The sequence below is a fragment of the Stenotrophomonas sp. YJH_SMC_123 genome (assembly GCF_059368215.1).
Map to the genome: position 1 here is coordinate 112424 of NZ_JCAFRM010000008.1, position 56454 is coordinate 168877.

Below are 56454 nucleotides of genomic sequence, written 5' to 3' on the forward strand. Positions count from 1 at the left end.
CCCTACCCATCACGGCACCGCACTCATCACTGGCGCATCGTCCGGCATCGGGGCGATCTATGCTGATCGCCTGGCCCACGCCGGCCATGACCTGATCCTGGTCGCGCGACGCGCCGACCGCCTGCGCCAACTGGCCGAAGCGCTGGCCCGCAGCACCGGCCGCACGGTGGACATCGTCGCCGCGGACCTGACCACCTCCGACGGGCGTGCCGAAGTTGAAAAGGTCATTCAAGGCCGAGCGGATATCCAGGTGCTGGTCAACAATGCCGGTATCGGCGCTACGGCGCCCCTGCTGCAGTCGGATATCGGCGAGATGGAGCGCATGATCACGCTCAACGTGAACGCCGCGATGCGCCTGGCCTATGCTGCAGCGCCGGTGTTTGTGGCACGTGGCCGGGGCACGATCATCAACATCGCCTCCATCGTCGCGCTGGCACCGGAGCTGCTCAACGGGGTCTACGCGGGAAGCAAGGCGTTCGTGCTGGCGTTCTCGCAGTCGCTCCACCATGAGCTGGCCGACAAGGGCGTGCGTGTCCAGGTCGTCCTGCCGGGCGCCACCGCAACCGACTTCTGGCACCTTTCCGGCCTGCCGGTGGAGCACCTGCCACAGGGCATCGTGATGAGCGCCGAAGACATGGTGGACGCGTCCCTGGCCGGGCTGGCGCAGGGTGAACTTGTGACCATTCCCGCGCTTCCGGACATCGCTGAGTGGGACGCCTTCGAGCAGGCACGCAAGGCAATGGCACCGGGCCTTTCGCGTGCGCAGCCGGCGCCGCGCTATGTGAGCGGCGCCTGATCGGCGAACGGCTTGCAGATGCCCGGCGTGGTGGAGTGCGATAGCCGGGGATGACGTCGCTACAGCGCCAGTTCCCTGGCGAGGAACGGCGCCGTCCTGCTGCCCTTGGCGCGGGCCACCTGGCGTGGCGTACCCTTCGCCACGATGGTTCCACCTGCGCCGCCTGCGCCCGGGCCGACGTCAATCACCCAGTCGGCCTGTGCGACAGACCGCATGTCGTGCTCGATCATCACCACGGTGTTTCCCGTGTCCACCAGCCGCTGCAACTGCACCAGCAGCCTGTCTGCGTCCAATGCATGCAGGCCGGTGGTGGGTTCGTCCAGTACGTAGAGCGTGCGGCCGCGTTGGCTGCGCTGCAGCTCGGTCGCCAGCTTGATGCGCTGCGCCTCGCCCCCTGAAAGCTCCGTGGCCGGCTGGCCGAGCCTGAGATAGCCCAGGCCGATCTCGTGCAGCAGCTGCAGCGGCCGCGCGATGGCTTCCTCACCGGCGAAAAATGTCTGTGCCTGGTCGACCGTCATCTGCAGGACTTCGGCAATGTTGCGGCCGTTCCACAACACCTTCAGCGTGGCCTCGTTGTAGCGGGCGCCATGGCAGGCGGGGCATGGCGCATAGACACTGGGCATGAACAGCAGTTCGACGCTTACGAAACCCTCGCCTTCGCAGGTCTCGCACCGGCCCTTGGCCACGTTGAACGAAAAGCGGCCGGCGTCAAAGCGGCGGCGTCGCGCGTCGGGGGTCGCAGCGAACAGCTTGCGCACGTGATCGAACAGGCCGGTATAGGTGGCCAGGTTGGAGCGTGGCGTGCGGCCGATCGGTTTCTGGTCCACCTGCACCACGCGCTGGATGGCGTCCACGGCTCCGGCAAGTCGGCCCCGCGTCGCTTCGATCACGGTTGGCCCGTCCTCGGGCGTGCTGTCGGCGCTGTCGTCCACGGGCTCGTGCCCCAGGTGCAGCAGCATCAGCTCGGGCAGCGCCTGCGCCATCAGGCTGGACTTGCCCGATCCGGAAATGCCGGTCACTGCGGTCAGCACTCCCAGCGGCAGCTGCGCGTCCACGCCCTGCAGGTTGTGGCGGTGGATGCCCTTCAGCTCCAGCCAGCGGTCGGCGCTGCGCTCCCGGCTGGCAGGCGCAGGCACCTGGTCGAACAGGTACCGCGCGGTGCGCGAGTCCTCGATGCGGCGCAGGCCGTCGGGCTCGCCACTGTAGAGAACGCGCCCGCCGTGCTCGCCCGCTTGCGGTCCCACGTCCACCAGCCACTGTGCACGTCGCATCAGTTCCAGATCGTGTTCAACGACGAACACCGAGTTGCCGCCATCGCGCAGCCGGTCCAGCGCGTCGTACAGCGCCTGGCTGTCGGCCGGATGCAGGCCGGCCGAGGGCTCATCGAGCACGTACAGCACACCAAACAACAACGAGCTGAGCTGTGTGGCCAGCCGCAGGCGCTGCAGTTCGCCGGCCGACAGCGTGGGCGTGGCGCGATCCAGCGAGAGATACCCCAGGCCCAGCTCGCGCAGCTGCCGTACCCGCGCCATGACCCCACCCGCCAGTCGCTGCGCGGCCAGGCGTTTCTCCTCCGACAGGGCCGAGGTCAGCCGCACATCGGGCGCGCCCTCGTGGGTCGCACGGCCAGTGGCTGCCCGCTTGGCGCGATCGCGGGGCGTCGCACTCCTGCGGGTGCGTGCGCCGTGGCTGTGTGCACTGAAGTCGCCCTGCGCGATGGGCTCGAGCAGCCCGGCCAGTTGATCCAGCGGCAGCCGCATGAACTCGCCGATGTCCACGCCGGCGAAGGTGACCGAAAGCGCTTCGGGCTTCAGTCGCTTGCCCTTGCAGGCGGGGCACAGCTTGCCTTCCATGTAGCGCGAGACACGCTTGCGCATCAGCGCGCTCTGGGTGTTGGCGAAGGTGTGCAGCACGTAGCGGCGGGCGCCGGTGTAGGTGCCCATGTAACTGGGCTCCAGCTTGCGCTTGAGTGCGGCACGCGTCTCGGCAGGCGTGAAGCCGGCATAGACGGGCACGGTCGGCGTGTCCTCGGTGAACAGGATCCACTCCCGGTCCTTCTTCGGCAGCTTCTTCCACGGCACGTCGATGTCGTAGCCCAGGGTGACCAGGATGTCGCGCAGGTTCTGGCCATGCCAGGCCGGCGGCCAGGAGGCGATGGCGCGCTCGCGGATGCTCAGCGACGGGTCCGGCACCATCAGCGCTTCGGTCACTTCGTAGACGTGGCCCAACCCATGGCAGGTGCTGCAGGCCCCCTGCGGCGTATTGGGCGAGAAGTCCTCGGCGTACAGCATGGGCTGGTGGGCCGGGTACGCGCCTGCACGCGAATACATCATGCGTACCAGGCTGGACAGCGTGGTCACGCTGCCCACCGATGAACGTGCGTTGCTGGCACCGCGCTGCTGCTGCAGGGCCACCGCCGGCGGCAGGCCGTCGATGGCATCCACGTCGGGCACGCCCGCTTGGTCGATCAGGCGGCGCGCATACGGTGCGACGGATTCAAAGTAGCGCCGCTGGGCCTCGGCGAAGACCGTGCCGAACGCCAGCGAGGATTTGCCCGAACCCGATACCCCGGAGAACACCACCAGCGCATTGCGCGGAATGGAGACGTCGACGTTCTTCAGGTTGTGCTCGCGTGCGCCGCGGACCTCGATGCAGCCGCTGGCTGCGGCAGCGCATGACGACTCGCCAAAGGGGGTGTTGGACATCTTCGCGATCCTGCTACCAATGAGTGGAATACATGCATGCGCACACGGGCGGCTATTGTCGCTGCTGCAGGGTGAATGGAGTGAGGGGATGTTGATTGCGTGCAGCGTCGGAACACCAGGTGGCCGACGCCAACCGCGCTATACGGCTGATTGTTAACCTGCATTGGCTGAAGGCTTGACGCCACGTTGCCGCACCCTTGATGCAGCCGCTCACAGTGCGGCTCCTATGCTGGGCCCGCCACTACGGCAGTGGGACCCAACCTGGAGATTCACCATGCAACGCGATCAGAAAGACCTGCCCCACCCGGACCCGGAAGCACAGCGCACCGATCCGGTCAGCCCGCTTCAGGCCAAGCTGCATAACCATCGCAATCATGACGAGGCGTTGCAGGAGACGTTCCCGGCCAGTGACCCGATCTCGCCCTTCGTCGCAGCCCCGACGCCCGACGAGCAGGCCGCGCGTCTGGGTGAGCGGGTCAAACTGCCAGACCGCCGGACGGATGAGGAGGCCGGCGGAGGTGAGCAGTGATCCGGCGCGGCTTTGCGCGCGTCGCGGCGGCCACGGCGCGGTTGTCCGGCAGTCTTGGGGCGTTCGTCGCGGCACTGGGGGTGATCATCGCCTGGGCCGCCAGCGGGCCGGCCTTCCACTTTAATGACACCTGGCAGCTGGTGGTCAACACGGGCACCACCATCGTGACGTTCCTGATGGTATTCCTGATCCAGCATACCCAGAACGCTGACACCGCTGCGCTGCACATCAAGCTGGACGAGCTGATCCGGGTCAGCAAGGACGCCAACCAAGAGCTGCTGAACCTGGAATCGATGGAGCCGGCCCATCTTGAAGAGATACGCCAGCGCTACGAGGCACTGGCGAAGACCGCGGCGGACATCAAGTCCAAGAAGGAGCGCTGCATGCCCTGCGAAGCGGATGCAACCGCCGAAGCCTGAGGTCACCGCTGCGGCGGCGGCCTACAGCGCCGCCGGTGTGAGGCCCTGCCTGGCGGGGCCCTCCAGCAGGGCCCCGGTGGCGGAAAAGCGGCTGCCGTGGCACGGGCAGTCCCATGTGCGTTCATGGCCATTCCATTGGACGACGCACTTGAGGTGCGGGCACAGCGCCGACATTGCGTGCAGCTGGCCATCATCATCGCGGTAGATCGCGGTGCGCTCTCCGCCCACGTCCAGCAGCGCACCGCACCCGCGGCCCAGCTCGCTGGGAGCGCGCGACGACGCGGTTCCAAGGCGATCGCCCACCATGTGCCGCGCAACCGTGGCGTTGGTGCGGGCCCAGCCTGCAGCCGAGCGCAGCGGAGTAAAGCGCATGGGGCTGAGCAGCTGCTCGATCTCGCTGGTCGTTCCCGTGATTCCCTCCGTGATCGCGCGCGCGGCCACGCCCGCCCAGGTCAATCCGTCCGGCCCATAGCCGGTAGCGACCCATACATTGTCGTGCGCGCTGCTGCCGATGTAGGGCAGCTGATCCGCGGCCCGGAACTGCTGCGCGGACCAGCACAGCGGCTCGCCCTGCACGCTGAAGTTGCGACGCGCGTCGGCGACCAGATGCTGGGCCGGATCCATCGCCGGGGTTTCGCCAGTGCGATGTGTCTCCCCGACCAGCACCAGCCAGTCGCGGCCATCAGCGCCATGCACCCCGCGCAGCGAGCGGTGCCGGTCGGCGATCCAGTGAATGCCTGCCGCTGGCGGATTGGCCACCGGTACCGCTACGCCGTATTCGCGGTACACCTCCATTTCGGCCTGCACCAGGTTGAATCCTGCTGGCGAGTGGGTGGCCAGCACAAAGTGCCTGGCATGAATGCGGGCACCAGGGGCCGTCGCCACTCCGGCTGAAGCCTCGATGCGGGTGATCCGGGTCCAGTCGTGGATGCGCACGCGGCCCACCAGATGACGGGCCAGTTCCCTGCAGAACGCCGCCGGATGCAACTGCGCCTGGTCGGGAACGCGGAAAGCGTGGCCCAAGGTGAACGGCAGCCCGGATTGGCGGTGCTCGCAATGCAGGCCAACGCGTTGGTAGGCCTGCAGCTCGCGTTCGAACTGCGCCGTGGCCTCGCGCGAACGCTCCTGCACGCCGTACTGCATGGCCACGCGCTCGAAGCCACAGTGCAGATCGTAGCGGTGGACCAGTGTTTCGATGGAACGCAGCGCGTGTTGCCGCCACTGAACGACACGACGTGCCGTGTCACCGCCCCAACGCGCGATCAGGTCTGCCATCCGGGACACGGGAGCGTAAAGATTGCCGGTTGACATCACCGTGTTGCGCCCGCCGATGGGGCCGGCATCCACCACCACCACATCCAGGCCACTGTCGGCCAAGCGGGCGGCGGTCAACAGGCCGGTCATGCCTGCACCGACCACCAGCACGTCCGCGCGCGTGGTCCCGGCGAGCGGGCGGAAGCCGTGCGGATCGGAATCAGCTGACCATAAGCTGGCGCGCGGGGACGGGTCGGCCATGAAAAGGATCCTTGCAGGTTCATCGGAGAGCCTTCCCTGATACGCCCTGCCGGGTGAAACGACGGTGGCGTGTCCGTGCAGGAAATGCTCACGTGCGTGGCACTGCCGCGGTGAGGATCAAGACGGGGTGAGTGCCGCATGGACACGATGCCAGCGTCGCCTGTGCGAACCGCGACCCTCTGCTTGCAGCGTGATTGCTAACGTGGCTGCATGGAGGGCCAGGCAGTGAGCACGCACCTGGAAATCGACCTGATGATCGCGCAACTGGAGGAAATGCTGCCCACCTGGGCGGCGTTCTATCCCGAGCCGCAGTTCATCCGCATGCTCGCCGAGGCGCTGGACTACATCGCTGCCAGTGCGGACCCGGATGCCCGCCTGTACTGCGTGATGCGCACCGGGCACCTCGATTCGTGCAGCGGCGAGATCCCCTGGGCGGCGCGCTATGGGGGCCGCTAGGCCGATCAATCACGCCGCGACGGCATAGGGTTCCACCAACCTGGCCAGGACATCCATCGCCGTCTCGGTTGGCGCATCGTCACCGGTCCGCTGGGCGAACCCTGACCAGTCTGCGCGGGCAAGACTCTTCAACTGCTCGGGTTGCGTCGGCAGCCAGCGCATCGGCCAGAACGGGAGACGCCGGTTGCCTACCCTGCCGCGCTGCAGTTCGATCAGTCCCGTGTGGCTTGTAGCACCGAGTACCCGCGAGTACGCCACATTCAAGCCATCTTCGGGTCCTTCCATGTACTGCAGGAAACGGACGCCATCGAACAGCAGTACGCCGGTAACGCCGGCATTCCGGTTGAAGCGGGAGGCATCATCGACCAGGTCGTCCAGCTTCCCGCTGCGCAGGCCCAAAGGATCACCCGCAACGGCCGGGCCCGCTTCACTTATGTATGCGACTGCCCTGATCGGCATTGGCTGCTCCTGTAGCGAATCCCCCCAGATTCCGTACCGCAAGCATAGGCCAACCGCGCCGACGATATGTTCCGGCCCTGTGTATTCTGCGAATCAGTTGGGTTCGGGCTGACAGACGGTACGCAGCACGGGCCTGGCCTACGGGTCTGCCTGGGCCCATCGGGCGAGATTCTGCTTCACTTCCGCGATGCCGGCCCAAGGGTCCTTGCGGCGACGTCTGAGCTTTGCGGGCACGTCCTTGATCGTGAAGGCGTCGGCGCGCTTGAGTTTCGCCAGATCACCCCAGGCGATCGGCAGTGCCACCGGTGCGCCCGGCCGGGCGCGCAACGAATAGGACGCGACCGCCGTTGCACCGCGCCCATTGCGCAGATAGTCGACGAAGATCCGCTTGTTGCGCAGGCTCTTGGTGGCGGTTGCCAGGAACCGCTGCGGTTCGGACTGTGCCAATGCATCGGCGAAACCCTTCGCAAAACGCTTGGTCAGGTCCCAATCGCACCCTGGGTTGAGCGGCACGACCACGTGCAGGCCCTTGCCGCCGGAGACTCGCAGGAACGATTCCAGCTCCAGCTGCGCCAGCAGTTTCCGGATGTCGGTTGCCGCTTTCTTGACTTCGGCAAAGGGCACATCCGGTCCGGGATCCAGATCGAACACCACCCGGTCGGCCCTGTCGGGCGCCTCGGCGTGGCTGCCCCAAGGGTGGAACTCCAACGCGTTGAACTGCACCAGTTCCAGCAGGCTGGCTGCGTCCCGCACCACCAGGTAATGGGCGTTGATGCCGCTTTCCTCCTTCAGCCGTACCGAATCGACCAGCGCCAGCCCGGCCGTATGGTGTTTCTGGAAGAAGCAGGGCTTTGCGGTGCCACTGGGGCAGCGGATGATCGACAGCGGACGATCCACCACCTCGGGCAGGAGGTGCTCCATCACTGCTGCGTAGTAATCCCACACGTCCTGCTTGGTGTAGCCGTCGCCGGGAAACAGGATCTTGCCTGGGGACGACAGCACGGGGGGCGCGCGATCCGTTGCCGGCGCCCTTTCCACCCGGCGCCCACGCCGCGCGGGCGCTTGCGACCGCGCTGCGGCGGGGGCCGCTCCGGCGCGATCGGAATCGGCGAGGTCGGCGATATCCTTGTCCGCCCGCACCGCCTTCAGCGACGCCTGGCGCAACAGTTGCTGCCCACCGATTCCGCGGTAGAAGACCTCCACCACGAAACGCGGTTCGAACCAGGTCGCAGCGCGCAGATCGGTGTCCTGCGTGGGCACGTACGCGGTTGGCTTGCGGCCGCCGCCGCCCTTGATGCGCTTGCTGATGTCGCCAATCAGTTCATCCGAGAACCCGGACCCGACGCGCCCTGCGTAGAGCCAGCCATGCGTTGCGTCTGGCCGGGCCAGCAGCAGCGAACCAAAGCCGGTGCGGCTGCCTTTGGGTGCGGTGTAGCCCACCACCGCGAACTCGTCGCTGGCCAGCTGCTTCGTCTTGCGCCAGTCCTCGCTGCGGCCGCTGTGGTAGCTGCGATCGGCGCGCTTGGAGATGATGCCTTCGAAGTGCCGCTCACCGGCCAGTCGGTAGGCCTGGTCGCCATCCCCCTGTACATGCGAACTGAATGCCAATGGGCTGCCCTGCCCCTCCAGCACCGATTGCAGCAGGGCCTTGCGCTCCAGCAGGGGCGCATCGGCGACATCCACGCCATCAAGATGCAGCAGATCGAACAGCGCATACGTCAGGACGCCTTGCTTCTCGCCGGAAAGCGTGGCCTGCAGCAGGTTGAAGTCTTCCTTGGTGCCGGCGCCGGCGATCAGCTCGCCGTCCAGTGCCGCCGAAGTCAGGCCCAGGGCCGCGATCGCATCACGTATTTCGGGAAGTTTGGCGGTCCATTCCAGCGCGTTCCGTGACCACAGCTGCACGCTGCCCTCAGCCACCGTAGCAAGGATGCGGTACCCGTCCCATTTGATCTCATGCACCCACTGCCCGCCCTGGGGCGGCGCTTCGCCCAGCTTGGCCAACTGCGGCTCAAACGGCCCGGACGGCGCTGCCGCCCTTTTCGCCTTGCTGAGCGCCAGGGCCTTCTTCGCCCAGTTCTTTCGCCGGGCGCGTCTGGCAGGTACCGCCGTCAGCCGCTTCTTCGCGGCCTTGCCAGCGCCGGCACGCTTCAGATCCTCCGGTGGCGCTTCAGCGACGTCCCCCAGCAGATCGTCTGCCTCGATATCGCTGGCAAATCCGTCGTCGTCCTTGAACAGCAGCCACTGTGGCTGGCGCGCGGGCTTTCCCGACCGGACCAGATGCCAGCCGCCTTTCAACTTGGTACCGAACAGCTCGAAGCGCAGATGGCCCTTGGCGAGCTGGGCTTCCGGATCGCCCTGCGTGGCCCATACACCGTGGTCAAACTGGGCGACATGGCCGCCGCCGTACTGGCCCTTGGGAATATCACCCTCGAACACCGCGTAGTCCACCGGGTGGTCTTCCACTTCCACCGCCATGCGCTTGACCTTCGGGTCGTAACTGGGGCCTTTGGGCACCGCCCAGCTCTTCAGCGCATCGCCAACCTGCAGGCGGAAGTCATAGTGCCTGCGGCTGGCATGATGCAGCTGCACCACGAAAATGGCGCGCTGGCCTTTCGGCAGCGCCTTGCCCGGCTCGGGCTCCTTGGTCTGGTCAAAACGACGCTTGCGGCGATACTCGACCAGGGACATGGCCAGCTCCGCGCTATTTGCCCAGGTGCTTCCGGACAGCAACCGCCGTGGGCCCGACTGCCGCGACGGCCGCGCGAAGTTCGTCGGCGGACACGCCCAGCGTCGTGGTCCAGTACCGCAGTTCGTAATCCTCATTGACGTTGATGCGGTCCCGGTCCGGGCTGCCGGCGTTGTTCTTGTCATCGCTCATGGGAGTCTCCAGCGTGATCGGGGGTGAACTGACCGTACCGGCCATTCCATGGGCACGGAGCGATGCCACTGTGAAGCCATGGCGAAGGCCGCCGGCACGGCGTCCTGCCGATGCGCGAAAGACGCTGCTTCGTGAAGGCAGCGCGCAGGGTCCGCGTGGGAATTCACATGCCGCCTTCACTCCTTCCCCGCCTGATCGCAACCGGACGGGACCTACTCTCAGCACTCCATTCACAGCGGAGCCCAGCATGGCTATCAAGACGGCGGAAGATCTGTTCATCCACGAGCTCTCGGACATCTACAGCGCCGAGAAGCAGCTGACCAAGGCGCTTCCGCGCCTGGCCCGTGCGGCCGATAATCCGGATCTGGCCGCAGCGTTCGAAACGCACCTGGAAGAAACCCAGGGGCAGATCGAGCGCATCGACCAGGTGGTCGAGGTGCTCGGCATCCGCCTGAAGCGCATCAAGTGCGCGGCGATGGAAGGCCTGGTCGAGGAAGGCAAGGAGGTGATCGACAGCATCGACAAGGGGCCGGTGCGCGATGCTGCCCTGATCGGTGGCGCGCAGAAGGTCGAGCATTATGAAATAGCCTCCTACGGCACCATCGCCGCGCTGGCCAAGCAGCTGGGCTACAAGGATGCCCTGCCGTTGCTGCTGGAGACGCTGGAGGAAGAAAAGGCGACCGATGAGAAGCTGACCCTGCTGGCCAAGGGCGGCGGCAATGCCAAGGCCGCGCAGGCCGCCTGAGTCGAATCGCATGCCCCTCGGCCGCCATGGAAGGCGGCCTCAGGGTGGGTAGAGCACCTGATCGTTTGGGCAGAAGAACGTGCGTCGCCGCGTCGTACCCATGTACAGCTTGCTGATGGGGCCACCGCAGAGCGGGCACACCTTTCGCGTATGCACCTGCCAGTGCTTCTTCAATTCGAAGCGCCGTTTCCATTCCAGGAAGTCGAAGCTGTAGGCACGGGCCTGGTTGATCAGGGCGGTGAGCTTGCGCGGTGGCAGGTCGCCCAGTCGCGTGGCCGGATGCACGCGGATGCGGAACAGCACCTCATTCTTGATGATATTGCCGACGCCCGCGAAGATCGTCTGGTCCAGAAGCGCATCACAGACCAGGGTGTCCGGCAGTGCCTTCAGCTTGCGCCGGGCCAGTTTTGGATCCCAGGCGTCGTTCATCACGTCCGCCCGCCAGTCGTAGACGTCGTCCAACGGCTGGTCGATCAGCCGGACGGAACACGCGTAGAAATTCAGTTCCCCGTTGTCGAATGCCAGCGACACCCGTGCAGGAGCTGGCTTCCGTTCGTCGATGCGCCAGCTGCCGAACATCATCAGATGGATGCGCAGCGTGTGGTGGCTGAACTCCAGCAGGAAGTGCTTGCCCCAGCTGCGAACCGCCTTGACCCTGCGTCCTTGCAGAGGTGACAGGTCGATGCGGCTGTTGCCGGAGACGCCGCGCACGACGTGACCCTTGAAGTGGCTGGCGGCTTCGCGCAGCAGGACAATGGACGGGCCCTCAGGCATGCGCGTTCTCCTGCAGCAGTGCCTGCAGGTGCAGGGCGTTGCCGGTCGCGTGGCCCAGCGCGGTGTTGTCCAGTACGCACCAGGCGCGGCGCTGCGCAGCGGCTTCACGCTGCAGGTGCTGGGCCAGCCCCGCCAGCGCCTGTTCGCTGTAGGGGCTGCGATAGATCTGCGGCTGCCCGTGCCAGCGCCAGTAGCTCCACGTGCGGTCACCGCCCGGGACAGCTGCTGCCGGTACCCGGGCCGGGTCAGCCGCGACCCGTGCGATGCCATGGTCGCTCAGCAGCGTATCGACCTCCGCAGTGAACCAGCTGGGATGGCGCGGTTCGCAGGCGACATCAACCGAGGTGCGTGCGCGCAGTCCGTGCAGGAATGCCTTTACGGTTGCCGGCTCATACGCCAGGCTGGGCGGCAGCTGGAGCAGCAGCGGCCCCAGCCTGTCCCCCAGCGCGATCACGCCATCAAGGAACAGCGCCAGCGGCTGCATCGCGTCGCGCAGCCGGCGTTCATGGCTGATCACGCGCGGCAGTTTCACCGCGAAGCGGAAACCCGCGGGCACGCTCGCCGCCCACCGGGCGTAGGTCGCCGCCTGGTGGGGGCGGTAGAACGAGGAATTGATCTCGACCATCGGCAGGCGGGTGGCATAGCGCTGCAGTACGCTGTCGCCTGCGCCGAACGCCGCCTGCGCCGCGCGCGACAGCGACCAGCCTGCGCAGCCGATCCGTACATGTCCTGGCGTGCCCGGGGCGCCGGCTGCGCTCATCGTGCTACCGGTCCGTCCGGCTCCAGCAACCGGCCATCGCCGGCGCCTGGCGGCGCCTGCGCCACCGATTGCAGTCGATCAAGCGCACTGGTGCCAGGAGCGAGCGCGGAGGCGCTGCGCACGAAGCCGGTCCAGTCGGAGATCGCGATCTTTCCCAGCGCCAGCTCATCCACGCGCACGCTGTGCATGCGCCAGTGCGGGAACTGACGCCGCCCCACCCTGCCCCGGTTGAGTTCGACCAGACCGTTGTGGCTGCCGGCCGCCAGGATGCGGGTGTACGCCGCACTGACGCCGGCCTCCGGACCTTCGAGGTATTGCAGGAAGCGCGTGCCGTCGAACAGGAGGACGCCGGTCACATCAACCGACTCGTTGAACAGCATCGCGTCCGCGACAAGCTGCTGCAGCCGTTCTGCAGTCAGGTTTCGGGTGGCTTCACTTACATATGCAATGGCACGAAGAGGCATGACAGCACCGGGTTGTTGCAGATGGCTCTACCTTAGCGGTGCGGATCAAACGCGCGGTGACACCGGCGTGGAGGCGGCGTTGAACCTGTACGTGCCAACGCCGCGCTGCGTTGACACCCGGCTCGAGCTCCACGACCGGCATGCCGTGTCTTCCGCCGATGGATTCGCTTTCGTGGAGAATGCATGAGGAAGCGCGTGCCTGCGCATGACATCACGTTGGCGGTGGTGCCACCGCCGTCTAGCGGCGGATCTGGAAGATGGTCGCTGCCGCCAATCGGGCGGCTCACTCCAAGGAGACTTTCCATGGCCAACCAGAACCAGAACCAGGGCAGCAGCAACCGCGGCTTCGCTTCGATGGACGAAGACAAGCAGCGCGAGATCGCCGCCAAGGGCGGCCGCGCCGCGCATGAGTCGGGCAACGCCCATGAATTCAGCTCTGAAGAAGCGCGCGAAGCCGGTCGCAAGGGCGGCGAAGCGGTGAGCCAGGATCGCCAGCACATGGCCGACATCGGCCGCGAAGGCGGCCAGAACAGCCATGGCGGCGGCAACCAGGGTGGCAACCAGGGCGGTCGGCAGCAGCAGCAGGAACGTGGTGGCAACAACAACCGCGGTGGCCAGCAGCGTTGATCGAGACTGACCGGTTGCACCCCATGTGGGCGGACAGCGTGTCCGCCCACTTTTTTTTACGCGAAACGTGGGGCGGAGGCCCGCCCCGGCCTGTCCCGCGTCAAGGCTCCCGTGGCGGCAGGTCGAGCGCACCGGCGCCCGGCCCGGCGCCCAGTTCGGCACCGGTTGTCGGCCGTGCTTCGGGATCGGAAAGCGTTCGCAGGGTCATGGCCTGCACCGCCGCCTGCTCGCGTGGGTCCAGGCCCACCGTGGCGCTGCCGTCACCGCCGTCCACAGCGGCCTGGGCCTCGCGGTCGCTGACCCGCTCCCACAGCTCGCCGCTGTTCCAGCTGCCCAGCAGGTCATCGGCGCCGTCGCCCTGCGACATGTCCATGTACAGGTCGGTAAAGGCGGGGTCACCCGGCTGCTTGCCCGGTGGGAAGTTGGGCTGGATGCTGTGCAATGCCTTTTCGAAGGACTTCTGGTGGGCGATTTCGCGCGTCATCAGGAAGCGCAGTGCGTCCTTGATGCCTGGATCATCGGTCACCGTGATCAGTCGTTCGTAGACCAGCTTGGCGCGGGCTTCGGCGGCGATGTTCGAGCGCAGGTCGGCGGTGGGCTCCCCGATCGAATCGACGTAGGCCGCCGTCCACGGCACCCCGCTGGAATTGACCAGCGCCGGGCCGCCCCCATACAGGATCTGTTCGGTATGGCTGGTGCTGTTCTGGCCCAGCAGCCGCATGTCCTCGGCTTCGGCAAGACCCTCGGACTGGATGGCCTTCGGGCCGCGGTTGAGCATGGCGATGATGGTGCCGATGATCTCCAGGTGGCTGATCTCTTCGGTGGCAATGTCCATCAGCAGGTCCTTGCGGCCCGGATCGCATTCACCGAGTCCCTGGGTGAAGTAACGCATTGCAGCCGCCAGTTCGCCTTGGGGGCCGCCAAACTGTTCCAGCATGAGGCTGGCAAGCTGCGGGTTGGATTCGCGCACGCGCACGGTGTACATCAGCTTCTTGTGGTGAAAGAACATGGGACTGTCTCCTGTGTATGGCAGGCGGGACCGGGATCAACGCTTGGCTTGGGCGCCAGGCGTTTCGTCACGGTTGAGGAAGGCGCCGACCAGGCTGTCCTGGTGCTCTTCCAGCCAGCGCGCCATGGCGATCTCTTCCTGCAGGATCTGGCCGCACACGGCCGCGATATCCGGCGCGGCGGCCCGCTCGGCCGCGATCACCAGTGCCCGGTAGGTGGCGATCTCGGTGTTCTCGAAGCCAAAGGAGATGCCGATGCTCTTGACGACCTCGTCCTCCATCAGGGTGTTGCCGGCGGCGTGGATCGCTGCGGTCATGCTCGCGAACAGCCCCTTGGCGGTGGGCACGCTTCCGCCGAGCGCTTCAATGCACTCGCGCAGGGAGGCGGCCTGCTGCTGCGTCTCCAGCACGTGCTGGCCGATGCGTGCGGCAAGATGGGGATAGTTCTGGATGCGCGAAGCCATGGCCTTCATCATGGTCTCCGCCTCCTGCTCCATGGCGTAGGCATCCTGCAGCCATTTCAGCAGGCGCTCGCTGCGGACGGTGTTCTGGTTTGCCATCATGGTCTCCGGTAGTGGGGCGACATGCCTCCGGAGACCATGGTGGCGAGGCAGCAATCACTACCCCGTCGGCCGGCGTGAGCCGGCGGGCGTGCGCGCTGCACCTGGCGCTGATGCGGTCATAACATCCGCTGTTGCGTGGCAACGCCTGCCGCGAACTCAGGCGGGCATCGCGCCGGACACTACAGCGCTGCCGGCGTCGCGACGGGGGCTTGCTGCGGGTGCGCGCGCGCCTGCGGACGCCTTCAACGCCTGGATCACCCGGTGCTGCGCACGGTGCGCGCCCCCTTCCACGCCCACGACGTAGACAAAGCGGCCATCGAACTTGGCCTGGGCACCCTCCAGCACGTCATCCTCCTGCAGGGCGCGCTTGAGCGACTTCATCCATGCCCGTTCGGGGGTGCGATCCAGCTCCACGACGATCGCAGCGCCGCCGCAATCCAGGGACATGCACTCCACGCGCAATGCGCAGGGGGCGGTGGGGGCGGTGGCGGATCGAGGCATGGTCATGGCTCCAGTGCTGGGGGACGGCGGCAGTATCCATGGCCGCCGCCAACGCGCCGTCAAAAAAGGCGCACCGCCTTCCACGCCGCATCGACGGCATGGAGCACCTGCGCGGGGCGGCTTCGCGCTGGGCTGACACGGCCCACGCGCGCCGTTGATGCAATACAGCACACACTGCAGTTCCCAAGGCAACACAGGCATGCGCGCATGCAATCGGAAATGGACCAGCGCAGGTGCAACCTGCTGCTGGTTGAAGACCAGCTCGACCTGGCTGCACTGATGGAACAGGCGCTGGAAGACGGCGGCGGCCGGGTGACCCACGCCTACAGCGTGTTCGATGCGCTGGGGCTGCTGGATACGCAACGTTTCGATGGCGCGGTTCTGGATGTGGAGCTCCGCGATGGCGTGGTGTTCCCGGTGGCCGATCGACTGGCGGAACTCGGCATTCCCTACCTGTTCGTGTCTGCGGTCTATGACCAGCTGGTGCCGCTGCGCCACCGCCGCGCAACCTTCGTGGCCAAGCCGTTCCACATCGACCAGTTGCAGGAAGCCGTCCAGCAGGTCGTGGGAGACGCCTGCGCGCCCCCTGCCACGCATTGAGCGGCAGACGCCGGGATTATGCCAGGTGTGGGGCTACCACCTGGCCCAGCTGGCGCAGCGCACCACCACGGGAGAGCCCGCTCCAGTTGCCACGAGCGACGCTGCGGATGTCGGCAGGGTCGGTCCAGAGCAGCCGCATCGACCAATAGGGAAAGAACCGGCCGGACACCCTGCCCCGGCCCAGCTCAAGCAGTTCGCAATGGCTGCGGGCACCGAGGATACGGCTGTACACCACGTTGATGCTGTCTTCCGGTCCCTCGATGTACTGGAGGAAGCGGTGCCCATCGTAAAGAAGCACACCCGTCACGCCTGCTTCGAAGTTGAAGCGGGCAGCGGCCCTGGCGAGGTCGTCCACATGGTCCATGGAAAGCCCCGGTATCGCCTCACTTGCGTAAGCGATTGCGCGGAGGGGCACGTTGATTCCTTCTGACGCAGGAAGTGTCCTGCCCTTCCATGATGCTGCCCTTGCCGTAGAGCCAAATGAGGCGGTTCACAACCTGCCTCGCTCCATCCTCTCCCCTGCGGCACACTGCAGTAACAGGTTTCCGGCTCAGGCGGCCTTTGCGTAGGGCTCGACAATCAGCAGCAGCTTGTCCATCGCCGTGGCATCGGCCTGTCCGGTCGCTGCCCGCTGGATGAAGCTGGTCCAGTCGGCACAGGCGATCTCGCGCAGCTCATCTGCAGTGACGGACAGGCAACGCATGGGCCAGAACGGCAGCCGCCGCTGGCCGACACGCCCCCGCGCAAGTTCGATCAGGTGGATGTGACTGCTGGCGCCGGCGACACGGGAGAAGGCCACATCCAGTCCATCGGCAGGGCCCTCCATGTACTGCAGGAAGCGTTCGCCGTCGAACAGCAGCACCCCGGTCACCCCTGCGCCCCGATTGAAGCGCGCGGCATCGTCCATCAGCGCTTTCAGACGTTCCGGCGAGAATCCACTGACGGCCTCGCTGACGTAGGCGATGGCTCGATTCGGCATGGTGCCACTCCTGCTCTCCCAGCGCTTCACTCTAGGACGGGCATCGTGGCGAAACCGTAAACGCCAGCCGGGAAAACATCACATCATGCCCAATTCAGCGTGGTTTCCTAGGCGCTTCCAGGTACCGCCATCCGCCGATCTGCCGCCGTGGCGGGGCGCGCACCCTCCATTCCGGCCAGGTAGGCCGAGAACCCTCCGGTCGCGCGTCCCACCAGGCGGGCACTGGTCATGACGATGGGAGCGCCGGCCCACCTTACGGCAGCGCCGAGGCGTTGCAGCCTCCTCACCAGTGCAACATCCTCTCCACAGCGCAGGGGAGCAAATCCCCCGGCCGCCAGATAGGTCTGGGCGGAGACGCCGAAATTGGCACCGTGGATGCGCCCATGATCGTCGCCCCACTGCTGCCGTTTCTGGAACGCGCGTCGCAGGCGCTTCTCCGTCCTGGAGGTGGTTGCTATGTCCACCAGTCCGCAGAAGGCGTCGCACCGGCCCTCAAACTGGGCAACCAGCCATTCGGGAGGTACCTCGCTGTCGGCATCGGTGCTCGCCAGCCATCTCGCACCGCGTCCGAGCAGCGCAGCGGCGGCCGCTGCCCTGGCAACGCCGACGCAGCGTGCTTCCAGGCGCACCGTATCGACCCGCTGCTGCTGGCAGATGGACGCGGTGGCATCCGAGCAGCTGTCCAGTGCAACCACCACCTGCACTGCTTCGCCGTGCAGCCCGGGAGGCAGGGCTGCCCTTCGTATCGATTGCAGGCAGCGCTCCACGCTGGCTGCCTCGTCATGGGCCGGAACCAGGATGCCGATCATCGCAGGCCCTCGTTGCGGGCCAGCGACAGCGCGCTGCGCGTCCAGCCCTGCAGCACGAAGTCCGCATCACGATAGTGGAAGGCTTCGTGCAGGCCTTGGCCAAGGCACCGATGCACGACGTCGGTGCGACTTGCGCGCCCATGGAACGAAGGCAACCAATGGCAGGCGACCAGCAGTCCGTCGTCGCGAAGGGCCGAATCGATGCCGGCGCGCAGCTCGTGTAGCGCTGCTGCACCCAGGTAGTAGCCCATTTCCCCGCAGACGATCAGGTCGAAGCGGCCCGGCGGCCATTGCTCGGGATGGCTGGCGCAATGGGCCTGCACATGCGGCAGGTGGGCCAGGTTGCGGCGGGCCCGGAACGCTGCGCGTGGGCTGATGTCGGTGGCCAGCAGGCGCTCGCAGCGGGCGGCCAAGGCCTCGGTCAGCACGCCGTTGGAGCATCCTAGCTCCCAGCCCCGAATGAACTGGCGCTGGCTCAGGCTGGCCAGCAGCAGCGCACGCTTGCGTTCTTCATACCATCGGCTGCGATAGCCGAAGGGATCCTCCTGCTCATGCAGTTCATCGAAGTACGGTTGCGCGCTCATGCCAGGAATACCTCGTAGTTCCGGAAGAATCGGGTCAATACATGTGCGGGCAGCACCGGCGGGCTGTTCAGTTCCGGCACCTCGCCGGTCTGGGTCCGGAAGTGCGCGATGGCGTTTCGTTTTGCGGCAGCCACTGCTGAAATGTCGATCAGCCTGGGAACCTCCCACGCCATATGTGCGCAGGCGGGGTCAAGCCAGTGCCAGCCCCACACCGGGTACTCCAGGCGTCGGCAGCCCACTGTCCGCACCGCCCTGCAGGCAGCACGCCCTGCGGCTTCATGATCGGGATGCCCATCAAAGCGCCAGGGTGCCAGGACCAGGTCGCTCGCCTGGAGGTGCTGCTGCAGCCAATCTTCCAGGCCCTGTTCGTGCGCACTGACCGCGCCGTCGGCGATGCCGAGATGAAACGCGGATCCAGGGCGGATACCGAGTTCGCCCAGCGCTGCGGCAAGCTCGGCGCGCCGCGCCGTGCGCAGGCGTTCTGGCGTCCACCAGTGCTCGTCCGGATAGCACGCTTCGCCATCGGTCACGGCGACGACGCGTACCTCCATGCCCTGCTCCGCAGCGTGACGGAGCAGTCCACCACAGCCGAGGATCTCGTCGTCTGGATGGGGTGCGACCACCACGACGCGATCATGGCCGGCGCAGAGGGCATTGGCCGATGTTGCCGGCCGCTGCCACAGCCAATCGCAGCGCAGCCATGCCTGCTCCTGCGTTCCTTCCCCCTGCAGGGGTGTCCTGGCTACAGCGCCCATGTCGCCTCCTGGCTCGCCCGCTGGCCGCCCAGCCATTCCCAATCGCGATCTGCGTGGTTCTGCCGAAGGAACACGGTCAGGTCCGCGCAGCGACGGGCGTGGGCATCCTCCAGGCACATCGGCGCCGGGCCCAATGCGCGCCCCGCCAGATCCAGGACACGCGTCGCCGCGCGCTCGACCACGCAGCGCAGGCGCACGACCTCTTCGCGATGCGCCGATTCCGGCGCGGCGTCGATGCGTGCCGCCACTTCGCGAAGCAGCGCCGCCGCCGGGCCCAAGGCGAGGTCCACTTCACCCAGTAATCGCGCGCGATTCCCCTCGCTGCAGGCTGGCCGCATGCGCTCGGCCAAGGCGGCCGCCGCGCCGAACCAGACTGCCGCGATGCCCGCACCGCCGTGCCAGAAACCCGGTCGCTGCAGGTACTCATCGCGCGTTCCCAGAAGCGCCATCGGTGCGCCGTCGAACCGCACCGTGGTGGACGGAACGCCGGCCATGCCAACGGCCGGCCAGGGCTCATCTGCAAGCGTGCGCCAGTGTTTCGCCGCGACCTGGCACAGCCACACGCCCTGCGCGTTGCGGACGGTTACCAATGCCGCATCCACCCACGCGCTGCCGGAACACCAGGGCTTGTCACCATGGAGCTGGCCGTGGGCATCGAAGCGGAGTGTGTTGGCTGGACCTTCCGCGGCCCAGACCGCCAGTAGCTGGCCTTCAGCCAGTTCGGGCGCGTTCAGTTCGGCGATGATCGCCTGGGCGTCATAGTGCGCCTCAAGCACTTTGGCCAGGCACAGGTCTTCCGCCCCCCATGCCGCCAGCGCCTGCCACCGCCGCAGCGTGCGGCCGCTTCCGGGCAATGGCAGGTCGGGCCGCTGGACCACTACCTCGCGAGCGCGGCCCTCCAGCGGGGATGGCGACGTCACATGCTGCATGAAGGGGCCTGAAATGAAGAGACATGTCGAACGTAGGCCGCAAGCGGTCGCATCACTGTCTGGGAGGCGTAGCCGGCGCATGAATTCTCTGCACGATCATCCTCACGCGCTCGCTTGCCGGCGCTGCCGCCGTGCGCGCAGGCACTGCCGCAGCTCCCACAACCATGGCAGCACGACCACGCCCAGCGCCGGCAGCAGGACCAGCCACCAGAGGCCCGGTGCTGCAGGCTTCACTTCGAGCGACCACCGGGGGTGGACCTGCCAGCCCACCCAGCCCAGCAGGACCCACGGCGCGGCATCGAGCACGCTGTGCGCATGCTGCTCTGCCGGGCTGATGCGTCGCCTGCCGTCCGCGCTGACGGTGTCGAAGTAGCCGGCGATTGCGTGCGCGAGGACCAGAAGTGCCAGAAACGTGACGAGCGACAGCGTGTTTTCCAGCAGGAGCCATGCGAGCACCCCGCTGCCGATCAGCAGCAACTGCACCCCATGCAACAGGCTTTCGCGCATCGCGGAGGTGTGTGGAAGGTCGGTCCGCCGGTGAAAATGGAAGTCCAGCCAGCCGGCAGCCAGCCACAGTGCGTAGACACCGGCGGCAATCGCGCTCATGGCAGCATGCTCAGGGTGTCAGCACGATCTTGCGGCAGTCGTCATCCTTGGCATCGAATATCGCGTAGCCCTGCGCAGCGTCGGCCAGGCGCATCCGGTGCGAGATGATGTCACCCGGATCCAGCTTTCCTTCCATGATTGCGTCGAGAAGTTCCGGCATCAGCCCCTGCACATGGGTCTGGCCCATCTTGAATGTCAGTCCTTTGTCGAACGCATCACCCAGCAGAAAACCATGGATGAAGCCGGCATAGACGCCTGGAATGCTGACCACGCCGCCACGGCGCGTTGCCGCGATGCATTGCCGTATCGCCACGCCACTGCTGCCTTCCAGCTTTACAGCGGTCAACGCTGACTCCAGCGCACTGCCCTCGGCCTCGAAGCCTACGGCCTCGATGCAGGCGTCTACGCCCCGCCCACTGGTCTGGGCAAGGATGTAATCGGCCGGGTCTTCGATCTCCTTGAAGTCGATGGGGGTCACGCCGTAAGCACGGCGTGCATAGTCCAGGCGGTAACGGAGGTGGTCGACCATGAAGATGGTCTCTGCTCCCAGCAGTCGGCAACAGGCCGCGCTCATCAGCCCAACCGGACCGGCGCCGAAGATGGCCACCGTCGAGCCGGGCTTCACACCCGCGTTCAGCGCGGCCTGATAGCCGGTCGGGAGAATGTCAGACAGGAACAGCACCTGCTCATCGGCCACGCCTTCCGGAATGCGCAACGGGCCCACGTTGGCCTTCGGCACGCGTACGAATTCGGCTTGGCCACCGGCTACGCCGCCATACAGATGGCTGTATCCGAACAAAGCAGCTGGAGGCAGCAGCCCTTTCTGGTTCAGCGCCGCGCCCTTGCCAGGATTGGTGGTCTCGCATGCGGCATATTCGGCCAGCCTGCAGTGGAAACACTCGCCACAGGCGATCACGAAGGGAATCACCACGCGATCGCCCGGCTTCACCTGGGTCACGCCGCTGCCGACCTCTTCCACCACGCCCATGAATTCGTGGCCCAGTACATCGCCATCGTGCAGATCAGGAATCTTGCCGCGGTAGAGGTGCAGGTCTGAACCGCAGATGGCGGTGGCGGTCACCCGCAGTATCAGATCGTCATCCGCCGCCAGTACCGGGTCGGGCACAGTCTCGACGCGCACATCCCTGCGGCCGTGATAGGTCAATGCCTGCATCGTGCTGCTCCAGGAGCTCGGGCCTTCAGCATCGCAAGGCCGCCATCCGGCTGCAGTGACATCCCGGTGTGCGCGGCGTTCATTCTGCAGCGTCGTGGCGTTAACCCGGCGCGGCGCAGGCTTCACTCTCTCGCCGCAGGAGCTGCCCATGAACGACAAACTGCCCTTCAATCCAACGACGGATGTGGACGATCAGTCAAAGGCGCACACGCCGGACAAACGGCGCAATGATCGAGCCAGATGGAAGGAGCACGACATGCCCGACGACGGCGATGGCCCCAAGGCGGTACCGGAGGACTACGAGCGCCCTGATCCCGATCCGACGGGGAAGCGTTGAGTCCGCCTCACATTCCGGATGCGCAGCAATCACGAGGCATGGCTCTTTGTCGGCGCAAGCTTCATGGACGGTCTTTGGAGCAGCCTCAACGAGGTCTTGCATGTGGAAACGCAACGGTCTCTCGCTGGTGCTGCTTGCGCTCACGTTGGTGTTCATTGTGGGGCAGGCAGTTGCGGGGCATCACGTGCACAACCAGGAACTGGTCGAGCACGGACGCATGCCGATCGATTTCTGGCACTACCTGGCTACCGGGCACTTCGTCAGCGCTACGTTCGAGAACTGGGAGAGCGAATTCCTGCAGATGGGGATGTACGTTCTGCTGACGGTCAGCCTGCGCCAGCGCGGTTCGGCCGAATCGCGGCCGCTGGACCCCGCGCAGGAACAGAATCGCATCGAACCCGGCCGCACGCCCTGGCCGGTCAGGCGCTGTGGCCTGTGGAAGGTTCTTTACGGTCATTCGCTGGCGATTGCGTTCGGGCTGTTGTTCCTGTTCAGCTTTACGCTGCATGCATTGGGAAGCTGGCGCGCCGAGGAGGCCGAACAGCAGTTGAAGGGATTGCCGCCGCCAGGCTTTGTGGAGCACCTCGCCAGCAGCACATTCTGGTTCGAATCCATGCAGAACTGGCAAAGCGAGTTCCTGGCCGTGCTGTCTCTGGTGGTGCTGACGATCTTCCTGCGCCAGAAAGATTCGCCGCAGTCCAAGCCGGTCGAGGCGCCGCATACCCAGACAGGAGATTGAACCATGGCAGATGATCCGTCGACGGCCTTGCTGATCATCGACATGTTCAGCCGTTTCGATTTCCCGGGCGCGCAGGAGCTGGCGCCCGCGGCAGAGCGGGCGGCCCGGCAGATCCGGCGCCTGAGGGATCACTTCGACGAACGCGGGTGGCCGGTCATCTACGCCAATGACAATTTCTCGGATTGGAAGCGCGATTTCCGCCAGCAGGTGGAACAGTGCCGGCGCGACGGCGGTCCGGCGGGACGAATTGCCAGCCTTCTCTCGCCCTTGCCCGGTCATTACTTCGTGCTCAAGCCCAAGCACTCGGCGTTCCTGGCCAGTCCCTTGCCGATTCTGCTGGCCAAATTGGGCGTGCGCCGCCTGTGCCTGAGTGGCATGACGGCCGATTCGTGCGTTCTGGCCACCGCGCTGGATGCCAACGCTAGAGAGTTCGACGTCGTGCTGGCACCGGAGGTCGTGGCGGGGCTGCCATCCCGGAAGCGGCGCGCACTGGCGCTGCTGGCTGATTCGGGTGCAGCCCGGATCGCGCGGCTTTCTTCGCTTGTCTCTGGGCAGGAAGCAGGAGGGCGCTGAAGGCAGCTCAGGCCCGGTCGGCTATCCCCTGTACGCCGGCATGACCGGCGCAATGTGCACAGCAGAAGATCTGGCCATTTCCTTCAACGCCATGCCCAATGACCGCGCATTTGCAGTGTGCGCAGCGGGGTGCGAATGCGTGGATCGCGCACTCGAACGAATCGAACGTGCCGCTGCGCCCGCCCTGCTGCAGGGTAAAGCTCTTGTCGTAGTTGTTGCCGCAGACATCACAGGTAGCCATGGGGCACCTCGTGCTGTGGAAGGAACATGCAGTGTGGCGAGCGCGAATGTCGGTGGCCGTGAATGCACCGTGTCGCGAGGGTGTAGGACGTCCGCATCGTCGCCAAGCGGGCGCGGCGTGCTTCATTGGTCATTGCCGGGCTCGGCACTGTTGCCACGTGGTGTGCCGCGACCACAGGGAAACGCCGTGCGCAGCCCTTCGACAACCAGTGGCGACGCATCCTGCTGCAATCGCTCGCGGGGCAGTTGCCGGAGATGGGAAGACACATGGTCGACCAGTTCATGCGGAAGGATCTGGCCCTGCCCGCACCACTGTCCGCGGCTGGCATCGGCGACGCCCAGGATATAGCCGCTGGCGCGAGCGCTGGACAGGCTCCGGCACTGTTCACCGTCGCAGAACCCGTCATCGCCTTTCCCCTGCAGGAGGGTGATGAGTTCCGTGCCGCTGACAAGCCAGGTTCGTGCCGGCTGCGTTGTTCCGGCCACGGCGGACCCAGCCAGCGCACAGAGGCCAAGTGCGAGGAGCCGAGGCATGCGGTGGCGCGCGTTGGGAGTGTGATGTCCTTTCATTTCGGGGCCCTGGCTGTTGCTTTCATGGATGCCACGCGGCAGAGGTCAAAGCCGATCAAGCTGGTTGCGCGGACGAAACTCCGGGTCGTCCTCGGCTTCCAGCATGGCCTCCACCAATGTTTCGAAGGGCTCGGTGGCGGCATCCAGGTCTGCGGATGACAGGAATCCGGATTCCCCGGGGCCGGCCAGCCCAATCGCAGCAACCGTCTCCTGCTCACCTTCCTCGGCCCAGAGATAGTCGTGGATCAGTGCCACGCCTTCGTCGCCCCCCTTCAGGAAGTCGGCGGCGCCTCGTGCCACGGCAAGAAACGCGATGAGATCGTAAAGGCTCTCCGAATACGTCAGCGATCCTGCGACAAAGTGCGTAGCAGTGCGGTCATAGGCGGCAATCTGGATATTCCCGGCCTGTGCAGAGGCAAGGAAAGCCTTCAATGCGGCGCGATTGTCGGGGTAGCGGGCCAACAGCGCCTGGCAATCCGCGAGCAGGTGGTCCAACGCCTCGTCGCTGCACGAGGCAAGGTATTGACCGTTTTCCATGCGCCACTGCCCGGAGATGCCTCGCCAGTCGGACCAACGGGATGATGAAGGCACGGGCGCTGCCAGCCATCTGGAAAGATCGTGGTGGGAAATCTTCAGGCGGAGCAGTGCTGAATAGGGCTCTGACAAGGCGATCCTCCACTGTATCTGCGTACAGTTGGCTTGTAGCAGACAACGCATGACCCGCCAACATCTGGCGGCTGCCGCAGGCCGGTGCCGGACTATCGCCCAGCCGTCGACCCTCTCACCACGCACCTTCCCGTCATCACCAGCCTGCGCACGGGCAGCTCCGGCATGCGCAGGCGTTCCAGCAACAGCGACATCGCAGCGCGCCCCATGTCTTCAACCGGCTGCTCGACCACGGTAATGCCAGGTTCGACCAGCTCGGTCCAGCGCTCGTTGTCGAACCCTGCCAGCGCCAGCTCTCCTGGAATGGCGAGACCGGCGCTGCGTGCCGCCTTCAATGCACCCATGAGCAGCAGGCTGTTGCTGGTGACCAGCGCGTCGGGACGCGAAGGGCCGGCCAGCCATTGGTCGACCGTTGCGATGGCGGCCTCGGCCGTTGGCTCGACTTCACGGTAATCCGGCTCCAATCCGTGCGTGCGCATCGCAGCAAGATAACCGTCGCGGCGCTCGGCCGCCGTGGTGCTGGTGCTGCCGAACAGGCCGCCGATGCGGCGATAGCCACGCTCGACGAGATGCTCGACCAGGGCGCCCATCGCCGCGGGATTGTCCAGCACCACGCTGTCGATCGACCCGCTGGCCGCGGCGCGGTCCACCAGTACCGTCGGGAAGTCCAGCGTGAGCCGTTCCAGCCGCCCCACCGTGGTCCGTGTGGGCGCAAAGATCAGTCCACTGATGCGCTCCTCGTGCATCAACTGCAGGTACAGCGCCTCGCGCTCGGGGTCTTCGTCGGTGTTGCAGAGCGTGACGCGCAGGCCTTCGCGATAGGCGACCTCCTCCACCGCACGGATAAGCGCAGTGAAGAACGGGTTGCGGATATCCGCAACGATCAACCCGATGATGCCGGTGTGCCGGGAGCGCAGCCGCCTTGCCTGCAGGTTCGGCCGATAGCCGGTCTGGCGGATCGCCACCTCGACCCGGCCGCGAACCTCTTCGCTGACCGGGCCGCCCCCGAGCACCCGCGACACGGTGGACTTGGATACCCCCGCTACACGCGCGACGTCATTGATGCTGATACTCATTGGAAACGTTCCCGGAAAAGTGCGCCTGCCATGGCCCGGCGGCTGTTCAGGACAATGCTAACGCCAAAGAGCTATTGGCATTTTGTGCAGTGCACATTGAAATAGGCAGTGGGAACGTTCCCAATATGCCCAGCCATCCTTTTGCCGGAGCCGCCCTTTGTCGCCCCAGACCTTCCCCTCCCCCGTCAGCCGGGAACTGATCCGCCTGGACGCGCGGGCGCAGGACAAGACCGATGCGATCGCCCAGGTCGCGCAGATGCTGGTCGCGGCCGGCTGCGTGGCGCCAGGGTACGAGGCCAGCATGGGACGGCGCGAAGCGCTGGCCAACACCTTCCTCGGCCATGGCGTGGCAATCCCGCACGGGCTTGGCGAGGACCGCCATCTGGTGCGCCGCGATGGCATTGCCGTGCTGCAGTTGCCGGAAGGCGTGGAATGGAATCCGGGGCAGGTCACCCGTCTGGTGGTTGGCATCGCTGCCCAGTCCGATACCCACATTACCCTGCTGCGCCGCCTGACCCGGCTGATCCAGGATGAGGCAACGCTGCAGCGCCTGTTTGCAACCACCGATGCGGGTGAGATCGTCAACGCGCTGACCGGCGACATTGCGATCACGACCGCCCAGGTACCGGCCACCGATCTGGCCGAGCGCTTTGACTGGACCATTGCCTACCCCAGCGGCCTGCACGCGCGCCCGGCCACGCGCTGGGCAGAGACGGCGCGCCGCTTTGCGGCCCGCGCCCAGGTGCGTGCCGGCGACCAGGCAGCGGACGCCAAGAGTCTGGTCGCGCTGCTGCAACTTGGCCTGCGTCATGGCGATGCCGTCAGCGTGTCTGCCGAGGGGGCGGATGCCCCTGCCCTGCTGACCGCGCTGCGCAGGGTCATGGAGGACCTGGTGGCACAGGAAAAGGCCGACGCCGAACGCGCAGCACAACGCAAGGCCACGCCGGTGGCAGGCTGGAATCCGCCCGAGGCACAGGCTGCCATCGTCGGCATCGGTGCCAGCCCTGGGCTGGCAATCGGCCCGGTGCATGTATTGGCCAGCACGCAGGCCGAGGTCGCCGATCGCCCGGCCCCGCTCGGCGAAGGCGGGGCGCGTCTGCAGGACGCGCTCGCACGTACCCGCCAGCAGTTGGCCGCGCTGCAGGATGACACCCAGCGCCGGCTTGGCGCCTCGGACGCCGCCATCTTCAAGGCCCATGCCGCGCTGTTGGACGACACCGACCTGATTACCCGTACCTGCCAGCTGATGGTCGAAGGCCATGGCGTCGCATGGTCCTGGCACCAGGCCATCGAACACATCGCCTCGGGCCTGGCCGCGCTGGGCAACCCGGTGCTGGCAGGGCGCGCCGCCGACCTGCGTGACGTTGGCCGCCGAGTGCTGGCGCAGCTTGATCCGTCGGCCGCCGGTGGCGGCCTGGCCGACCTGCCCGCGCACCCGTGCATCCTGATCGCGGCGGACCTGTCGCCGTCCGACACGGCCAACCTCGACACTACCCGCGTGATTGGCCTGGCCACCGCGCAGGGCGGGCCGACCTCGCACACCGCCATCCTCTCGCGCACCCTCGGCCTGCCGGCGCTGGTCGCCGGGGGGGGCGAGCTGCTCGCGATCAGCGCCGGTCGCGAGGCGATCATCGACGGCAGCAGCGGGCGGCTCTACCTGTCTCCGTCCGAGGCCGACCTCGCCTCGGCGCGCGCGTGGATCGCCGAACAGCAGCAGATCCGCGAGCGTGAAGCGGCGCAACGTGCGCAGCCGGCACAGACGCCGGACGGCCACCGCATCGACATCGGCGCCAACGTCAACCTGCCCGAGCAGGTGCCGCTGGCACTGGAGCAAGGCGCGGAAGGCGTCGGCCTGATGCGCACCGAATTCCTGTTCCTTGAACGTGGCAGTACGCCCAGCGAGGATGAGCAGTACACCACGTATGTGGCGATGGCCAAGGCACTCGGCGGCCGCCCACTGATCGTGCGTGCGCTCGATATCGGTGGCGACAAGCAGGTGGCGCACCTGGAGCTGCCGCATGAGGAAAACCCGTTCCTGGGCGTGCGCGGCGCGCGCCTGTTGCTGCGCCGGCCGGACCTGCTGGAACCGCAGCTGCGTGCGCTATACCGCGCGGCGAAAGACGGCGCGCGCCTGTCCATCATGTTCCCGATGATCACCTCGGTGAGCGAGCTGGTCGCACTGCGCGCCATCTGCGAGCGCCAGCGCGCAGCACTGCAGGCGCCCGGGGTACCGATCGGCATCATGATCGAAGTGCCGGCCGCTGCGGCGCAGAGCGATGTGCTGGCCCGCCACGCCGACTTCTTCTCGATCGGTACCAACGACCTGACCCAGTACGTGCTGGCGATCGACCGCCAGAATCCGGAGCTGGCCGCCGAGGCCGACAGCCTGCATCCGGCCGTGCTGCGCGCGATCCGCGCCACGGTGGAAGGCGCACGACTGCATGGGCGCTGGGTGGGCGTCTGTGGCGGGCTGGCCGGCGATCCGTTCGGCGCACTGCTGTTGGCCGGCCTGGGCGTGGACGAACTGTCGATGACCCCGAACGACATTCCGGCCGTGAAAGCACGCCTGCGTGGCAGCGCGCTGGCCGATCTGCGAACGCTGGCTGCGACGGCGCTGGACTGCGAAACCGCCGAGCAGGTGCGTGCCCTCGATGGAGCGCGCGCATGAGTTCCCGCGCCGTCACCATTACCCTGAACCCGGCAATCGACCAGACCGTGCGGCTGGCGCACCTGCAACCAGGTCACGTGCATCGCGCCCGCAGTTCCCGCGACGACGCCGGCGGCAAAGGCATCAACGTGGCCGCCTGCCTGGCAGACTGGGGCGTGCCGACCACTGCGCTGGGCGTGCTCGGCGATGGCAACGACGGCGTGTTCAGCGCACTGTTTTCCGATCGGGGCATCGCAGACGCGTGTCTGCGCATTCCGGGCCGTACCCGCACCAACATCAAGCTGGTGGAAGATGCCAACGGCGAGACCACCGACATCAACCTGCCCGGCCTGTCACTGTGCGACGCCGATCTGGACGCGGTATCGCGCCGACTCGACGCACTGCTCCAGCCGCAGCTGCCGGTGGTGCTGTCCGGCAGCCTTCCGTCCGGGCTGCAAGCCGATGCATGGGCCCGACTGCAGGCGCAGGTGCGCGCCGCCGGCGCGCGCGTACTGCTGGATACCAGTGGCGACGCGCTTGCCGCGGCGTTGAGTGGTGCACAGGGTGCACTGCCCTACGCGGTCAAGCCCAACCGCCATGAACTGGAGGCCTGGGCCGGCACGCCGCTGCTGGATCGCAGCGCCCTGCGCGCCGCGGGCCGGGCCCTGGTCGAACGCGGAGTTGCACTCGTAGCGATCTCGATGGGCGCCGACGGCGCGCTGTTCATTGATCGCAGCGGCGCCCTGGTCGCACGACCGGCGCGACTGGCGCAGGGCAGTACGGTCGGTGCCGGCGACGCCATGGTCGCCGGCATCGCCGCCGCCTTGTTGGAGCCCTCCCCCGACCTGGCCGGTTGTGCGCGACTGGCCACGGCGTTCTCGATGAGCCGGCTGGAGAGTGGCGACGCGCGACGGCTGGACCCGGCGCAGGTGCGCGCGTGGACCGGCGATGTACTGATCGAGCGGTTGGATTGAAGCCCCTGCAGAGGGGGCTGCGGCTGGCCTTGGGCCACCGATGGCCCCTGCTGCAAGGACGAACCCGAAGAATTCCAGGAGTTGCCATGCAAGCTTCCACCGTAGTCATCGCCGCTGGCGAACGCAGCATCGAGGCCGTTCTTGCCGCCGAAGCGCTGCGCCGCGCCGCACGCCAGCAAAGGGTCGAATTGGCGATCGAAATCCGCAGCGATCAGGGCGTGACCGGGGCATTGCCCGACGCGCAGGCTGCCGCCGCAACGCAGCTGCTGCTGGTGGGTGACGGCGAGGCGGACAGCGCCCGCTTCGGCAATGCCCAGATCGTGCGCGCCGGCCTCGGTGAAGTGCTGGACGACCCGCTCGCCGTGCTGGCGCAGCTCGCCGCAGCATCGCCACCCCCTTCCAGGGATGACGCGGGCAAGCGCATCGTCGCCGTCACCTCCTGCCCGACCGGCATCGCCCACACGTTCATGGCGGCCGAAGGCCTGCAGCAGGCGGCCAAGGCACTGGGCCACGCGATCCGGGTGGAAACCCAGGGCTCGGTCGGCGCGCAGGATGCGTTGAGCGACGGCGAAATCGCTGCCGCCGACCTGGTGCTGATCGCCGCCGACCGCGAAGTCGATCTGTCGCGCTTTGCTGGCAAACGCCTGTTCAGGAGCGGCACCAAGCCGGCGATCAATGACGGCCAGAACCTGATCCGCAAGGCGCTGGCCGAGGCTGGCGTGCAGACCGGCACGGTGGCTTCAGGTCGCACCACCGAGAAGGCCAGGGTCACCGGCCCCTACAAGCACCTGATGACCGGCGTGTCGTTCATGCTGCCGTTCGTCACTGCCGGTGGCCTGCTGATCGCACTGGCGTTCGCGCTCGGCGGCATCTATGCCTTCGACGATGCACACAAGGGCACGCTGGCCTGGTCGCTGTTCCAGATCGGCGCCAAGTCCGGCTTCATGCTGATGGTGCCGGCACTGGCCGGCTACATCGCCTACTCCATCGCCGATCGCCCGGGCATCGCCCCGGGCATGATCGGGGGATTGGTGGCAGTCAACATGGATGCGGGCTTCATCGGCGGCATCCTGGCCGGTTTCATCGCCGGCTACGGCGTGCATTGGATCAACCGTGCGCTGCGCCTGCCGCGCAGCCTGGAAGGCCTCAAGCCGGTGCTGATCCTGCCAGTGCTGGGCACACTGCTGGTCGGCCTGTTGATGATGTACGTGATCGGTACGCCGGTGGCTGGGCTGCTGGCGTGGCTGACCGACTGGCTGCGCGGCATGCAAGGCAGCAGCGCGATCCTGCTTGGCCTGCTGCTGGGCGGCATGATGGCGGTGGACATGGGCGGACCCGTCAACAAGGCGTCCTACGCCTTCTCCACCGCATTGATTTCCAGCCAGGTCTACACGCCGATGGCGGCGACGATGATCGGCGGCATGACGCCGCCGCTGGGTATCGCACTGGCGACATGGCTGTTCAGCAACCGTTTCACTGCCGAGGAGCGTGGCACGGCCGGTGCCGCTGGCGTGCTTGGCCTCAGTTTCGTGACCGAAGGCGCGATCCCCTACGCCGCGCGTGATCCGCTGCGCACCATTCCGGCGCTGATCCTTGGTTCTGCCGTGGCCGGTGCGATCTCGATGGCCGCAGGCGTCGAACTGAAGGTGCCGCATGGCGGCGTGTTCGTGCTGCCGATCCCGAACGCAGTCACCCACCTTGGCATCTACCTGCTGGCACTCGTGGCCGGCGTGGCCGTCACCGCGGTCGCGCTGCGCGTGCTCAAGAAGCCGGTCACGGCTCCCACCCTGTAAAAGGAACCCGCCCATGACCTCCCCTTCCCGCCGCCTGCTGCCGACAGTGATCCTGCTGGCCCTGCCATCACTGGCCGCAGCCGCCGACGCGAGCGACGTCTTCGCTCCGAAGCTCGCCTACACCGGCGAAGCGGCCGCCACGCTCGACGGTGGCAAGCGCAGCGGCACGGCCTATGCCGGCCAGCTGATGTTCGGTGCCGACGTGGACCTGGACGCGGCGTTTGGCTGGCGAGGTGCGACGGTCAAGGCCTACGGCATCAACCGCCATGGCACCAATCTCGCCAACAGCAGTACAGGCAACAGCACCTCGGTGCAGGAAATCTACGGCGGCCAGGGCACGCGCCTGGCCAACCTGACCCTCGAACAGAAGTTGTTCAACGACCGGTTGGTGCTGGAAGCAGGGCGCAGCGTCGCCAACATCCACCACCTGGGTTCGGACCTGTGCCAGTACTTCCAGGGCAACTCGGCCTGTGGCAACCCGACCTACGTATTCCGCACCAGCAGTTTCACCTGGTGGCCGGTATCGAGCTGGATGGCCGATGCCACGGCCTGGGTCACGCCCGATGTCTATGTCCGCGTCGGCGCCTACCAGGTTGATCCCAGCCAGGCCGAGGATGGCCAGCATGGCCTGAAGTGGAATACGAACCAGGCCACCGGCTGGATCGTGCCCTACACGATCGGCTGGCGCAGCCCTGCTTCGGCACGACTGAAAGCCCGCTACGAACTCGGTGGTTGGCAGGACAACTCGACCTATCGCGATCCGCTGCGCGATGCCAACGGCATTCCCGCGCTGCTCAGTGGCCAGGAGTACGCGACGCGTCACGGTCGCTCCGGTGCGTTCGCCCGCTTCGAGCAGCAACTCACCAGTGATGGTGCCGGCCGCGGCCTGACCCTTTTCGGTGCGGCGCTCAAGGGCACCTCCGGCCAGTTGATCGAGGATCATTTCCTGCAGGCCGGGCTGGTGCAGAAAGGCACGTTCGCCCGGCGGCCGCAGGACAGCATCGCTTTCGTCGTGACCCAGCAGAAGTACAGCAGCATCGCGCTGGAAGACCTGCGCCTCGCCCGCGCCGCAGCCGGTGGCAGCGGCACCCCGCACGGGAGCCAGGTGATGATGGAGCTGAGCTATGGCATCCAGCTCACCCCGCAGCTTCGTGTTGCACCGAACCTGCACTACATCGTGCACCCCGACCAGTTCAATGAGCCCGCACGCCAGCATGACCTGCCGGATGCGCTGATCGCGGGCATGCGGATCGACTGGAACCTGTAGGAAATGTCAGGTGGTCCTGGGGCGCGGCCCGTGTCAGGCACCGGGTCCCCGGCCGGTCCAGGCGGCGTACCGACCGCCCGCCATCCGGGTGATTTCCTGCCCTGGCCGGGTTTCAGGTGCTGTCCGCCGCCCACGCCAGTTCGAACGTCAACGCGAGGCGCTGGCCGGGCTCCAGCCGGTGCGGTGCCAGGGTGTAGCCATCTGGCGGGCCGCTCTGCGGCTCGACACAGGTGGCGTGCGGCGTACCATCGTAGACCACCCAGTGGTCGTGGTCCGACCTCAGCCGCAGGTGCTGGCCTTCGCGTATCAGCGTGATGTCACCGTCGGCGATGAAGCAGTCATCCCAGGGGCCGGTGGTGGGCTCCACGCGGGGCAGCGTGGCAATACCTTCCCTGTCCCGCGGATACATCGAGCGAGGACTGAACAGCAGTCGTTCCGGCTTCCGGAACCAGGGGTGCCAGCCCAGCACCGCCGGCATCGCCTGCCCGCCGGCCTGGACCGAGAGGTCCATCTGCAGGCTGTGAGCCTGCAACTGCAGGTCCAGCACGGCAGCGCCACCGAAAGGCCAGTAGCCGTCGCTCGGCAGCTCCAGCGACAACCGGGCTGCCGCCGCGTCCAAGCGGTCGATCCGCCAGGGTCGCGAGAAACCCACCCCATGAATGGCGTGCCCGTCGAAGTTGAGCGGCAGCCGATGCGGCCTGCCGTCAAAATGGAACTGTCCACGGCGGATGCGCCCGGCCCACGGCACCATCGGGTAGCAGCCCCACGCGATCGCCGCCGGGCCTGCCTGCTGCGCATCCACCAGCCATTCCACGCCCTGGTAGCGCAGGTGCGCCACGCGCCCGCCCGCCCCTGCGGCGAACGCAACCTCCAGTTCGCCGCACCTCAGCCAGTGCAGCTCGCCGGCTGGCAGCGGAGCCAGCGCATCATCCACCGGCAGCATCCGCTCAGGCCCCATACGGGTTGATCGTGCGGATGCTTCCGTCCGGCTCCATGTGCAGCGGCGTGCACTTGGCCGAGCGCAGGTGGGTGATGCCGCCGGACATCAGTGCATCGTGATAGAACAGGTACCACTGTCCTTCGAACTGGCAGATGGAGTGGTGGGTGGTCCAACCGACCACGGGGGTGAGGATCACGCCAGCGTAGGTGAACGGTCCATACGGGCTGTCGCCGATGGCGTAGCACAGCTGGTGGGTGTTGCCAGTGGAGTACGACAGGTAGTAGCGACCCTGGTACCTGTGCAGCCACGGACCTTCGAAGAAGCGGCGCGCATGGTCGTCCGCGCGCAGCGGCTGGCCATGCTCATCCAGGATCTGCACTTCGCGGGTGGGTTCGGCCAGCTCGGTCATGCCGGCATCCAGGCGGCCCACGCGCGGGCCCAGCGCCGGTGCGCTGCCCTCGGGCTCCTCGTGGGCCTCGCTGTACTGGTTGTCACGATACTTCTGCAGCTGCCCGCCCCATATGCCGCCGAAGTACAGGTAGTGGCTGCCATCCTCGTCTTCGAACACGGCCGGGTCGATCGAGTACGCACCCTTGATCGGCTCCGGCTGGGGCACGAACGGGCCCTCCGGCCGCGCACCGATCGCCACGCCGATGCGGAACCGGCCCTCGGCATCCTTGGCCGGGAAGTAGAGGTAGTAGCGGCCATCACGGCAGGCGGCATCGGGGGCCCACATCTGTTTCCGGGCCCAGGGCACATCGCGCACATGCAACGCCATGCCGCAATCGACGGCCGTGCCGTCGGGCGTATCCATCTTCAGCACATGATAATCCTGCATGCCGAAGTGGCCACCTTCGTCGTCGAATGGCTGGCCGCCGTCGATGTCGTGCGACGGATAGATGTACAGGCGCCCCTCGAACACATGCGCCGAAGGGTCGGCGGTATAGATGTGGGTCACCAGCGGTTGCGAAATGGCGTGCGCGGTGAGCTGCGCAAGACGGGCTTCGCTGGCCTGGCCGTCTTCGCCGGCAGAGAGGTCGATCATGGTCGTCATCTTGGAGTTACACGGAGGCGTCGGCGGAACGGCGACGCAGGTGGAGGTCCTGCTCGATGCGGGTTTCGGTGCGCTTGTCGATCCTGTAGAAGACCAGCAGCGCCACGGCGAGCAGGAAAGGAAGGGAGCAGTAGACGCTTACGGTCAGGCGGATGCCCTGCACCACGGCCTCAGGCTGCTGCGCCAGGCCGGCCTGGTAGCCGTAGTGGGCGAGGATCGCGGCGACCAGCGCGCCGCCCACGCTGAGGCCGATCTTCAGCCCGCACAGCATCGCCGAGAAAATGATCGCGGTTGCCCGCCGATGGTTCTTCCACTCCGAGTAGTCCGCGACGTCGGCGATCATCGCCCACAGCAACGGGATGGTGATGCCGTAGCAGAAGCCATGCAGCATGAAGGCGCCGAACGCCACCGCCACCGCCGTGGGTGGAAACAGGTAGAAGGCAAGCAGGAACAGGGTCGAGACAAACAGGGCGCCACCGAAGACGTCGCGCTTGCCGAAGCGGTCCGCCAGCCGTCGCGATGCGCCGATACCCAGGATCATGCAGAGGATGCCGCACGCGTTGAACAGGCTGAACGCCGAGGTGGCCGCGTCCTTCGGCCAGGTGAACGCAGCGAAGCCGGCGCTGGCCAGCGCAGCATTCAACGCGCTGACCAGGCCGTTGAACCCCGAGTTTTCAAGGAAGCCGGCCAGCGCCGCTTCACTCATGTAGTACTGGAAGTAATAGATGTAGGTACCGCCCTTCAATGCCAGGTTGATGAACACCAGCACGGTCAGGGCCAGCATCACCTGCCACGGACGGTTGTGCAGCAGGTCCGACAGGTCCTGCACTATGCCGCCGGTCTGTTCGCGCGTCGGCACGATGCGTTCGCGGGTGGTGGCGAACGTGATCAGGAAGAACGCCGTGCCGATGATGGCGAATGCGGTCATGACCTGCTCGAAGCCGCGCACCCGGTCGCCGTCACCCAGGATCAGCACCAGCGGCATCAGCAGCACCTGGATGATGAACTGCGCGATCATCACGGCCACGAAGCGGTAGGCCGAAAGGCTGTTGCGCTGGGCCATGCTGCCGGTCAGCACGCCGCTCAGCGCCGAGTACGGCAGGTTGTTCGCTGCGTACACGCACACCAGCAGCGCGTAGGTGGCCAGTGCATAGATCACCTTTCCGCGCTCGCCCAGGTCCGGCGTGCTGAACGCCAGCAGGGACAGTACGCCAAAAGGAATGGCCGTCCACAGGATCCACGGCCGGAAGCGGCCCCAACGGGTGGTCGTCCGGTCAGCCGCGATGCCGATCAACGGCGTGAACACGAACGCACCCAGCAGGCCCACCACGAAGATGATCGTGGCCGCGGTCGCAGCTGGCAGGCGGTAGACGTCGGTGTAGAAGAACGCCAGGTAGGTGATCAGGGTCTGGAAGATCAGGTTGGCGGCGAGATCGCCCAGGCTGTAGCCGAGCTTCTCGCGTACCGATAGCGCGTGTTCAGTGCTTGCCATGCAGCGGACGTCCTGGAAAAGGGATCTGGGCGGAGGGAAATCGATGCCGGCGAGAGCGATCAGTCATGCGCGGACACCACCGTGAACCTGCCCTGCGCGCGTGCATCGGCACTGGACGCCCCCACCCTGACCTCGTAGGCACCGGGCCGCACCTCATACGCGGCGCGCGCTTCGTCATAGTGGCGCAGGGCCTGCGCTGCCTCCAGGGTGAACGTCACCGTGCGGTGTTCGCCCGGGGCCAGATGGATCCGCTGGAAGCCACGCAGCTCCTGCACGGCATCGCCGCTGCCAGCGTGCTCGCGCCGCACGTACAGCTGCACCACTTCGTCACCGCTGCGCGTGCCTGCGTTGGTCACATCGACCGCAACGCCCAGGCGGCCATCGGCGCGGAGGCTGCCTGCATCGAGGCGGAGCGTTCCATAGTCGAACCGCGTGTACGACAGACCGTGACCGAACGGATAAAGCGGCGTGCCGCGGAAGTAGCGATAGGTGCGGCCCTCCATGGCGTAGTCGTCGAATGCCGGCAACGCTTCGCTGGCCTTGTAGAACGTCACTGGCAACCGGCCGGCGGGATTGATGTCGCCGAACAGCGCCTGGCCGACGGCGGTGCCGCCGCGCTGCCCGGGGTACCAGCTCATCAGGATCGCCGGCAGATGCGACTGCGCCCAGTCCACGGCAATGGCCGAGCCGCCGGTGAGCACCATCACCACCGGCTTGCCGGTAGCGTGCAGGGCCTCCAGCAGGGTGCGCTGCGGCGCGGGCAACCGCAGGTCGGTACGGTCGCCACCGGCAAAGCCTGGATAGTTGACCGTCATTTCCTCGCCTTCGACATCGCCGGTAAGGCCACCGACGAACACCACCACATCGGCTTCGCGTGCGGCATCGAGCGCTTCATCGAACGGCGCCTTGGCGCCGGGCATGCGCCAGCCCAGGCGCACGCCGGCATCGCGCTCGTCGTCGTAGTACTCCAGCGTCATCGCGTAGGCACGCCCGGCCTGCAGCTCCAGTTCGATGCCCTCGGCATGCAGGCGATCTGTGTTCACCCAGTGATCGATCACGCGCTTGCCGTCCAGGTACAGGCGGTAGCCATCGTCGCCGGCCACCTCCAGCCGGTAGCGGCCGGACACGGGTGGCAGCAGTTGGCCGCTCCAGCGGATGCTGAAGCGGTCGTTCGGGATCCCCTGCCCCGGTGCCGCTTCGCCGCGTGCCAGCAGGTTGTCGGTCGGCGAGCCGCGGTCCCAGCGGAAGCCGATCTGCGCGTCGGTACGCACCAGGGCCGGCGTACCGGACAGGTCGGGCGTGCGGAAGTACTCGCCACGCAGGCCACGCTCGGGCGAGTCCGCCGAAGGCCGCAGGAAGGTCGGCTCGATCAACGGCGTGGCACCGGGATCGTCGCGGCCCTCCACCAGGTCCACGCCGCGGGCATAGCGAACCTCGACGCCCTTGGCCGCCTCGCGTATGCCCTGCAGGATCGTGACCGGCGCGGCCGGTGTGCCGAAGTAGTTGCCGAGCAGCGCCATGGTGTCGTCGGCAGTGGGTCCGACCACGGCAATGCGCTTGATGTCGCGTGACAGCGGCAGGATGCCGTCGTTCTTCAGCAGCACCAGCGACGCCTGCGCGGCCTTGAGCGCCAGCGCATCATGTGCCGGGGCCTGGTTCACCGAGGCCGGAATGCGCGCCCAGCGCACCCGCTCCGGCGGGTCGAACATGCCCAGGCGCATCCGTGCGGTGAACAGACGGGTCACCGCATCGTCGATCTCCGCTTCGCTGATCAAACCCTGACGCACGGCCGACGGAAGCGTGGCGTACTCCTGGCCGCATTCCAGCTCGGTGCCATTCCTGACCGCCAGCGCCGCAGCGGCTTCGCGCGTGGTCACGATATGGTGGTGCTTCCAGATGTCGACGATGGCCCAGCAGTCCGAGACCACGTAGCCCTTGAAGCCCCAGTCGCGTCGCAGCACATCGCGCAGCAGGAAACGGCTGGCACTGGCGGACTCGCCGTACACGCGGTTGTAGGCGCCCATCACAGCATCGACGTCGCCCTCCTTGACCAGCGCCTCGAATGCCGGCAGGTAGGTGTCATACAGGTCGCGCCGGCTGGGCCGTGCATCGAAGTGATGGCGGTCGGCCTCGGGCCCGCTGTGCACGGCCAGATGCTTGGCGGTGGCGTCCAGCTTGCGGTAGACGGGGTCGTCGCCCTGCAGGCCACGTACGAAGGCCACGCCCATGCGCGCGGTGAGGTACGGGTCCTCGCCATAGGTTTCCTGTCCGCGGCCCCAGCGCGGGTCGCGGAAGACGTTGACGTTCGGCGACCAGAAGGTCAGCCCCTGGTAACGGCCGTGCGCGCCTTCGCGGAGGAACTGGTGGTGCTTTGCGCGGGCCTCATCGCTGATCGTCGTGGCCACCTGCCCCATCAACGGCACATCGAAGGTCGCGGCCAGGCCGATCGCCTGCGGAAAGACCGTGGCCTGCCCTGCCCGTGCCACGCCATGCAGTCCCTCATTCCACCAGTCGTAGGCGGGCACACCCAGGCGTTCGATTGCCGGCGCGGCGTTCTGCATCTGCGCGGCTTTCTCTTCCAGCGTCATCTGCGCGACGAGTGAGGCAGCCCGTTGCTCGAAGCTGGCCGAAACGTCCAGCCAGGGCCGCGGCGCGGCTGCGGATGCGGCCGCCGCGATGCAGGTCAGAACGAACACAGTGAGCCCGCGGCGCAACGTGCGGCGACGGGCGTTGGACGACAGCGACAGCCTCATTTGCTTCTCCCGGTGCGCTCATCGCGCGCGAAGGGACCCAGCAGTGCGCCTACGAAGCCGCCCGCCCGGTCCGTGCTCAGAACGGTGCCATCCACCTTGCCTGCAAGCAGTTGCCAGCCCTGCCCGTCGCCGGTATCGAACGAGAACGCGTAGTCGCCCTCGTTGCCGTCGATCTTCAGGCGCAACGCGTCCGGTGCCCGCACCTCGCGGGTCGCCACGATGCGCGTACTGCCACCGCCATCACGAACTTCCAGGAAGAGCGAAAGTCGCTCGTCCGGAAGGCTGCGAACGCCAAGGAAGTACCAGTACGCCTCGCTCTGGAACGCCGCCAGGCCGGCCGCCACGCCAGGCCCCGGTCGGCTCATCGCGGCGCTCGCCTCGAAGCGCAGGTGCTGCTGGCGTCGGCCAAGGAACGCGGGATTGCGCAGCGTGTCCAGATCCTCGGCAAGCGGGTGCACGGCCAGCATTCCCGGGCGCGTGGCCAGGTCGGCCCAGGCGTGCTTGGGCACCCGCACGCGCAGCCACTGGCGATCGAGCCTCGGTCCATCGAAGTTGTCGCGCTCGACGAAGTTGCCGGTCGAGGGGGCCTGGGATGCCTCGCCCTGCATCCACGACGGCGCCTTGACCACGTAGGGGATGGGCTGGTCGGCCGGCAGGATCCGTGGCCAGCCGTCCTGCCAGCGCACCGGCAGCAGATAGGTCTCGCGCCCGGTGTTGTAGTGCCGCGTCTGATAGTTGCGGCTGGCCAGGAACACCGCCCACCACGAACCGTCCGGGCCTTCAACCAGGTCGGCATGGCCGGCATTGGTGATCGGTAGCGGTCGGTCGTCGGGCAGCTCGCGCTGGGTCAGGATCGGATTGCCCGCGTAGGGGTCATACGGGCCCCACACGGTGCGACTGCGGAGCACCACCTGGGAGTGCTGCGGCCCGGTGCCGCCTTCGGCATCGGACAGGTAATACCAGCCCTGGCGCTTGTAGATGTGGGGTCCTTCGATCCAGATCGGGTTCTTCGCCGGCTCCACGCCCGCGTCGACCAGCACCCGGCGCGGCCCGACCGGCTTGAAGGCAGCCAGATCGATCTGCTGCATCCAGATGGCGCGGTGCCCGTCGTAGCGCGGCGGGCCGGGCGGTGCATCGTTGTTGACCAGGTACACCTTGCCGTCGTCATCGAAGAACAGTGATGGATCGATGCCATCGATGCCGGGCAGCCAGTGCGGATCGGACCACGGACCGGCCGGGTCGCGCGCGGTGGCAATGAAGTTGCCACCACTGTCGGTGGCCGTGGTCACCACGTAGAAGACCCCATCGTGGTATTCGATGGTGGGCGCGAAGATGCCGCGCGAGACGCTCAGCCCGTCGAAATCCAGCTGCGTGGCGCGGTCGATCACGTTGCCGATCTGCTTCCAGTGAACCAGGTCGGCACTCTCGAACACCGGAATGCCCGGGAAATAGGTGAAGCTGGAATTGACCAGGTAGAACCGGCCGTTCGCGCTCACGATGCTGGGATCGGCATGGAAGCCGGCCAGCACCGGATTGCGGTAGTGGCCGGCCGGCAGCGGCGTGTCGAAGGCCGCGTCGTTGCCGCGGTATTCGAACCAGTCGAAGTACACCGGCGGTGCGTCCGGCGGCGCGCTGGCCGGGCTGGTTGCGGCCGACAGCAGGAGTGCCGCCGCCAGCAGGTGGCGCGCCATCGACCTCAGGCCGGCCCTGTCGCGGACCGGAGGGGACTGCGTGGACAACGTCATCATCGTCGCGTCTCGGCTTCGGCAATGGGAAGTTCGAACGGGCCTGCCGGTGCCCCGCTGCGGTCGCGTAGCGTGCACACCGGGCCATCGGCCCAGCAATAGCGGACATGCGTTGCGTGCGTCGACAGCGGGCCGCGCAGCAGGATCCGGCGCCCATCCAGTTCGGCGTCGCCGTAGTCGCAGTGGCGGGTATCACCCCTGGTCCCGCACAGTTCAAAACCAATCGGACGCAGCGCGCCGGTCGCGGTGAGCACGCCTTCGACATCCTCGAACGCAATGGCCACGCCAGCGGGCGTCCGCACGGCCGTTACCGCTCGCGGACCCGACGGCGCCACGTCCTGCTTGCCGTACACCACGTGGCGCGCCACGCGCGCCAGGCGGCGCCCGAGCTCCTGCTTGTTCGGCGGATGGATGTCGTAGGCGTCGCCGATGTCGATGGCAATGGCGAGCCCGCTCCGCGCATCCTCGGCGGCGACGCGCCGCTGCGCCTCACGCACCTGCGCCCAACCGCTGGCGGCGGGCACAACCGGCGGCTGGCCGTAGCCGGCCAGCTGCACCAGCAGCAGTGGCGTGCGCGCACCGAACTGCCGCCGCCAGTCCTCGCGCAGCGCACGCAACCGCATCGCATACGCCGCACCATCGCTGGTGTTCGATTCACCTTGATACCAGAGCATGCCGCGCAGCCCGAAGCCCCCGAGCGGTGCGATCATCCCGTTGTACAGCGTCGACAGCCCGGTGGCGGCCTGCCATGGCGCGAAAGGCGGCGCCTGCTGGCCCGCCGCCACCCGGTATTTCCAGAGGCCCTGCAGTGCCACGCGCTCGCCGTTATCGAACTGCAGGCCGTATGCCGTTGAGGGGCCGGCCAGGCCGCCTTCGCCGTAGGTGTCCAGCACGTTGACCGCAATGCTGTTGGATCCCGCCTTCAACAGGCCACTCGGCAACGGATAGCGCCTCTGGCCGGCGCCGTACTGGCTGCCGACGGCGACCCCGTTCACCCAGGTCACGTCCACCTCGTCGGCCGATGCCAGCTCCAGGGTCGCGCCGCGTGCAGCCTGTTCAGCGCTCAGCACCACCTGCGTGCGATACCAGACCATGCCGTTGTAATCGGCAAGCGCGGGCTCGTTCCACCGCTCCCATGCGCCCAGTGTGGCCGGTGCGTGCGACCATGCGCGGTCATCGGTATCCGCGCGCCAAGGTGCGTCGCCCGGCAGCGCCCCTTCGCGCGTCTCCCACCAGTGCTGCCAGTGGCGGCCCCAGGCTGCGCGTGCCTCCAGCGGATCACGGGCAGAGCGCGCGAGAATATCGAGGGCCTCGTCCATGCCACCTTGCCCGCGCAGGGCATCGGTACTGGTCCAGGCCTCGATCCGCGAGCCGCCCCACGCTGCCTGGATCAGCCCCATCGGTACGGCAACCGTGCGCTGCAGTTCGCGGGCGAAATAGAAGCAGGCTGCAGAGAAACCGCGCACCGAATCGGGCGTTGCCCGCGTCCATCCAGGGTCACCCTTGAAGCTCTCCTGCGCCTGCACGGCCGCGTCCTTCGGCACGCTGAACAGCCGGATCCGTGGCAGCGTGGCCGAGGCGATCTCGCTGGCTGCGTTGAGCGAGCGCCAGACCGGCAGCTCCATGTTCGACTGCCCCGCGCACAACCAGACGTCGCCGACCAGAAGATCCTGCGCCGTCTCACGCCGGGTCCCGGCGGTTGCCTCGAGGGTGTACGGGCCGCCTGCGGCGATGGCGGGGAACATGGCCTGCCAGCGGCCTGCCCTATCGGCCTGTGTGGCCACCGTCTGGCCCGCGAAGGTGGCCGATACCGCCTGCCCAGGGCTTGCCTGGCCCCAGACGGTGATCGGCCGGTCGCGCTGCAGGACCGCATGGTCCTGGAACAGCGGGTGCAGCAAACCCGTCGTTTCGCCGGCCGCCACCGGTGCGGCAAGCCACGCCAGCACCATCAACGCCGCCGCGCGCGCGGACCATCCGAACCGGTTCATCGCCCATCTCCGGGTGCGAAGGGAAACTGCAACGCCTGGTAGTACGACAACGGCTGTGGCGGTGGCCGTTCTCCCGCCGGCAGCGGTCGGCCGCTGACTGACTGGAAGTACGCCACACTGGCATCGCGCCACCACTGCGCTTCCTCGCGCTGGATCTGCAGGAACGCCGCCACCTGCTGGTGCCGCTGCGGATCGATCCGGTCGCGCAGGCCCGCCCAGGTCGCCTGCATCGACTGCACCTGGCGCACACCCCGCGAATAGCGCCCGACCAGTTCGTCCCACAGCGTCCTGCCCGAGCGCATGCGGCGGTCCCACGGCACGTGATGGAACCACAGCAGCAGCGACTCGGGCACCCGCGCCGGATCGCCATAAACCCCGGCAACCGGCGGGAAGTACTGCCCCACGGCGTTGCTTCCGCTTGCGCTGCGGTCAAAGCCGATGCCGTTGCGGTCTGCACGGTGGTAGTAGACCGACGTCCAGTCCGCACGCGGGCCGCCGTCCACCCAGGGGCCGGGACCGTAGTGATGGCCGCGTGCCATGAGGTGATGCAACCCAAGCGGCGTCATGTAGTCCACTGCCGCCTCGCGCGAGTCCATCATCATCCGCACGATCGGGCCGGTCACCTGCGGGTCGGGCGAGAAGGTCAGCGCGGCCCAGTCCTCGGCAATGCCGCGCGCGGACTGCTGCGGATTCCATGCCAGTCGCCCGAACGCGTACCAGTTGGCCTGGTCGAAATGCGAGCCGCTCCAGGTGCGGTCTACGCCAATGTTCGCAACGCCGGCGATGCCGGTCAGTGCATGACCTTCCAACGAGCCGTCGATCACGCGGGCGACCGTGGAGCCCTCGCCACGTGCATGGGTGTCGGCCTGCAGCACTTCTTCGTAAAGCGTTCCCAGGTACACCAGGTGCGTCGCAAAACCCAGGTACTCCTTGGTGATCTGCAGTTCCATCATCAGCGGCGTGCGTGGCATGGCGCCGAACAGCGGATGGAACGGCTCGCGCGGCTGGAAGTCGATGGGACCGTTCTTCACCTGCACGATCACGTTGGGGCGGAAGGCACCGTCCAGCCCGACAAACTCGCTGTACGCCTGCTTGGCGCGATCTTCGGGAACCTGGTGCGAGTACACGAAGGCGCGCCACATCACTACGCCGTTGTAGGGCGCCAGTGCCTCGGCCAGCAGGTTGGCGCCGTCGGCATGGGAACGACCGTAATCCTGCGGGCCGGGTTGCCCCTCCGAGTTCGCCTTGACCAGGAAACCGCCAAAATCCGGAATGCGCGCATGGATCTCATCGACCTTGTCGCGCCACCAGCGCCGCACAGCCGGATCCAGCGGATCAGCCGTTGCCAGGCCGCCAAGCTCGATCGGCGCACTGAAGCGCGCGCTCAGGTAGACCCGGATGCCATAGGGCCGGAACAGGTCGGCCAGCGCGGCGGCCTTGGCCAGATAGGCCGGCGACAGGCTCAGCGCACTGGCATTGACGTTGTTGAGGACGGTGCCGTTGATGCCGAGCGAGGCGTTGGCACGGGCGTAGTCGGTGTAGCGCGGCTCACGCCACTGCGGCAACGTCTGCCAGTCCCACAGCGAGCTGCCTGCATAGCCACGCTCGACGTAACGATCCAGGTTGTCCCAATGGTTGAGCACACGCAGTGCGACCTGCGGCGACTCACGCACATCCAGCGCCTGCAGTGGGGTGCCACGCTGCATCAGCCGCAGCAGATGGAACATGCCATACAGCACGCCGACATCCTGGCGTGCCGCCACAAGCAGCACGTCGCGCCCCTCGATCCGGACCCGCCGGATCAGGAACCCCTCGTTGCCCAACGTGGCGATCTCGTTGCCGTACGCGGCGACGAGTGTCGAAGATTGCGGCGTGCCCAGCACCAGGGCACGCTCGGTACTGATTGCCGTTCGCATTGGCGGCGACGCTCCCAGCAATCCAGGGAGGCTGCGCGCAAGCTCGTCGCGGGTGGCGCGCTGCATTGGCGTGCGATCCGGGGCCACCACTTCGGCCAGTTGCCGCCGGTAATCGGCAGCGACCGTTGCGGCAACCGGCTGGTAGCGCATCCACAGCGCATAGCCATCCTCCGCCCGTGCCCCGCCAACACAGGCCAGCAGCACGAGCAGGGCCCACAGGTGCGTGCCGACAGCGCGCAACAACGGCGTTAACATGCGCCTTTGTAGACTACGTCCGGGCCCGGGGCAGCGCATCATCGTCCTTCGCACCCGCGCGGCAGCGCCACCAAGAACAAAGGGATCGTGCATTGGACAAGCCGAAGAAATCGGTTCGCCGCAGAACCGCAGGCGTGACGATCGACGAGGTTGCGGCCCTTGCCGGCGTTTCGCCGATGACCGTGTCGCGGGTAATCAACCAGGGCAAGGTGCGCGACGTCACCCGCGAGCGCGTGCTGCGCGCCGTGCGTGAGCTGGGCTATACGCCCAATCTTGCCGCCAGTTCGCTGGCCGCTGCACAGCACACGCGCATTGCGCTGATCTACACCAACCCCAGCGGCGCCTACCTGCGCGAACTGCTGGTGGGCCTGCTGCGCGTCGCCTCCAGTTCCGCCATCCAGCTGGTCATCGACTACTGGGACAACCTGGATGCCGAATCCGAACGCAGGGCGGCGCGTGCGCTCGCCGGACGCGTCGACGGGGTGATCCTGCCGCCGCCGCTGTGCGAATCGCAGGCCGCCGTAAGCGAACTGGTCAAGGCTGGCATTCCGGTGGTGGCCATCGCATCGGGTCGCCTGAGCGAGGCCCTGTCCTGCGTCCGCATCGATGATTTCAGTGCGGGCAGGGAAATGACCGATCACCTGCTCCGGCAGGGACACACCCGCATCGGTTTCATCCGTGGGCGCGATGACCTGAGCGCAAGTGCGTTCCGCTACGACGGCTTCGTCACCGCCCTGCGCGAGGCCGGGCTGGCGGTGGAGCCCGGCCTGGTCCAGCACGGTGACTACACCTACCGGTCCGGCCTGGCAGCGGCCGAGAAGCTGCTGTCCCAGCGCCGGCCACCGACCGCGATTTTCGCCAGCAACGACGACATGGGCGCCGCCGCCATCTCCGTGGCGCATCGGCGTGGGCTGGAAGTGCCACGCGACCTGTCGGTGGTGGGTTTCGATGACACCTCGGCCGCCACCACCGTGTGGCCGGAACTGACCACGATCCACCAGCCCATCGCCTCGATGGCCAACGCGGCCATCGACATCCTGCTGCGCACCATCCGCCGGCCTGCGGGGGACGCAACGGTGCTGCGCGAACATGTGATGCCGCATCGGCTGATCGCACGCGGTTCGGTAGCCGCACCGCCCACGCGCCGGTAGCGAAGGCCCCGCCCTCATGCCTGCGCCTGCGCAGTAGGCGGCAGGGTGCCGGTCAGGCCGGCAGCAATCATGCGCCGCATCCAAGGGCGACCTCGGCTTCGTTCAGTGCGCCCAGCGCGACGCGTGACACGGAGATCGTCATCGCATCGGCCGTCACCACCGACCACGGTCGGTCGATCGCGTCCAGCTTTGCACCCGCCTTGGCCAGGCACTTCAGCGGCACGCCAACGCGCTTCCACTGGCCTTGTGGAAGGGCCGCCAGCGACGGCCCGATGGCGATGCGTGCCGAGCAGCCCACGCCGCAACCGACCGACAGCCACGCCTCACCCTCCGGCGCAGCGTCCACGCGCAGCGTGGTCAGCAGCATCAGGTCACCGTTGGATTCGCGCTGCAGGTCCAGCGCCGTGTGCGACTGCAGTGCAGCAACGGCCTCGCCCTTGCCCGACCAGGCCAGGCGTCGCCCATCCTCCTGCGCCAGATGATCCACGCCGGTGATCTTCAGCCGATCATCGGGCAACGCGTCCGGCACGCGGGTCACGGTCAGGCCCTGGCCTGCGGCCTGCTCAAGGCGCAGCGCCATGCCGGGGCCTGCATCACCGCGCGCGAAGAACACGCCGGTCGCGCCCTCGTTGCCGGTCACGCCCGATGCCTCCGGCAGCGCGGCCAGGTCGCCGTTGTCGGCGTAGGTCAGGCCGAAGCCGAACGCAAACAACGGATCGTAGTCCTTCTGGCCGACGTTGTTGGCGTACTGGGTGGCGGTGCGCGGCCAGCTGAAACTGAGCTTGCCCTTGAAATCGTGCTGCACCCGGCCATCGCTTCCGCGCAGCAGTACATCGGCAATGCCGGCGCCTTCCGAGCCCGGCAGCCACGCGGCCACGAAGGCATCGGCGGCATTGATTTCCCGGTTCACCCAGAGCGGCCGCCCGCTCAGGAAGACCGCGACGACCGGTATGCCATCGGCCTTGAGCCGCTTGAGCAGCGCCAGATCCGTTTCGTTGCCGGGCTTGTAGGCCAGCGTCGGCCGGTCTCCCTGGAACTCGGCATAGGGGTCTTCGCCAAACACCACCACCGCCACGTCGGGTTTCACTGCATAGCGACCGTCAACGGCAAGCACGGCTTCACCACCGGCCGCCCTGGCCTGGTGCGCGATGCCCTCATAGATGGAGTCCGCATTGGGGAAGTCCTTGCGGGTGGTGCCGGTGCCCTGCCAGTTGAGCGTCCAGCCCCCGGCCTGCTTGCCGACATCGTTGGCACCGTCGCCGGCCACGAGGATCCGCTGCTTCGGCGACAGCGGCAGGACGCCGTTCTGGTTCTTCAGCAGGACCAGCGATTCGCGCACGGCCTGCCGGGCCACCGCGCGATGTGCCGGCGCGCCGATCAGTGCGAACTGGCCGCCAACGGCCCGCGTGGACGGCCTGCCGGCCTCGAACAACCCCAGGCGGAACTTGACCCGCAGGATCCGGTGCACCGCATCGTCCAGGCGCTGCGGCGTTATCCGGCCGTCCTTCACCGCAGCCAGCGTCGTCTCGTAGAAGCCTTTCCAGCTGTCCGAGGCCATCGCCATGTCCAGGCCCGCGTTGATCGTGGCCGGGCAGTCCGTGGTGGTGCAGCCCTTGACCTGGCCATGACCATTCCAGTCGCCCACCACGAAGCCACCGAAGTTCATGCGTCCCTTGAGCACATCGGTGAGGTAGTGCCGGTGCCCGTGCATCTTTTCACCGTTGACGCTGTTGAACGATGCCATCGCGGTCTGCGCGCCGGCGGCGATGGCCGGCGGGTATCCGGCGGCGTGGATGCGTACCAGGTCCGGCTCACTGATGCGGGTGTCGCCCTGGTCCTTGCCGTCGGTGGTGCCGCCATCACCGAGAAAGTGCTTCACCGAGGCGATCACATGGCGGCCATCGAGGAACTCCGGTGTTCCCACCCTGCCCTGCAATCCCTCCACCATGGCGCCGGCATAGCTGGCCACCACCTCGGGCGATTCCGAGTAGCCCTCGTAGCTGCGGCCCCAGCGATCATCCTGGGGTACCGCAACGGTCGGCGCGAACGTCCACTCCATGCCGGTGACGCGGGTTTCCAGCGCGGTGATGCCACCGATCTTCCGCAGCAGCTCCGGATTGCGCGTGGCGCCCAGCCCGATGTTGTGCGGGAACAACGTGGCGCCAATGATGTTGCTCTGCCCGTGCACGGCATCGATGCCGAACAGCAGCGGGATGGCCTTGCCGCCTTTCGACGTGTCCATGGACGCGTCGTAAAAGGCGTCTGCCAGCGCCAGCCACTCGGCTGGCGACGCATCGTAGCGGCCACCGGGGTCGGAATTGCCACCGGCCAGGATCGAACCAAGGCGGTAGCGCCGCACGTCATCGGGGGTGAGGCTGGCAATGTCGCCCTGCACGAGCTGGCCGACCTTTTCCTCCACCGTCATGCCGGCCATCAGGTCGGTGATCCGCTTCTCCAGAGCAGGATCCGCGGCCAGTGGCCAGGTGACCTGCGGCCACGGGTCGCTGGCGGCTCCCGCAGTGGCGGCGGGCCGGTCCTGGCCGTGGCAGCCCAGCAACGCCAGCGTCAGCACGGCGACCAGCACGCCGCTGCGGGATACGGAGGTCTGCGATGTCATGGCGCTCATCCTTCCATCTGCTCCAGTTCCTTGCCCGTGGTCTCGTGCACATGCCGGACCACGAAAATCACCGAGATGATCGCCGCCACCAGGTAGATGCCGTAGGTGGCCGCCAGCCCGGCCGCGGCCAGCAGCATCGGGAACGTCACCGTGACCACGAAGTTGGAGGTCCATTGCGCTGCGCCGGCGACCGCCAGTGCCGAACCGCGGATCTGGTTCGGAAACATCTCGCCCAGCATCACCCACATCACCGGCCCCCACGACAGGTTGAAGAACACGACATAGGCATTGGCCGCCACCAGCGCCAGCGTGCCCATGCGCCCGGGTAGCTGCAGATGCCCGTCGGCCAGTGAACCACTTGCAAACGCGACCACCACCAGTGCAAGCGACAGCGACATCCCGGCCGAGCCGAACCACAGCAGGGGCTTGCGGCCGATCCGGTCGATCAGCAGCACCGTGACCACGCAGGCGCCGATGCTCAGCGCGCCGGACAGCACGTTGATCAGCAGCGCGTCGTTTTCGGAAAAGCCGACCGCCTGCCACAGCACGGCGCCGTAGTAGAACACCACGTTGATGCCGACCAGCTGCTGGAAGCAGGCCAGTCCGACGCCGACCCACACAATCGGGCGGATCCGCCCGGTCGCCCGGCTCTTCAGATCGGACAGGCGCGGGCGATGGTGGTCGTTGGACAGCGAGGCATCGATCTCTTCGAGCGTGGCGCGGGCCTTGTCGTTGCCGAGCAGCCGGGTGAGCACGCGCAGCGCGTCGTCCTTGCGCCGCTTCACCACCAGGTAGCGCGGGCTCTCAGGAATGGTCAGCAACAGCAGCAGGAACACCAGCGATGGCGCGGCCTGCATCCAGAACATCCAGCGCCAGGCAGCCTGCCCGGCCCACAGCGGCTCGGTCGACGCGCCCGCTGCGGCCGCCAGCAGGTAGTTGGACAGGAAGGCAGCGGTGAGCCCGGTGATGATCGCGATCTGCTGCACCGTGGCCAGGCGGCCGCGATAGCGGGCCGGAGCGACCTCGGCAATGTAGGCCGGCGAGATTACGCTCGCCGCGCCTACCGCGAACCCACCCACCACCCGCGCCGCAATGAACCAGCCCGACGAGGCCGCCGCCCCGGCACCGAGTGCCGACAGCAGGAACATCACCGCCGACAGGATCAGCACGTTGCGACGGCCGAGGCGGTCGGCCAGGCGGCCGGCACTGAACGCGCCCACCGCACAGCCCAGCAGCATCGACGCGATCTCGAACCCCTGCATCCATTCACCGGACCGGAACGCCTGGTGCAGGCCGTCCTGGGTGCCGTTGATCACGCCGCTGTCGAAGCCGAACAGAAAACCGCCAATCGTCGCTACCACGCTGATCAGTACGATCAGCCGGGTGTTCTCACCGCTGCCTGCTGCCTGGTTCATTCCCGTCTCCTTGAGTGCACCGTTGCCGCGCTCAGCGCAGCAGGTACTGGTTGAGCAGGTTTTCGTAACGCTCCTGCTTGCCGCTGGCCTGGTGCGGTTCGCCGAGGCGGGCGGCCAGGCCCGCCAGGTCCGGCAGGCTGAGCGTGCCACGCTCGAACTCCTGGCCGGCGCCGCTGTCGAAACTCGCGTAGCGCTCCTTGCGCCATTGCTCCCAGGGCGACTCGGTCAGCAGTGCATGGGCAACCTCCAGCCCGCGTGCGAACGCATCCATGCCGCCGATATGGGCAATGAACAGATCCTCAAGGTCGGTCGACTCACGGCGCACTTTGGCATCGAAGTTCAACCCGCCCTCCAGCCCGCCCTGGCGCAGCACGACCAGCATTGCACCCACCGTGTCGTACAGATCGCTGGGGAACTGGTCGGTGTCCCAGCCGTTCTGCGCGTTGCCGCGGTTGGCATCGATGCTGCCGAGCAGGCCATGGTCGGACGCAACCTGCAGGTCGTGCTCGAAGGTGTGCCCGGACAACGTGGCGTGGTTGGCTTCGATGTTGAGCTTGAAGTCCTTGTCCAGCCCATGCTCCTTCAGGAAGCCCACCACCGTGGCACTGTCGAAGTCATACTGGTGCTTCATCGGCTCCATCGGCTTGGGCTCGATCAGGAAGTTGCCCTTCAGGCCGATGCTGCGGCCGTAGTCGCGGGCCATGGTGAGGAAGCGCGCGAAATGTTCGATCTCGCGCTTCATCTGGGTATTGGCCAGCGACGCATAACCTTCGCGTCCGCCCCAGAACACGTAGTGCTCGCCGCCGAGTTCGACCGTGGCCTCCAGCGCGGCCTTGACCTGCACCGCTGCGCGCGCGACCACCGCGAAGTCGGGGTTGGTCGATGCGCCGTTCATGTAGCGCGGGTGCGAGAACAGGTTGGCCGTGCCCCACAGCAGCTTGACGCCGGTGGCCTCCTGGCGCGCCTTGGCCAGGGCCACCATATGCGAGAGGTTCTTCTGGTACTGGCCGATGTCGTCGGCATCCGGCGCCAGGTCGATATCATGGAAGCACCAGTACGGCACGCCCAGCTTGGTGAAGAACTCGAACGCCGCGTCCACCTTCGCTTCGGCCGTGGCCAGTGGCGAGGCTGCCTCCCACGGGAACTGCCGGGTACCCGGGCCGAACGGATCGTGCCCAGCATTGCAGAAGGTGTGCCAGTAGCACACGGCGAAGCGCAGATGCTCCTGCATGGTCTTGCCACCGATGACCCGGTTTGCATCGTAGACCTTGAAGGCAAGCGGATTGTCCGAGCCCTTGCCCTCGAACGGAATGCGGCCGACGCCGGGGAAGTACTCCTTGGCGCCGATGAAGGGCTGCGTGCTCATGGTGCGTGCTCCTGTCGTTGTACGGGGTGTCGTGGAGGAGCCATCAGCCGCGCTGCAGCGGCGTGATGGCATCAAGATGGCTGAGGAAGCGTGCGTAGGCCCGTGCATAGGCATCGCTGCGGGCCGGATCCGGCCGTGCGGACAGCGCGGGATCGACGGTGACGTGGCGCGCGGTGATGTCGCTGATCGAGGTGGCGTCTCCCTGCGCCCGGGCGAGCGCCCACAGCGCCTGCAGTGCCGCACCAAACGCCGCGCCTTCGGCCTGCACCGGGACGTCCACCGGCAGGCCGAACACATCAGCCACCAGCTGACGCCAGGCCGCGCTGTTGCTGCCGCCGCCGGTGAGCACGATGCGATCGAACTGCATGCCCGCGCGGACGAAGGCGTCGTAGCCGTACTTCAGGCTGTAGGTCGCGCCCTCCATGGCGGCGCGGTAGAGGTGCGCCGGGGTGAAATTGGCGATGTCCAGGCCTGCCAGCACGCCCTTGCCCAGCGGCAGGTCGGGGGTACGTTCGCCATTGAGGAACGGCAGCATCACCAGCCCCCCTGCGCCCGGCGGCGTCGCGTGGAGGTGCGCATCGCCGTCGCGGGTGCTGAAACCGAAGGCGCTGGCCACGCGTTCGGTGGCCACGGTGCAGTTCATGGTGCAGATCAGCGGCAGCCAGCCCCCCGTGGACGAGCAGAACGCCGCCCACGCGCCGTCCGGATCGATCACCGGCGAGCCGGAATAGGCGAACAGCGTTCCGGAGGTTCCCAGGCTCATCGCCAGCCGCCCTTCCGTGACGCAGCCGGTGCCGATTGCCGCCATCATGTTGTCGCCGCCACCTACGGCAATCTTCACGGCCGCCGGCAGCCCCAACTCGGCCGCTGCCTTCGGCGCGATATCGAACAGGGCATCGGGTGCTGCGATCGGCGGCAGGCAGGCGGCAAGATCACGATCAGGATCGGTGGCGCGCAGCAGTTCCTGCGACCAGGTGCGTGTGCGCACGTCCAGCCAGCCGGTTCCGGACGCATCGCCAAGCTCGCAGAACCGCTGCCCGGTCAACACGAAATTCAGGTAGTCGTGTGGCAGCAGGATGGTCGCCAGCCGCGCATAGGCGTCGGCACGGTGGATCCGGGTCCAGGGCAGCTTGGACGCTGTGTAGCCGGCCAGGATCGGGTTGCCCGCCAGCGCGATGGTCCGTTGGAACCCGCCCACGGCGTCCATGATCTGGATGCATTCGGCCGAGGTGCTGGTGTCGCACCACAGCTTGGCCGGCGCCAGTACCTCGCCAGCATCATCAACCGGCACGAACCCATGCTGCTGCCCCGATACCGCCAGTGCGACGATGCGAGCGCGCAGCGAGGGGCCGATCCTGGCAAAGCAGTCGCGCAGGGCCGACACCCAGTCGGCAGGCGCCTGTTCACGGCTGCCGTCGGCACCGCTGTCCAGCGCGAGCGGCACGCTGGCCGAGGCCACCACCGCCTGCGTCCGCGGGTCATAGACCAGCACCTTCAGGCTCTGCGTCCCTGCATCGATCCCTGCAACCAGACCCATCGAAACCGCCTCCGATCAAAAAGGTAGCGCTAACATTCCGTGGACTCAAAAAGGGGGCGTGGTGTTCGGCCCCCTCGTTGCCACCGCGCGCGTCATCGCCAGCGGTGTTGCCGCACTGTAACCAGCTGCAGCGGAAAAAGCGTGCTGCAACGCAAAACCCTGCTACGCGCTTGCTGCCGTCGAACGCCACACGTCCACGCCGGACCTGCAGTACTGCGCGATGAACTCCGCCTGCGCCGGCATCTGCGCGGCAGCCTGCTGCACGGGCTGTTGGATGCCCTTCAACAGGGTGCGCAGATCGGCGTCGCTCACGGCCCGCGCCAGCGGGTGGGCGGGACCGGGCGCGATGCCCTGCCCGAGCAGCACGCTGGTCCAGGATTCCACGCGGAAAACCTCGCCGGGGTCCTGCCACGCATGTGCACGCTCGCGCCACGCGCTCAGCCGCTGCTGCAGCGATTCGGGCACGCGCATTTCGCGACACGCCTTCCACATCGGTTCGGTGCGCTGCGTTGCGTGGTAGTGCAGGATGATGAAGTCGCGCACGTGCTCCATTTCCTGGCGGCTGACATCGTTGTACAGCTTCACCAGCGACGCACTGATGCCGTCGAACGGGAACAGCTGGATCAGGCGCACTACCGCGCTGATCGTCAGATGGATGCTGGTCGACTCCAGCGGTTCGATGAAGCCGCTGGCCAGCCCGAGCGACACCACGTTCCTGTTCCAGGCCTTCAGCCGACGCCCGCTGCGGAACGGCACCTTCCATGGATCGCGCAAGGGTGGAGCCCCGGCATCGCGCAGCAGCTTCGCTGCGGCCTCGTCATCGGACAGGTGGCGGCTGTCATACACCAGCCCGCAGCCAACGCGGTGCTGCAGCGCGATGTGCCAGCGCCACCCCGCTTCGTGGGCGATCGCCCGGGTATAGGGCACCGGCGGCGCCACCGCTTCGGTCTGCACCGCCACGGCACGGTCGCACGGCAGCCATTCGTGCCAGTCCTCGTAGCCGGTGCCCAGCGTCTGCTCGATCAGCAGGCCACGGAAGCCGGTGCAGTCGATGAACAGATCGCCCTCGATCACCTGGCCGTCGTCCAGTACCAGCGCCTGCACCGAACCGTCGTGCGCGTGCTGCCTGACCTGGGCGATCCTGCCTTCGATCCGGTGCAGGCCGTGGGCCTCGGCCCTGCGGCGCAGGAACCGCGCATACAGGCTGGCATCGAAATGGTACGCATAGCTGGCCTGCGGCTGGGTGTGCAGCGAGAAGCGGTCGCCATGCGATGCGATGCTCTCCAGGCTGAAGTCGCCCAGCTCCGAGGGCATGCCGCGGCGCAGGCTGTCCAGCCAGAAGTGATGGAAGGGTGCCGCCCAGGTGCCGTGGCCGATGGTGCCGAACGGATGGAAGAAGCGATCCCCCGGCAGGCGCCAGTTCTCGAACGAGATCGACAGCTTGAAGGTGCCGGCCACCGCGCGCAGGAACTCCTGCTCGTCGATCTGCAGGAAGCGATGGAAGGTGCGGATCGGCGGCACGGTGGACTCACCGACGCCGACCGTGCCGATCTGCTCGGACTCGACCAGCGTGATCTGCAGCTGGTCACGGAACTGATGCGCCAGCGCGCAGCCGGCCAGCCATCCCGCCGTACCGCCACCGGCAATGACCACCTTGCGGATGCGCCCTGCAGGCGTGCTCTGGGTATCCAACACGGTGCCCTCTCTCAACGGTTGAGCCTGCCCAGCAGCATCGCGCGCATGCGGCGGGCGCGCTGCTCGTCGAACGGTGCCAGATCCCCGCGCGCCGTCTCAGGCAGGTGCTGACCGGCGCGCTCGCCGGGGCCGAATACGTAGTAACGGAAGAGCCCTTCCCAGGCCTGCTTCTCACGCGCTGGCAGGTCGCGCACGGACCACATCGCGTGCTGCAGCGCCGCCAGCGGCGACCCCAGCCAGGCCGGTGAGCTTCGCCACCAGTAGTTCACCAGCACGTTGAACGGTTCCAGGCTGCGTACATGGTGCCACCACATGCTGGGAATGAAGATCGCATCGCCGGGCCCAAGTACCGCGCTGCGTGCATGCGCCAGCGCCTCGCGGAAACGTGGATGCCGATCGAAGTCGGGGCGCTCGAAGTCCACCACGCTGACCACCTGTCCGCCCGGCGTGGGATCGAGCGGGCCCGGATACAGGTTGTCGACCTGGGCGGGCGGGAACAGCGTGAACTCGCGCTGCCCCACCGCACAGCAGGCGAGGTTGTCGGGTGTGTCGAAATGGCACGAGGCCGTCACCCGGTTGCCGATCCAGATGCTGGCTGTGGCGTCGATGCCCTGCTTCGCCAGCCCGGCATCGTTGGCCTGCGCGAATGCCGGCAGCAGTGCCCGCGTGATCGGCAGCGAGGCCACGTAATAGGTTGGCGGCCGCGGCGCATGCAGCGTCGCGGCGATCTCTTCCAGCACCTGGGCGAGTACACCACGCCGCACTTCGAAGTTCAGCCGGGTGAAGTCCGCGCTGTAGAACGGGCGGCCCGCGATCTCGGCGCCGCCGAACGAGTACTGGATGGGCGCACCCGCATCGACGCTGCACAGGTACGCCATCGCGTCACGCACGCCACCCAGTCCGGCCTGGACCAGTGGCCAACCGCTGGCGATGCCGCGCAGTACGACCGGCTCACCGGCCTCCACCAGGGCGGCCAATGGCAAGGCAGCAGGATCGATGCCTTCCAGGATCCGTATCGGCAGGCGGGCTTGCACCGGTCAGTTCCTGACCGCCTGCGCGGTGCCGTCCTGGACGCGGAGACGGCGCTGCTTCTCGGCGATCAGGCGGCGCATGTTATGCAGCGACGCAAGCATCAGGTACGCACCTTCCAGGTAACCGGCGCGGTTCAACGCCGCCAGGCGTGAACTGTCCAGCGCCGCCAGTCGCTCGCGGTCGATGCCGTGCAATCCGCTCACGCCCACGCGGTGATGCGGCGCGAGCTGCACATCAAGCGTGACCGGCTGGATGAGCCCACAGTCGTCGAGCATTGTGAACATACTGGCCGCAAAGGCACTGCCCTCGTGGATGCCGCGCAGCACGCCAGCGATGTGGTCCAGGTAAGGCGTGTTTCCACCCTGCGGCAGGAACACCGGCTCACCGGCGCCGGAGGTGACACGCGGATGGTCCAGGTCGACGTGCATCACCGCGTCCTGGGTGAGCAGGCCGTCCACGTAGTGCTCCTGGAAGCCGATCAGGAACGGCCCTTTTGCGGCCGCGCCGGGCAGGTAGGAGGCATTCCAGCGTCCGTCCTGCAGGTACAGGTTCTCGTGCTGCTCGAAACCCAGCAGGGCCACGGACTGCCACGCCCCGGTCCCGGCCTCCCGGCGCAGGAAGATCGGATACTCGCGCTGCAGTTCGGCGAACTCGCTGGGATAGGCCGGCACCATGCCCACCGCATCGCCGAACTGCGGCCCGAATCCGGTGGCGACCTTCAGGTCCCGATGCGCGATGTTGTTGAGCATTTCATAGCGGGCCATCAGGGTATCCAGTCCAGTGCGGGGTGGCTGGCCAGCAGGGTAGCGCAGGCGTGCGACAGGTGCGGCGACATGGTCCCGGGCGGCACCGCCGCGGACAGCGGTGCCGTGCCGGACGCATCGGCAACCAGGCTCAGAACTTGTAGCGGACGCCCAGCATGTAGCGCGGGCTCTGGTCGGCCAGCTTGACGATCATCTGCGAGGTGCGCGAGCGCCACCGC

At 67.1% G+C, this 56454-nt stretch carries 53 protein-coding genes (2 of these 53 only partly in view); 15 read left to right on the top strand and 38 right to left on the bottom strand.

Annotated features, from left to right (window positions below):
• Window positions 1-796, top strand: the 3' portion of a protein-coding gene (locus tag AC5P5W_RS17145) for an SDR family NAD(P)-dependent oxidoreductase (RefSeq protein ID WP_032962419.1). The gene continues 8 nt to the left of window position 1, outside the view; only the last 796 of its 804 coding nucleotides appear in the window; its start codon lies beyond the left edge, outside the window; its stop codon occupies window positions 794-796.
• 59 nt (window positions 797-855) lie between these two features.
• Here AC5P5W_RS17145 and AC5P5W_RS17150 read toward each other — a convergent pair whose 3' ends face one another.
• On the bottom strand, window positions 856-3501 hold the full coding sequence (locus AC5P5W_RS17150) for an excinuclease ABC subunit UvrA (RefSeq protein WP_197574198.1): 2646 nt from the start codon (window positions 3499-3501) through the stop codon (window positions 856-858).
• Between the two features lie 274 nt (window positions 3502-3775).
• On the opposite strand from AC5P5W_RS17150, the gene AC5P5W_RS17155 reads away from it, so the two are divergent.
• Window positions 3776-4030 (top strand): hypothetical protein, encoded by a 255-nt coding sequence (locus AC5P5W_RS17155; RefSeq protein ID WP_164076882.1) that lies wholly within the window; start codon window positions 3776-3778, stop codon window positions 4028-4030.
• Window positions 4027-4449 (top strand): low affinity iron permease family protein, encoded by a 423-nt coding sequence (locus tag AC5P5W_RS17160; protein WP_014647164.1) that lies wholly within the window; start codon window positions 4027-4029, stop codon window positions 4447-4449. The genes AC5P5W_RS17155 and AC5P5W_RS17160 overlap by 4 nt, the downstream gene beginning before the upstream one ends.
• A gap of 21 nt (window positions 4450-4470) precedes the next feature.
• On the opposite strand, the gene AC5P5W_RS17165 is transcribed toward AC5P5W_RS17160, so the two are convergent.
• Window positions 4471-5964 carry an FAD-dependent oxidoreductase gene (locus AC5P5W_RS17165; RefSeq protein WP_197574199.1) on the bottom strand — a complete coding sequence of 498 codons (1494 nt, stop codon included), beginning with the start codon at window positions 5962-5964 and terminating at the stop codon, window positions 4471-4473.
• Between the two features lie 225 nt (window positions 5965-6189).
• Here AC5P5W_RS17165 and AC5P5W_RS17170 point away from each other — a divergent pair, with 225 nt between their 5' ends.
• On the top strand, window positions 6190-6420 hold the full coding sequence (locus AC5P5W_RS17170) for a hypothetical protein (protein ID WP_014647166.1): 231 nt from the start codon (window positions 6190-6192) through the stop codon (window positions 6418-6420).
• Between the two features lie 9 nt (window positions 6421-6429).
• On the opposite strand, the gene AC5P5W_RS17175 is transcribed toward AC5P5W_RS17170, so the two are convergent.
• The 3 genes from AC5P5W_RS17175 to AC5P5W_RS17185 all read right to left on the bottom strand — a co-directional run bounded on the left by AC5P5W_RS17175 (window position 6430) and on the right by AC5P5W_RS17185 (window position 9757).
• A complete protein-coding gene (locus AC5P5W_RS17175) occupies window positions 6430-6879 on the bottom strand; it encodes a BLUF domain-containing protein (protein ID WP_197574200.1) in 450 nt (149 codons plus the stop codon).
• Window positions 6880-7017: 138 nt separating this feature from the next.
• On the bottom strand, window positions 7018-9567 hold the full coding sequence (ligD, locus tag AC5P5W_RS17180; protein WP_197574201.1) for a DNA ligase D: 2550 nt from the start codon (window positions 9565-9567) through the stop codon (window positions 7018-7020).
• 13 nt (window positions 9568-9580) lie between these two features.
• Window positions 9581-9757: a DUF3606 domain-containing protein gene (locus tag AC5P5W_RS17185; RefSeq protein ID WP_014647169.1), complete on the bottom strand. Its 177-nt coding sequence runs from the start codon at window positions 9755-9757 to the stop codon at window positions 9581-9583.
• Between the two features lie 247 nt (window positions 9758-10004).
• On the opposite strand from AC5P5W_RS17185, the gene AC5P5W_RS17190 reads away from it, so the two are divergent.
• Complete coding sequence (locus AC5P5W_RS17190; protein ID WP_180834663.1) at window positions 10005-10502, top strand: YciE/YciF ferroxidase family protein; 498 nt, start codon at window positions 10005-10007, stop codon at window positions 10500-10502.
• Between the two features lie 39 nt (window positions 10503-10541).
• On the opposite strand, the gene AC5P5W_RS17195 is transcribed toward AC5P5W_RS17190, so the two are convergent.
• From AC5P5W_RS17195 to AC5P5W_RS17205, 3 genes are read right to left on the bottom strand one after another with little or no spacing between them, the layout of a single operon-like run.
• Complete coding sequence (locus AC5P5W_RS17195; protein ID WP_197574223.1) at window positions 10542-11276, bottom strand: DNA-formamidopyrimidine glycosylase family protein; 735 nt, start codon at window positions 11274-11276, stop codon at window positions 10542-10544.
• Window positions 11269-12036, bottom strand: coding sequence for a DUF72 domain-containing protein (locus AC5P5W_RS17200; RefSeq protein WP_197574203.1), 768 nt, complete (start codon window positions 12034-12036; stop codon window positions 11269-11271). The genes AC5P5W_RS17195 and AC5P5W_RS17200 overlap by 8 nt, the downstream gene beginning before the upstream one ends.
• Window positions 12033-12500 (bottom strand): BLUF domain-containing protein, encoded by a 468-nt coding sequence (locus AC5P5W_RS17205; protein WP_049439727.1) that lies wholly within the window; start codon window positions 12498-12500, stop codon window positions 12033-12035. Before AC5P5W_RS17205 ends, AC5P5W_RS17200 begins: the two co-directional genes overlap by 4 nt.
• A 303-nt stretch (window positions 12501-12803) precedes the next feature.
• Between AC5P5W_RS17205 and AC5P5W_RS17210 the strand changes: the two genes are divergently transcribed.
• The gene (locus tag AC5P5W_RS17210; RefSeq protein ID WP_046430680.1) at window positions 12804-13127 is read left to right on the top strand and encodes a KGG domain-containing protein; all 324 of its coding nucleotides are present in this window, start codon (window positions 12804-12806) and stop codon (window positions 13125-13127) included.
• 100 nt (window positions 13128-13227) lie between these two features.
• Here the strand turns inward: AC5P5W_RS17210 and AC5P5W_RS17215 are convergent, their stop codons facing one another.
• The 3 genes from AC5P5W_RS17215 to AC5P5W_RS17225 all read right to left on the bottom strand — a co-directional run bounded on the left by AC5P5W_RS17215 (window position 13228) and on the right by AC5P5W_RS17225 (window position 15198).
• A complete protein-coding gene (locus tag AC5P5W_RS17215) occupies window positions 13228-14136 on the bottom strand; it encodes a manganese catalase family protein (RefSeq protein ID WP_100450071.1) in 909 nt (302 codons plus the stop codon).
• Window positions 14137-14172: 36 nt separating this feature from the next.
• On the bottom strand, window positions 14173-14694 hold the full coding sequence (locus AC5P5W_RS17220) for a ferritin-like domain-containing protein (protein ID WP_142234734.1): 522 nt from the start codon (window positions 14692-14694) through the stop codon (window positions 14173-14175).
• Between the two features lie 159 nt (window positions 14695-14853).
• Window positions 14854-15198: a hypothetical protein gene (locus AC5P5W_RS17225; protein WP_142234735.1), complete on the bottom strand. Its 345-nt coding sequence runs from the start codon at window positions 15196-15198 to the stop codon at window positions 14854-14856.
• Between the two features lie 207 nt (window positions 15199-15405).
• Between AC5P5W_RS17225 and AC5P5W_RS17230 the strand changes: the two genes are divergently transcribed.
• Entirely contained in the window at window positions 15406-15798 is a 393-nt protein-coding gene (locus AC5P5W_RS17230) for a response regulator (protein ID WP_014647178.1), read from the top strand.
• Window positions 15799-15814: 16 nt separating this feature from the next.
• Here AC5P5W_RS17230 and AC5P5W_RS17235 read toward each other — a convergent pair whose 3' ends face one another.
• The 8 genes from AC5P5W_RS17235 to AC5P5W_RS17270 form a co-directional block, all read right to left on the bottom strand.
• Window positions 15815-16213, bottom strand: a complete 399-nt coding sequence (locus AC5P5W_RS17235; RefSeq protein WP_046430707.1) for a BLUF domain-containing protein — start codon at window positions 16211-16213, stop codon at window positions 15815-15817.
• Between the two features lie 135 nt (window positions 16214-16348).
• Entirely contained in the window at window positions 16349-16777 is a 429-nt protein-coding gene (locus AC5P5W_RS17240) for a BLUF domain-containing protein (RefSeq protein WP_126412222.1), read from the bottom strand.
• A gap of 107 nt (window positions 16778-16884) precedes the next feature.
• The gene (locus AC5P5W_RS17245; RefSeq protein ID WP_197574204.1) at window positions 16885-17586 is read right to left on the bottom strand and encodes a glycosyltransferase; all 702 of its coding nucleotides are present in this window, start codon (window positions 17584-17586) and stop codon (window positions 16885-16887) included.
• The gene (locus tag AC5P5W_RS17250; RefSeq protein ID WP_495221307.1) at window positions 17583-18170 is read right to left on the bottom strand and encodes a class I SAM-dependent DNA methyltransferase; all 588 of its coding nucleotides are present in this window, start codon (window positions 18168-18170) and stop codon (window positions 17583-17585) included. The genes AC5P5W_RS17245 and AC5P5W_RS17250 overlap by 4 nt, the downstream gene beginning before the upstream one ends.
• Entirely contained in the window at window positions 18167-18925 is a 759-nt protein-coding gene (locus AC5P5W_RS17255) for a PIG-L deacetylase family protein (RefSeq protein WP_197574205.1), read from the bottom strand. Before AC5P5W_RS17255 ends, AC5P5W_RS17250 begins: the two co-directional genes overlap by 4 nt.
• Window positions 18913-19854 (bottom strand): acyl-CoA dehydrogenase, encoded by a 942-nt coding sequence (locus tag AC5P5W_RS17260; protein ID WP_111205731.1) that lies wholly within the window; start codon window positions 19852-19854, stop codon window positions 18913-18915. Before AC5P5W_RS17260 ends, AC5P5W_RS17255 begins: the two co-directional genes overlap by 13 nt.
• A 102-nt stretch (window positions 19855-19956) precedes the next feature.
• Window positions 19957-20460, bottom strand: a complete 504-nt coding sequence (locus AC5P5W_RS17265) for a hypothetical protein (protein ID WP_164076889.1) — start codon at window positions 20458-20460, stop codon at window positions 19957-19959.
• Window positions 20461-20470: 10 nt separating this feature from the next.
• Window positions 20471-21634: a zinc-dependent alcohol dehydrogenase gene (locus tag AC5P5W_RS17270; protein WP_075076914.1), complete on the bottom strand. Its 1164-nt coding sequence runs from the start codon at window positions 21632-21634 to the stop codon at window positions 20471-20473.
• A gap of 148 nt (window positions 21635-21782) precedes the next feature.
• Here AC5P5W_RS17270 and AC5P5W_RS17275 point away from each other — a divergent pair, with 148 nt between their 5' ends.
• From AC5P5W_RS17275 to AC5P5W_RS17285, 3 genes are all read left to right on the top strand, one after another.
• On the top strand, window positions 21783-21971 hold the full coding sequence (locus AC5P5W_RS17275; protein WP_014647187.1) for a hypothetical protein: 189 nt from the start codon (window positions 21783-21785) through the stop codon (window positions 21969-21971).
• Between the two features lie 100 nt (window positions 21972-22071).
• Window positions 22072-22710: a DUF6766 family protein gene (locus AC5P5W_RS17280; protein ID WP_197574206.1), complete on the top strand. Its 639-nt coding sequence runs from the start codon at window positions 22072-22074 to the stop codon at window positions 22708-22710.
• Between the two features lie 3 nt (window positions 22711-22713).
• Complete coding sequence (locus AC5P5W_RS17285) at window positions 22714-23283, top strand: cysteine hydrolase family protein (RefSeq protein WP_032955978.1); 570 nt, start codon at window positions 22714-22716, stop codon at window positions 23281-23283.
• Window positions 23284-23290: 7 nt separating this feature from the next.
• On the opposite strand, the gene AC5P5W_RS17290 is transcribed toward AC5P5W_RS17285, so the two are convergent.
• From AC5P5W_RS17290 to AC5P5W_RS17305, 4 genes are all read right to left on the bottom strand, one after another.
• Entirely contained in the window at window positions 23291-23524 is a 234-nt protein-coding gene (locus AC5P5W_RS17290) for a metallothionein (RefSeq protein WP_014647190.1), read from the bottom strand.
• A 122-nt stretch (window positions 23525-23646) separates the two neighbouring features.
• On the bottom strand, window positions 23647-24093 hold the full coding sequence (locus AC5P5W_RS17295) for a Rap1a/Tai family immunity protein (protein WP_236636175.1): 447 nt from the start codon (window positions 24091-24093) through the stop codon (window positions 23647-23649).
• A 45-nt stretch (window positions 24094-24138) separates the two neighbouring features.
• Window positions 24139-24759 (bottom strand): hypothetical protein, encoded by a 621-nt coding sequence (locus AC5P5W_RS17300; protein WP_227863764.1) that lies wholly within the window; start codon window positions 24757-24759, stop codon window positions 24139-24141.
• Between the two features lie 92 nt (window positions 24760-24851).
• On the bottom strand, window positions 24852-25835 hold the full coding sequence (locus AC5P5W_RS17305) for a LacI family DNA-binding transcriptional regulator (RefSeq protein WP_014647193.1): 984 nt from the start codon (window positions 25833-25835) through the stop codon (window positions 24852-24854).
• Window positions 25836-25992: 157 nt separating this feature from the next.
• Between AC5P5W_RS17305 and ptsP the strand changes: the two genes are divergently transcribed.
• From ptsP to AC5P5W_RS17325, 4 genes are all read left to right on the top strand, one after another.
• On the top strand, window positions 25993-28503 hold the full coding sequence (ptsP, locus tag AC5P5W_RS17310) for a phosphoenolpyruvate--protein phosphotransferase (RefSeq protein WP_069116758.1): 2511 nt from the start codon (window positions 25993-25995) through the stop codon (window positions 28501-28503).
• Window positions 28500-29456 (top strand): 1-phosphofructokinase family hexose kinase, encoded by a 957-nt coding sequence (locus AC5P5W_RS17315; RefSeq protein WP_495221309.1) that lies wholly within the window; start codon window positions 28500-28502, stop codon window positions 29454-29456. Before ptsP ends, AC5P5W_RS17315 begins: the two co-directional genes overlap by 4 nt.
• A gap of 86 nt (window positions 29457-29542) precedes the next feature.
• A complete protein-coding gene (locus AC5P5W_RS17320) occupies window positions 29543-31249 on the top strand; it encodes a fructose-specific PTS transporter subunit EIIC (RefSeq protein ID WP_197574208.1) in 1707 nt (568 codons plus the stop codon).
• Between the two features lie 13 nt (window positions 31250-31262).
• Window positions 31263-32516, top strand: a complete 1254-nt coding sequence (locus AC5P5W_RS17325; protein ID WP_142234746.1) for a carbohydrate porin — start codon at window positions 31263-31265, stop codon at window positions 32514-32516.
• A gap of 112 nt (window positions 32517-32628) precedes the next feature.
• On the opposite strand, the gene AC5P5W_RS17330 is transcribed toward AC5P5W_RS17325, so the two are convergent.
• The 7 genes from AC5P5W_RS17330 to AC5P5W_RS17360 are packed head-to-tail and all read right to left on the bottom strand — an operon-like array spanning window position 32629 to window position 44659.
• Complete coding sequence (locus AC5P5W_RS17330) at window positions 32629-33474, bottom strand: aldose epimerase family protein (protein ID WP_142234747.1); 846 nt, start codon at window positions 33472-33474, stop codon at window positions 32629-32631.
• Complete coding sequence (locus tag AC5P5W_RS17335) at window positions 33464-34501, bottom strand: glycoside hydrolase family 43 protein (protein ID WP_049439693.1); 1038 nt, start codon at window positions 34499-34501, stop codon at window positions 33464-33466. The genes AC5P5W_RS17330 and AC5P5W_RS17335 overlap by 11 nt, the downstream gene beginning before the upstream one ends.
• Window positions 34502-34517: 16 nt before the next feature.
• On the bottom strand, window positions 34518-36002 hold the full coding sequence (locus AC5P5W_RS17340) for an MFS transporter (RefSeq protein ID WP_049439691.1): 1485 nt from the start codon (window positions 36000-36002) through the stop codon (window positions 34518-34520).
• Window positions 36003-36061: 59 nt separating this feature from the next.
• Complete coding sequence (locus AC5P5W_RS17345; RefSeq protein ID WP_495221311.1) at window positions 36062-38755, bottom strand: glycoside hydrolase family 3 protein; 2694 nt, start codon at window positions 38753-38755, stop codon at window positions 36062-36064.
• Entirely contained in the window at window positions 38752-40446 is a 1695-nt protein-coding gene (locus AC5P5W_RS17350; RefSeq protein WP_126412252.1) for a family 43 glycosylhydrolase, read from the bottom strand. The genes AC5P5W_RS17345 and AC5P5W_RS17350 overlap by 4 nt, the downstream gene beginning before the upstream one ends.
• Window positions 40447-40499: 53 nt before the next feature.
• Window positions 40500-42488 carry a sialate O-acetylesterase gene (locus tag AC5P5W_RS17355; RefSeq protein ID WP_197574209.1) on the bottom strand — a complete coding sequence of 663 codons (1989 nt, stop codon included), beginning with the start codon at window positions 42486-42488 and terminating at the stop codon, window positions 40500-40502.
• Window positions 42485-44659 (bottom strand): alpha-glucuronidase family glycosyl hydrolase, encoded by a 2175-nt coding sequence (locus tag AC5P5W_RS17360; RefSeq protein ID WP_126412254.1) that lies wholly within the window; start codon window positions 44657-44659, stop codon window positions 42485-42487. The genes AC5P5W_RS17355 and AC5P5W_RS17360 overlap by 4 nt, the downstream gene beginning before the upstream one ends.
• Window positions 44660-44751: 92 nt before the next feature.
• Here AC5P5W_RS17360 and AC5P5W_RS17365 point away from each other — a divergent pair, with 92 nt between their 5' ends.
• Entirely contained in the window at window positions 44752-45810 is a 1059-nt protein-coding gene (locus tag AC5P5W_RS17365) for a substrate-binding domain-containing protein (protein ID WP_197574210.1), read from the top strand.
• A gap of 67 nt (window positions 45811-45877) precedes the next feature.
• Here AC5P5W_RS17365 and AC5P5W_RS17370 read toward each other — a convergent pair whose 3' ends face one another.
• From AC5P5W_RS17370 to AC5P5W_RS17405, 8 genes are all read right to left on the bottom strand, one after another.
• Window positions 45878-48436 (bottom strand): glycoside hydrolase family 3 N-terminal domain-containing protein, encoded by a 2559-nt coding sequence (locus AC5P5W_RS17370; protein WP_197574211.1) that lies wholly within the window; start codon window positions 48434-48436, stop codon window positions 45878-45880.
• Window positions 48433-49842, bottom strand: coding sequence for a sugar porter family MFS transporter (locus AC5P5W_RS17375; RefSeq protein ID WP_197574212.1), 1410 nt, complete (start codon window positions 49840-49842; stop codon window positions 48433-48435). Before AC5P5W_RS17375 ends, AC5P5W_RS17370 begins: the two co-directional genes overlap by 4 nt.
• A gap of 31 nt (window positions 49843-49873) precedes the next feature.
• Window positions 49874-51208: a xylose isomerase gene (xylA, locus tag AC5P5W_RS17380; protein WP_043395866.1), complete on the bottom strand. Its 1335-nt coding sequence runs from the start codon at window positions 51206-51208 to the stop codon at window positions 49874-49876.
• 43 nt (window positions 51209-51251) lie between these two features.
• A complete protein-coding gene (gene xylB / locus AC5P5W_RS17385; protein WP_197574213.1) occupies window positions 51252-52745 on the bottom strand; it encodes a xylulokinase in 1494 nt (497 codons plus the stop codon).
• Window positions 52746-52907: 162 nt separating this feature from the next.
• Window positions 52908-54440: a tryptophan halogenase family protein gene (locus AC5P5W_RS17390; protein WP_197574214.1), complete on the bottom strand. Its 1533-nt coding sequence runs from the start codon at window positions 54438-54440 to the stop codon at window positions 52908-52910.
• 11 nt (window positions 54441-54451) lie between these two features.
• Window positions 54452-55474, bottom strand: a complete 1023-nt coding sequence (locus AC5P5W_RS17395) for a cupin-like domain-containing protein (RefSeq protein ID WP_197574215.1) — start codon at window positions 55472-55474, stop codon at window positions 54452-54454.
• A 3-nt stretch (window positions 55475-55477) separates the two neighbouring features.
• Entirely contained in the window at window positions 55478-56236 is a 759-nt protein-coding gene (locus AC5P5W_RS17400; RefSeq protein ID WP_197556506.1) for a SapC family protein, read from the bottom strand.
• Window positions 56237-56366: 130 nt separating this feature from the next.
• On the bottom strand, window positions 56367-56454 hold the 3' portion of the coding sequence (locus AC5P5W_RS17405) for a TonB-dependent receptor (protein ID WP_014647213.1). Its footprint extends 3041 nt past the window's final position; the window shows 88 of its 3129 coding nt (coding positions 3042-3129); its start codon lies off the right edge, out of view; its stop codon occupies window positions 56367-56369.

Coding starts and splice junctions, on each gene's coding strand:
- AC5P5W_RS17150 (WP_197574198.1), bottom strand. CDS start 3,501: ATGTCCAACACCCCCTTTGGCGAGTCGTCATGCGCTGCCGCAGCCAGC.
- AC5P5W_RS17155 (WP_164076882.1), top strand. CDS start 3,776: ATGCAACGCGATCAGAAAGACCTGCCCCACCCGGACCCGGAAGCACAG.
- AC5P5W_RS17165 (WP_197574199.1), bottom strand. CDS start 5,964: ATGGCCGACCCGTCCCCGCGCGCCAGCTTATGGTCAGCTGATTCCGAT.
- AC5P5W_RS17175 (WP_197574200.1), bottom strand. CDS start 6,879: ATGCCGATCAGGGCAGTCGCATACATAAGTGAAGCGGGCCCGGCCGTT.
- ligD (WP_197574201.1), bottom strand. CDS start 9,567: ATGTCCCTGGTCGAGTATCGCCGCAAGCGTCGTTTTGACCAGACCAAG.
- AC5P5W_RS17185 (WP_014647169.1), bottom strand. CDS start 9,757: ATGAGCGATGACAAGAACAACGCCGGCAGCCCGGACCGGGACCGCATC.
- AC5P5W_RS17190 (WP_180834663.1), top strand. CDS start 10,005: ATGGCTATCAAGACGGCGGAAGATCTGTTCATCCACGAGCTCTCGGAC.
- AC5P5W_RS17195 (WP_197574223.1), bottom strand. CDS start 11,276: ATGCCTGAGGGCCCGTCCATTGTCCTGCTGCGCGAAGCCGCCAGCCAC.
- AC5P5W_RS17200 (WP_197574203.1), bottom strand. CDS start 12,036: ATGAGCGCAGCCGGCGCCCCGGGCACGCCAGGACATGTACGGATCGGC.
- AC5P5W_RS17205 (WP_049439727.1), bottom strand. CDS start 12,500: ATGCCTCTTCGTGCCATTGCATATGTAAGTGAAGCCACCCGAAACCTG.
- AC5P5W_RS17210 (WP_046430680.1), top strand. CDS start 12,804: ATGGCCAACCAGAACCAGAACCAGGGCAGCAGCAACCGCGGCTTCGCT.
- AC5P5W_RS17215 (WP_100450071.1), bottom strand. CDS start 14,136: ATGTTCTTTCACCACAAGAAGCTGATGTACACCGTGCGCGTGCGCGAA.
- AC5P5W_RS17220 (WP_142234734.1), bottom strand. CDS start 14,694: ATGGCAAACCAGAACACCGTCCGCAGCGAGCGCCTGCTGAAATGGCTG.
- AC5P5W_RS17225 (WP_142234735.1), bottom strand. CDS start 15,198: ATGCCTCGATCCGCCACCGCCCCCACCGCCCCCTGCGCATTGCGCGTG.
- AC5P5W_RS17230 (WP_014647178.1), top strand. CDS start 15,406: ATGCAATCGGAAATGGACCAGCGCAGGTGCAACCTGCTGCTGGTTGAA.
- AC5P5W_RS17240 (WP_126412222.1), bottom strand. CDS start 16,777: ATGCCGAATCGAGCCATCGCCTACGTCAGCGAGGCCGTCAGTGGATTC.
- AC5P5W_RS17245 (WP_197574204.1), bottom strand. CDS start 17,586: ATGATCGGCATCCTGGTTCCGGCCCATGACGAGGCAGCCAGCGTGGAG.
- AC5P5W_RS17250 (WP_495221307.1), bottom strand. CDS start 18,170: ATGAGCGCGCAACCGTACTTCGATGAACTGCATGAGCAGGAGGATCCC.
- AC5P5W_RS17255 (WP_197574205.1), bottom strand. CDS start 18,925: ATGGGCGCTGTAGCCAGGACACCCCTGCAGGGGGAAGGAACGCAGGAG.
- AC5P5W_RS17260 (WP_111205731.1), bottom strand. CDS start 19,854: ATGCAGCATGTGACGTCGCCATCCCCGCTGGAGGGCCGCGCTCGCGAG.
- AC5P5W_RS17265 (WP_164076889.1), bottom strand. CDS start 20,460: ATGAGCGCGATTGCCGCCGGTGTCTACGCACTGTGGCTGGCTGCCGGC.
- AC5P5W_RS17270 (WP_075076914.1), bottom strand. CDS start 21,634: ATGCAGGCATTGACCTATCACGGCCGCAGGGATGTGCGCGTCGAGACT.
- AC5P5W_RS17275 (WP_014647187.1), top strand. CDS start 21,783: ATGAACGACAAACTGCCCTTCAATCCAACGACGGATGTGGACGATCAG.
- AC5P5W_RS17280 (WP_197574206.1), top strand. CDS start 22,072: ATGTGGAAACGCAACGGTCTCTCGCTGGTGCTGCTTGCGCTCACGTTG.
- AC5P5W_RS17285 (WP_032955978.1), top strand. CDS start 22,714: ATGGCAGATGATCCGTCGACGGCCTTGCTGATCATCGACATGTTCAGC.
- AC5P5W_RS17290 (WP_014647190.1), bottom strand. CDS start 23,524: ATGGCTACCTGTGATGTCTGCGGCAACAACTACGACAAGAGCTTTACC.
- AC5P5W_RS17295 (WP_236636175.1), bottom strand. CDS start 24,093: ATGAAAGGACATCACACTCCCAACGCGCGCCACCGCATGCCTCGGCTC.
- AC5P5W_RS17305 (WP_014647193.1), bottom strand. CDS start 25,835: ATGAGTATCAGCATCAATGACGTCGCGCGTGTAGCGGGGGTATCCAAG.
- AC5P5W_RS17315 (WP_495221309.1), top strand. CDS start 28,500: ATGAGTTCCCGCGCCGTCACCATTACCCTGAACCCGGCAATCGACCAG.
- AC5P5W_RS17320 (WP_197574208.1), top strand. CDS start 29,543: ATGCAAGCTTCCACCGTAGTCATCGCCGCTGGCGAACGCAGCATCGAG.
- AC5P5W_RS17325 (WP_142234746.1), top strand. CDS start 31,263: ATGACCTCCCCTTCCCGCCGCCTGCTGCCGACAGTGATCCTGCTGGCC.
- AC5P5W_RS17330 (WP_142234747.1), bottom strand. CDS start 33,474: ATGGGGCCTGAGCGGATGCTGCCGGTGGATGATGCGCTGGCTCCGCTG.
- AC5P5W_RS17335 (WP_049439693.1), bottom strand. CDS start 34,501: ATGATCGACCTCTCTGCCGGCGAAGACGGCCAGGCCAGCGAAGCCCGT.
- AC5P5W_RS17340 (WP_049439691.1), bottom strand. CDS start 36,002: ATGGCAAGCACTGAACACGCGCTATCGGTACGCGAGAAGCTCGGCTAC.
- AC5P5W_RS17345 (WP_495221311.1), bottom strand. CDS start 38,755: ATGAGGCTGTCGCTGTCGTCCAACGCCCGTCGCCGCACGTTGCGCCGC.
- AC5P5W_RS17350 (WP_126412252.1), bottom strand. CDS start 40,446: ATGGCGCGCCACCTGCTGGCGGCGGCACTCCTGCTGTCGGCCGCAACC.
- AC5P5W_RS17355 (WP_197574209.1), bottom strand. CDS start 42,488: ATGAACCGGTTCGGATGGTCCGCGCGCGCGGCGGCGTTGATGGTGCTG.
- AC5P5W_RS17360 (WP_126412254.1), bottom strand. CDS start 44,659: ATGTTAACGCCGTTGTTGCGCGCTGTCGGCACGCACCTGTGGGCCCTG.
- AC5P5W_RS17370 (WP_197574211.1), bottom strand. CDS start 48,436: ATGAGCGCCATGACATCGCAGACCTCCGTATCCCGCAGCGGCGTGCTG.
- AC5P5W_RS17375 (WP_197574212.1), bottom strand. CDS start 49,842: ATGAACCAGGCAGCAGGCAGCGGTGAGAACACCCGGCTGATCGTACTG.
- xylA (WP_043395866.1), bottom strand. CDS start 51,208: ATGAGCACGCAGCCCTTCATCGGCGCCAAGGAGTACTTCCCCGGCGTC.
- xylB (WP_197574213.1), bottom strand. CDS start 52,745: ATGGGTCTGGTTGCAGGGATCGATGCAGGGACGCAGAGCCTGAAGGTG.
- AC5P5W_RS17400 (WP_197556506.1), bottom strand. CDS start 56,236: ATGGCCCGCTATGAAATGCTCAACAACATCGCGCATCGGGACCTGAAG.